This window comes from Massilia sp. DJPM01, assembly GCF_030348125.1.
In the GTDB taxonomy this organism is placed as follows: domain Bacteria; phylum Pseudomonadota; class Gammaproteobacteria; order Burkholderiales; family Burkholderiaceae_D; genus Telluria_A; species Telluria_A frigida.
On sequence record NZ_JAQOZV010000020.1, the window covers coordinates 55,177 to 109,957 of the forward strand.

General features: G+C 61.2%; 64 protein-coding genes and 2 tRNA genes (2 of these 66 running past the window's edge). 46 read left to right on the forward strand and 20 right to left on the reverse strand.

All coding sequences use genetic code 11. From position 1 onward, the window contains the following. The 5 genes from PO883_RS14780 to PO883_RS14800 all read left to right on the forward strand — a co-directional run. On the forward strand, positions 1 to 775 hold the 3' portion of the coding sequence (locus PO883_RS14780; RefSeq protein WP_289310443.1) for an acyltransferase. The gene continues 350 nt to the left of window position 1, outside the view; the window shows 775 of its 1,125 coding nt (coding positions 351-1,125); its start codon lies off the left edge, out of view; it ends in the stop codon at positions 773 to 775. A gap of 353 nt (positions 776 to 1,128) precedes the next feature. After that, positions 1,129 to 2,127, forward strand: coding sequence for a tRNA dihydrouridine(20/20a) synthase DusA (gene dusA, locus PO883_RS14785; RefSeq protein WP_289310444.1), 999 nt, complete (start codon positions 1,129 to 1,131; stop codon positions 2,125 to 2,127). Between the two features lie 451 nt (positions 2,128 to 2,578). Next, positions 2,579 to 4,330, forward strand: coding sequence for a methyl-accepting chemotaxis protein (locus PO883_RS14790; protein WP_289310445.1), 1,752 nt, complete (start codon positions 2,579 to 2,581; stop codon positions 4,328 to 4,330). 120 nt (positions 4,331 to 4,450) lie between these two features. Next, positions 4,451 to 4,792, forward strand: coding sequence for an energy transducer TonB (locus tag PO883_RS14795; RefSeq protein ID WP_167086392.1), 342 nt, complete (start codon positions 4,451 to 4,453; stop codon positions 4,790 to 4,792). Between the two features lie 126 nt (positions 4,793 to 4,918). After that, positions 4,919 to 6,142, forward strand: coding sequence for an MFS transporter (locus PO883_RS14800; RefSeq protein WP_289310446.1), 1,224 nt, complete (start codon positions 4,919 to 4,921; stop codon positions 6,140 to 6,142). An 8-nt stretch (positions 6,143 to 6,150) separates the two neighbouring features. Here PO883_RS14800 and PO883_RS14805 read toward each other — a convergent pair whose 3' ends face one another. From PO883_RS14805 to PO883_RS14830, 6 genes are all read right to left on the reverse strand, one after another. Continuing rightward, entirely contained in the window at positions 6,151 to 7,935 is a 1,785-nt protein-coding gene (locus tag PO883_RS14805; RefSeq protein WP_289310447.1) for an acyltransferase family protein, read from the reverse strand. Between the two features lie 8 nt (positions 7,936 to 7,943). Continuing rightward, positions 7,944 to 8,144 carry an acyltransferase family protein gene (locus PO883_RS14810; protein WP_373890069.1) on the reverse strand — a complete coding sequence of 67 codons (201 nt, stop codon included), beginning with the start codon at positions 8,142 to 8,144 and terminating at the stop codon, positions 7,944 to 7,946. A gap of 469 nt (positions 8,145 to 8,613) precedes the next feature. Next, positions 8,614 to 8,817, reverse strand: coding sequence for a hypothetical protein (locus PO883_RS14815; protein ID WP_289310448.1), 204 nt, complete (start codon positions 8,815 to 8,817; stop codon positions 8,614 to 8,616). Positions 8,818 to 9,023: 206 nt separating this feature from the next. Beyond that, complete coding sequence (locus tag PO883_RS14820) at positions 9,024 to 9,245, reverse strand: hypothetical protein (protein WP_167086388.1); 222 nt, start codon at positions 9,243 to 9,245, stop codon at positions 9,024 to 9,026. Between the two features lie 81 nt (positions 9,246 to 9,326). Then, positions 9,327 to 10,037 (reverse strand): hypothetical protein, encoded by a 711-nt coding sequence (locus PO883_RS14825; RefSeq protein ID WP_289310449.1) that lies wholly within the window; start codon positions 10,035 to 10,037, stop codon positions 9,327 to 9,329. 2 nt (positions 10,038 to 10,039) lie between these two features. Next, positions 10,040 to 10,456, reverse strand: coding sequence for a hypothetical protein (locus PO883_RS14830; RefSeq protein WP_289310450.1), 417 nt, complete (start codon positions 10,454 to 10,456; stop codon positions 10,040 to 10,042). Positions 10,457 to 10,762: 306 nt separating this feature from the next. Between PO883_RS14830 and PO883_RS14835 the strand changes: the two genes are divergently transcribed. From PO883_RS14835 to PO883_RS14845, 3 genes are all read left to right on the forward strand, one after another. Next, the gene (locus tag PO883_RS14835; protein ID WP_289310451.1) at positions 10,763 to 12,925 is read left to right on the forward strand and encodes a peptidase domain-containing ABC transporter; all 2,163 of its coding nucleotides are present in this window, start codon (positions 10,763 to 10,765) and stop codon (positions 12,923 to 12,925) included. Between the two features lie 7 nt (positions 12,926 to 12,932). Beyond that, positions 12,933 to 14,354, forward strand: a complete 1,422-nt coding sequence (locus PO883_RS14840) for an HlyD family type I secretion periplasmic adaptor subunit (protein ID WP_289310452.1) — start codon at positions 12,933 to 12,935, stop codon at positions 14,352 to 14,354. A gap of 80 nt (positions 14,355 to 14,434) precedes the next feature. After that, positions 14,435 to 15,694 (forward strand): glycosyltransferase family 4 protein, encoded by a 1,260-nt coding sequence (locus PO883_RS14845; protein WP_289310453.1) that lies wholly within the window; start codon positions 14,435 to 14,437, stop codon positions 15,692 to 15,694. 37 nt (positions 15,695 to 15,731) lie between these two features. Here PO883_RS14845 and PO883_RS14850 read toward each other — a convergent pair whose 3' ends face one another. Further along, entirely contained in the window at positions 15,732 to 16,142 is a 411-nt protein-coding gene (locus PO883_RS14850; protein WP_289310454.1) for a TerB family tellurite resistance protein, read from the reverse strand. Positions 16,143 to 16,404: 262 nt separating this feature from the next. Between PO883_RS14850 and PO883_RS14855 the strand changes: the two genes are divergently transcribed. Continuing rightward, positions 16,405 to 16,983: a hypothetical protein gene (locus tag PO883_RS14855; protein WP_289310455.1), complete on the forward strand. Its 579-nt coding sequence runs from the start codon at positions 16,405 to 16,407 to the stop codon at positions 16,981 to 16,983. Between the two features lie 115 nt (positions 16,984 to 17,098). On the opposite strand, the gene PO883_RS14860 is transcribed toward PO883_RS14855, so the two are convergent. The 4 genes from PO883_RS14860 to PO883_RS14875 all read right to left on the reverse strand — a co-directional run bounded on the left by PO883_RS14860 (position 17,099) and on the right by PO883_RS14875 (position 20,473). After that, positions 17,099 to 17,174, reverse strand: a tRNA-His gene (locus PO883_RS14860). Positions 17,175 to 17,275: 101 nt separating this feature from the next. Then, positions 17,276 to 18,247, reverse strand: coding sequence for a glutamate racemase (gene murI, locus PO883_RS14865; RefSeq protein WP_289310456.1), 972 nt, complete (start codon positions 18,245 to 18,247; stop codon positions 17,276 to 17,278). A gap of 53 nt (positions 18,248 to 18,300) precedes the next feature. Beyond that, on the reverse strand, positions 18,301 to 19,842 hold the full coding sequence (locus tag PO883_RS14870) for a fumarate hydratase (RefSeq protein WP_289310457.1): 1,542 nt from the start codon (positions 19,840 to 19,842) through the stop codon (positions 18,301 to 18,303). 16 nt (positions 19,843 to 19,858) lie between these two features. Continuing rightward, the gene (locus tag PO883_RS14875; protein WP_289310458.1) at positions 19,859 to 20,473 is read right to left on the reverse strand and encodes a YqhA family protein; all 615 of its coding nucleotides are present in this window, start codon (positions 20,471 to 20,473) and stop codon (positions 19,859 to 19,861) included. Between the two features lie 291 nt (positions 20,474 to 20,764). On the opposite strand from PO883_RS14875, the gene acs reads away from it, so the two are divergent. Further along, on the forward strand, positions 20,765 to 22,765 hold the full coding sequence (acs, locus tag PO883_RS14880; RefSeq protein WP_289310459.1) for an acetate--CoA ligase: 2,001 nt from the start codon (positions 20,765 to 20,767) through the stop codon (positions 22,763 to 22,765). Between the two features lie 78 nt (positions 22,766 to 22,843). Continuing rightward, positions 22,844 to 22,934 (forward strand) — tRNA-Ser (locus PO883_RS14885). Positions 22,935 to 22,990: 56 nt separating this feature from the next. Here the strand turns inward: PO883_RS14885 and PO883_RS14890 are convergent. From PO883_RS14890 to PO883_RS14925, 8 genes are all read right to left on the reverse strand, one after another. Further along, positions 22,991 to 23,221 (reverse strand): AlpA family transcriptional regulator, encoded by a 231-nt coding sequence (locus PO883_RS14890; RefSeq protein WP_289310460.1) that lies wholly within the window; start codon positions 23,219 to 23,221, stop codon positions 22,991 to 22,993. A gap of 79 nt (positions 23,222 to 23,300) precedes the next feature. Beyond that, positions 23,301 to 23,609: a hypothetical protein gene (locus PO883_RS14895; RefSeq protein ID WP_289310461.1), complete on the reverse strand. Its 309-nt coding sequence runs from the start codon at positions 23,607 to 23,609 to the stop codon at positions 23,301 to 23,303. Beyond that, positions 23,606 to 23,788: a hypothetical protein gene (locus PO883_RS14900; protein WP_289310462.1), complete on the reverse strand. Its 183-nt coding sequence runs from the start codon at positions 23,786 to 23,788 to the stop codon at positions 23,606 to 23,608. Before PO883_RS14900 ends, PO883_RS14895 begins: the two co-directional genes overlap by 4 nt. A gap of 153 nt (positions 23,789 to 23,941) precedes the next feature. Continuing rightward, positions 23,942 to 24,724 carry a phage regulatory protein/antirepressor Ant gene (locus PO883_RS14905; RefSeq protein WP_289310463.1) on the reverse strand — a complete coding sequence of 261 codons (783 nt, stop codon included), beginning with the start codon at positions 24,722 to 24,724 and terminating at the stop codon, positions 23,942 to 23,944. Positions 24,725 to 24,929: 205 nt separating this feature from the next. After that, the gene (locus PO883_RS14910) at positions 24,930 to 25,256 is read right to left on the reverse strand and encodes a hypothetical protein (RefSeq protein WP_289310464.1); all 327 of its coding nucleotides are present in this window, start codon (positions 25,254 to 25,256) and stop codon (positions 24,930 to 24,932) included. Next, a complete protein-coding gene (locus PO883_RS14915) occupies positions 25,253 to 25,525 on the reverse strand; it encodes a hypothetical protein (protein ID WP_289310465.1) in 273 nt (90 codons plus the stop codon). Before PO883_RS14915 ends, PO883_RS14910 begins: the two co-directional genes overlap by 4 nt. Then, entirely contained in the window at positions 25,522 to 26,079 is a 558-nt protein-coding gene (locus PO883_RS14920) for a hypothetical protein (protein ID WP_289310466.1), read from the reverse strand. Before PO883_RS14920 ends, PO883_RS14915 begins: the two co-directional genes overlap by 4 nt. 240 nt (positions 26,080 to 26,319) lie before the next feature. Next, positions 26,320 to 26,517: an Arc family DNA-binding protein gene (locus PO883_RS14925; RefSeq protein ID WP_289310467.1), complete on the reverse strand. Its 198-nt coding sequence runs from the start codon at positions 26,515 to 26,517 to the stop codon at positions 26,320 to 26,322. Between the two features lie 109 nt (positions 26,518 to 26,626). Here PO883_RS14925 and PO883_RS14930 point away from each other — a divergent pair, with 109 nt between their 5' ends. Continuing rightward, on the forward strand, positions 26,627 to 27,004 hold the full coding sequence (locus PO883_RS14930; protein ID WP_289310468.1) for an Arc family DNA-binding protein: 378 nt from the start codon (positions 26,627 to 26,629) through the stop codon (positions 27,002 to 27,004). A 134-nt stretch (positions 27,005 to 27,138) separates the two neighbouring features. On the opposite strand, the gene PO883_RS14935 is transcribed toward PO883_RS14930, so the two are convergent. Further along, complete coding sequence (locus PO883_RS14935) at positions 27,139 to 27,924, reverse strand: S24 family peptidase (protein WP_289310469.1); 786 nt, start codon at positions 27,922 to 27,924, stop codon at positions 27,139 to 27,141. Between the two features lie 65 nt (positions 27,925 to 27,989). Between PO883_RS14935 and PO883_RS14940 the strand changes: the two genes are divergently transcribed. From PO883_RS14940 to PO883_RS15105, 34 genes are all read left to right on the forward strand, one after another. Beyond that, positions 27,990 to 28,295, forward strand: coding sequence for a helix-turn-helix transcriptional regulator (locus PO883_RS14940; RefSeq protein ID WP_289310470.1), 306 nt, complete (start codon positions 27,990 to 27,992; stop codon positions 28,293 to 28,295). Positions 28,296 to 28,482: 187 nt separating this feature from the next. After that, complete coding sequence (locus tag PO883_RS14945; protein ID WP_289310471.1) at positions 28,483 to 28,836, forward strand: hypothetical protein; 354 nt, start codon at positions 28,483 to 28,485, stop codon at positions 28,834 to 28,836. 7 nt (positions 28,837 to 28,843) lie between these two features. Continuing rightward, positions 28,844 to 29,860 carry a hypothetical protein gene (locus tag PO883_RS14950; protein ID WP_289310472.1) on the forward strand — a complete coding sequence of 339 codons (1,017 nt, stop codon included), beginning with the start codon at positions 28,844 to 28,846 and terminating at the stop codon, positions 29,858 to 29,860. Further along, complete coding sequence (locus tag PO883_RS14955; protein WP_289310473.1) at positions 29,857 to 31,362, forward strand: DEAD/DEAH box helicase; 1,506 nt, start codon at positions 29,857 to 29,859, stop codon at positions 31,360 to 31,362. The genes PO883_RS14950 and PO883_RS14955 overlap by 4 nt, the downstream gene beginning before the upstream one ends. Further along, entirely contained in the window at positions 31,359 to 32,318 is a 960-nt protein-coding gene (locus PO883_RS14960) for a toprim domain-containing protein (protein WP_289310474.1), read from the forward strand. The genes PO883_RS14955 and PO883_RS14960 overlap by 4 nt, the downstream gene beginning before the upstream one ends. A 505-nt stretch (positions 32,319 to 32,823) precedes the next feature. Continuing rightward, positions 32,824 to 33,030: a hypothetical protein gene (locus tag PO883_RS14965; protein WP_289310475.1), complete on the forward strand. Its 207-nt coding sequence runs from the start codon at positions 32,824 to 32,826 to the stop codon at positions 33,028 to 33,030. Beyond that, on the forward strand, positions 33,027 to 33,515 hold the full coding sequence (locus PO883_RS14970; protein ID WP_289310476.1) for a hypothetical protein: 489 nt from the start codon (positions 33,027 to 33,029) through the stop codon (positions 33,513 to 33,515). The genes PO883_RS14965 and PO883_RS14970 overlap by 4 nt, the downstream gene beginning before the upstream one ends. An 89-nt stretch (positions 33,516 to 33,604) precedes the next feature. Next, positions 33,605 to 34,444: a hypothetical protein gene (locus tag PO883_RS14975; RefSeq protein WP_289310477.1), complete on the forward strand. Its 840-nt coding sequence runs from the start codon at positions 33,605 to 33,607 to the stop codon at positions 34,442 to 34,444. Then, the gene (locus PO883_RS14980) at positions 34,441 to 34,851 is read left to right on the forward strand and encodes a hypothetical protein (RefSeq protein ID WP_289310478.1); all 411 of its coding nucleotides are present in this window, start codon (positions 34,441 to 34,443) and stop codon (positions 34,849 to 34,851) included. The genes PO883_RS14975 and PO883_RS14980 overlap by 4 nt, the downstream gene beginning before the upstream one ends. Before the next feature lie 41 nt (positions 34,852 to 34,892). Then, complete coding sequence (locus PO883_RS14985; RefSeq protein WP_289310479.1) at positions 34,893 to 35,117, forward strand: hypothetical protein; 225 nt, start codon at positions 34,893 to 34,895, stop codon at positions 35,115 to 35,117. Continuing rightward, on the forward strand, positions 35,110 to 35,631 hold the full coding sequence (locus PO883_RS14990; RefSeq protein WP_289310480.1) for a lysozyme: 522 nt from the start codon (positions 35,110 to 35,112) through the stop codon (positions 35,629 to 35,631). Before PO883_RS14985 ends, PO883_RS14990 begins: the two co-directional genes overlap by 8 nt. Continuing rightward, the gene (locus PO883_RS14995; protein WP_289310481.1) at positions 35,628 to 36,152 is read left to right on the forward strand and encodes a lysis system i-spanin subunit Rz; all 525 of its coding nucleotides are present in this window, start codon (positions 35,628 to 35,630) and stop codon (positions 36,150 to 36,152) included. The genes PO883_RS14990 and PO883_RS14995 overlap by 4 nt, the downstream gene beginning before the upstream one ends. Positions 36,153 to 36,661: 509 nt before the next feature. Continuing rightward, positions 36,662 to 37,153: a terminase small subunit gene (locus PO883_RS15000; protein WP_289310482.1), complete on the forward strand. Its 492-nt coding sequence runs from the start codon at positions 36,662 to 36,664 to the stop codon at positions 37,151 to 37,153. Beyond that, positions 37,150 to 39,210 (forward strand): phage terminase large subunit family protein, encoded by a 2,061-nt coding sequence (locus PO883_RS15005; protein WP_289310483.1) that lies wholly within the window; start codon positions 37,150 to 37,152, stop codon positions 39,208 to 39,210. Before PO883_RS15000 ends, PO883_RS15005 begins: the two co-directional genes overlap by 4 nt. Before the next feature lie 7 nt (positions 39,211 to 39,217). Beyond that, positions 39,218 to 39,754 carry a hypothetical protein gene (locus PO883_RS15010; protein ID WP_289310484.1) on the forward strand — a complete coding sequence of 179 codons (537 nt, stop codon included), beginning with the start codon at positions 39,218 to 39,220 and terminating at the stop codon, positions 39,752 to 39,754. Continuing rightward, positions 39,755 to 41,344 carry a phage portal protein gene (locus PO883_RS15015; protein WP_289310485.1) on the forward strand — a complete coding sequence of 530 codons (1,590 nt, stop codon included), beginning with the start codon at positions 39,755 to 39,757 and terminating at the stop codon, positions 41,342 to 41,344. Further along, positions 41,337 to 43,331 (forward strand): phage major capsid protein, encoded by a 1,995-nt coding sequence (locus PO883_RS15020; RefSeq protein WP_289310486.1) that lies wholly within the window; start codon positions 41,337 to 41,339, stop codon positions 43,329 to 43,331. The genes PO883_RS15015 and PO883_RS15020 overlap by 8 nt, the downstream gene beginning before the upstream one ends. 74 nt (positions 43,332 to 43,405) lie before the next feature. Beyond that, positions 43,406 to 43,693, forward strand: coding sequence for a hypothetical protein (locus PO883_RS15025; RefSeq protein ID WP_289310487.1), 288 nt, complete (start codon positions 43,406 to 43,408; stop codon positions 43,691 to 43,693). A gap of 30 nt (positions 43,694 to 43,723) precedes the next feature. Then, positions 43,724 to 44,098: a hypothetical protein gene (locus PO883_RS15030; protein ID WP_289310488.1), complete on the forward strand. Its 375-nt coding sequence runs from the start codon at positions 43,724 to 43,726 to the stop codon at positions 44,096 to 44,098. 1 nt (position 44,099) lies between these two features. Next, complete coding sequence (locus tag PO883_RS15035; RefSeq protein ID WP_289310489.1) at positions 44,100 to 44,405, forward strand: hypothetical protein; 306 nt, start codon at positions 44,100 to 44,102, stop codon at positions 44,403 to 44,405. Then, complete coding sequence (locus PO883_RS15040) at positions 44,405 to 44,953, forward strand: hypothetical protein (RefSeq protein ID WP_289310490.1); 549 nt, start codon at positions 44,405 to 44,407, stop codon at positions 44,951 to 44,953. The genes PO883_RS15035 and PO883_RS15040 overlap by 1 nt, the downstream gene beginning before the upstream one ends. Further along, positions 44,950 to 45,495: a hypothetical protein gene (locus PO883_RS15045; RefSeq protein WP_289310491.1), complete on the forward strand. Its 546-nt coding sequence runs from the start codon at positions 44,950 to 44,952 to the stop codon at positions 45,493 to 45,495. The genes PO883_RS15040 and PO883_RS15045 overlap by 4 nt, the downstream gene beginning before the upstream one ends. Beyond that, positions 45,492 to 45,704 carry a hypothetical protein gene (locus PO883_RS15050; RefSeq protein ID WP_289310492.1) on the forward strand — a complete coding sequence of 71 codons (213 nt, stop codon included), beginning with the start codon at positions 45,492 to 45,494 and terminating at the stop codon, positions 45,702 to 45,704. Before PO883_RS15045 ends, PO883_RS15050 begins: the two co-directional genes overlap by 4 nt. Before the next feature lie 3 nt (positions 45,705 to 45,707). After that, complete coding sequence (locus tag PO883_RS15055; protein WP_289310493.1) at positions 45,708 to 47,330, forward strand: SGNH/GDSL hydrolase family protein; 1,623 nt, start codon at positions 45,708 to 45,710, stop codon at positions 47,328 to 47,330. A gap of 2 nt (positions 47,331 to 47,332) precedes the next feature. Further along, positions 47,333 to 48,007, forward strand: a complete 675-nt coding sequence (locus PO883_RS15060; protein ID WP_289310494.1) for a phage baseplate assembly protein V — start codon at positions 47,333 to 47,335, stop codon at positions 48,005 to 48,007. 53 nt (positions 48,008 to 48,060) lie between these two features. Next, positions 48,061 to 48,399, forward strand: a complete 339-nt coding sequence (locus tag PO883_RS15065) for a GPW/gp25 family protein (protein WP_289310495.1) — start codon at positions 48,061 to 48,063, stop codon at positions 48,397 to 48,399. Continuing rightward, on the forward strand, positions 48,399 to 49,298 hold the full coding sequence (locus PO883_RS15070) for a baseplate J/gp47 family protein (protein ID WP_289310496.1): 900 nt from the start codon (positions 48,399 to 48,401) through the stop codon (positions 49,296 to 49,298). Before PO883_RS15065 ends, PO883_RS15070 begins: the two co-directional genes overlap by 1 nt. Then, a complete protein-coding gene (locus tag PO883_RS15075) occupies positions 49,291 to 49,830 on the forward strand; it encodes a phage tail protein I (RefSeq protein WP_289310497.1) in 540 nt (179 codons plus the stop codon). The genes PO883_RS15070 and PO883_RS15075 overlap by 8 nt, the downstream gene beginning before the upstream one ends. Further along, entirely contained in the window at positions 49,827 to 50,663 is an 837-nt protein-coding gene (locus tag PO883_RS15080) for a phage tail protein (RefSeq protein WP_289310498.1), read from the forward strand. The genes PO883_RS15075 and PO883_RS15080 overlap by 4 nt, the downstream gene beginning before the upstream one ends. Continuing rightward, the gene (locus tag PO883_RS15085; protein ID WP_289310499.1) at positions 50,663 to 50,983 is read left to right on the forward strand and encodes a hypothetical protein; all 321 of its coding nucleotides are present in this window, start codon (positions 50,663 to 50,665) and stop codon (positions 50,981 to 50,983) included. Before PO883_RS15080 ends, PO883_RS15085 begins: the two co-directional genes overlap by 1 nt. A gap of 3 nt (positions 50,984 to 50,986) precedes the next feature. Continuing rightward, a complete protein-coding gene (locus PO883_RS15090; RefSeq protein WP_289310500.1) occupies positions 50,987 to 52,033 on the forward strand; it encodes a hypothetical protein in 1,047 nt (348 codons plus the stop codon). Between the two features lie 3 nt (positions 52,034 to 52,036). Continuing rightward, positions 52,037 to 52,873 carry a hypothetical protein gene (locus PO883_RS15095; RefSeq protein ID WP_289310501.1) on the forward strand — a complete coding sequence of 279 codons (837 nt, stop codon included), beginning with the start codon at positions 52,037 to 52,039 and terminating at the stop codon, positions 52,871 to 52,873. A gap of 129 nt (positions 52,874 to 53,002) precedes the next feature. After that, the gene (locus PO883_RS15100) at positions 53,003 to 54,427 is read left to right on the forward strand and encodes a phage tail sheath C-terminal domain-containing protein (RefSeq protein WP_289310502.1); all 1,425 of its coding nucleotides are present in this window, start codon (positions 53,003 to 53,005) and stop codon (positions 54,425 to 54,427) included. 1 nt (position 54,428) lies between these two features. Next, positions 54,429 to 54,781, forward strand: the 5' portion of a protein-coding gene (locus PO883_RS15105) for a phage major tail tube protein (RefSeq protein WP_289310503.1). It continues 154 nt past the right edge of the window; only the first 353 of its 507 coding nucleotides appear in the window; it begins with the start codon at positions 54,429 to 54,431; its stop codon lies off the right edge, out of view.

Here is a 54,781-nt window from a genome sequence, read left to right on the forward strand (position 1 = left end):
CCTGACCTTTACGCAGAATGTCGGCCTGGCTTATGGGCAAACGTTTACCCACTCCTGGTCATTGTGTATCGAAGAACAATTTTATCTGGCGCTACCCCTGGTGGCGCTTGCGGTGGTGCGCTGCAAGCGGCCGCTCGCCATCGCCTGGTGCCTGATCGGCGCTGCCATCGCCGCCGGCATGCTGGCGCGCGGCAGCGCTTTTGTATTGCATGAGTACAATGCTTTTTCGGCAGAAACGTATTACTCCACCTGGTGCCGCTTCGACGAATTGCTGCCGGGCGTGGCGATTGCCCTGCTCAAGAACTTTCATGGCGCCCTGTATGAGAAGATCCTGGCAAAGGGCAATGTGTTATTGGCCGCCGGGCTGGCCGCCGTCGTCGCCACGCTGTATTGCGTGAAACAGGAATTTCCCGACACGATGCTCTCGACCACCTTCGGCTTTTCGCTGGTCGCCATCAGCTACGCCGTGCTGGTCATGGCGGCGCTCAGTCCGACCTCGCTGCTCGGCCGCCTGCGCGTGCCGGGCGCAACTCAGCTGGCGCTGTGGTCGTACGCCATCTACCTGATCCACAAACCCATCTTCATGCTCGCCGCGCCGCGTCTGCGCGCGATGAAGGTCGACGTCAATGCGCCGCTGACCGTGCTGCTGCTGTTCGCCGTCAGCATCGTCGCCGGCTGGCTGCTGTTTCGCTGCGTGGAGACCCCCTTCATGCAGTTGCGCGCGCGCTGGTATCCCTCGCGGCGGGCAGCGCCGCAACTGGCGCCGGCGGCCTGACAAGGGGCCGTTGGCGTGCGGCGCAGCATGGAAAAACCAGCTTGGGGAGGCGTGGGCTTGCTGCCGACATTGCGGCCCTAAGCGGGCGGTATGATCATACGGACCTCAACCCCGCTGGATAGTTTCGAGCGCTCATGAATATTTTTCGCGAGATCAGCGTGGATTGCGTCGACCCGGGAATAGCCATGGTCCGGGCGCAACAATCCGGCTCAGGCGCGGTCATTTTTGATATGATTCGTCTTTCCCGGTGCGTGCTCCGCGCTGGCGCGCCTCTGCCGCCCACTGTTATAACCGGCACTATTTACATTTCCGCAGCTACTGCGCAGCACGGCGGATATCATAGGTAAAATCACTTGAAATCAACGAATTACCGGGGCAGGACGCTCTCTGTCGCCCCGATGATGGACTGGACCGACCGTCACTGCCGCAAGTTCCACCGCCAGATCACGCGCCATACCTGGCTCTACACCGAGATGGTGACCACCGGCGCGCTGGTGTACGGCGACGTCGAGCGCCATCTGCGCTTCAATGAAGAAGAGCATCCGGTCGCCCTGCAGCTGGGCGGCAGCGATCCGGCCGACCTGGCCACCAGCGCCAGGCTGGGCCAGCAATGGGGCTACGACGAAATCAACCTGAACTGCGGTTGCCCGTCGGAGCGGGTGCAGAAGGGCGCGTTCGGCGCTTGCCTGATGGCCGAGCCGCAACTGGTGGCCGATTGCGTGAAAGCCATGCGCGACGCCGTCACCATCGATGTCACCGTCAAGCACCGCATCGGGATCGACCGCAACGAGGAATACGGTTTCGTGCGCGACTTCGTCGGTACCATCGCCGACGCCGGCTGCAACACCTTCATCGTGCATGCGCGCAATGCCATCCTGAAGGGGCTCTCGCCCAAGGAAAACCGCGAGATTCCGCCGCTCAAGTACGAGGTGGCGTACCAGCTCAAGCGCGAGTTCCCGGACCTGGAAATCATCATCAACGGCGGCATCAAGTCCTCCGACGAGATCGCGCTGCACCTGGCGCATGTGGATGGCGTGATGATGGGACGCGAGGCCTACCATAATCCCTATGTCATGGCCGAGTACGATGCGCGCTTTTACGGCGACACGGCAGCGGTCAAGACGCGCGAGGAAGTGCTGGCCGCGATGATCCCGTATATCCAGGCGCAGCTGGAGTTGCACGCGGCGCGCGGCTTGAAACTGAACACCATTACGCGCCACATGCTGGGTTTGATGGCCGGGCTGGGCGGTGCGCGCAGTTTTCGTCAGGTGATGTCCGACCCGAAACGGCTGGCGGCGGCCGATCCGCACCTGCTGCTCGAAGCGGCTGCCGGGATGCGCCGGGCGCCGTAGCGCCGCGCGCCGTAGCAGCCCGCTGGCATCCTTTCCCCCCCCGGCTGGTATTCACGCCAGCCTCCCTCGCTTTTCCCTCCCGCATGCCTGGCCTTGACTGGGCATGCGCGATCGCCTGCCCGCGCCGCGCGCTTGCCTCCAAGAAGCTATATTTCAATTGCGCAAACGCATTTTTGCTTGCTCTGAAGCAAAAAATGCCTCTATAATCCCCTTATCTTTTGCCTGTTTTGCAATCGGCGCCGGCTCTTGCTCATTCTGTTGTTGTGCTGAAACAATTCGTTCTCAAATCAACGTTTTTGCATGCGCAGTCACTGTTTTGATTTATCCTCAATGGAACGCAGATAGCCAGGCGTTTCTTCAGAGATATCGGCAAGCCGGTGCCAGCTGCACCCCACAGTGCCCGCGGTTACCCTAGCTAATTCGATCAATAGTTCCATAGAAAAGACGCGAAATGAATTTATCCAACATGAAGGTCGGCACCCGTTTAGGTCTTGGATTTGCCCTCGTCCTGTCTTTTCTGGTCGCGGTCACCATCGTCGGTATCATCAGCATGGCGCAGATCCAGGCCCGTCTGGATAATGTGGTCGGCGTCAACAATGTGGTGACCCGTCTCGTGATCGACATGCGCACCAATGTCAGCGAGCGCATCGTCTCGCTGCGCATCCTGACCCTGATGACCGACGCGGCCGACATGGAACCGGAAATGAAGCGCATCAAGGAACAAACCGGCCGCTACGACGATGCCCAGAAGAAGCTGGGCGAGAAGTTCGCCGCCGGCGGCTCGGCCGAGGAAAAGAGCTTGCTGTCCCAGATCAAGGAACACGAAGCGCTGGCCATGCCGGCCCTGGCCAAGGCGTCCGAACTGTGGCTGGCCAACAAGGCCGAAGACGCGACCCGCGTGATGATCAAGGAAATCCGTCCGGTCCAGAAAAAATGGATGGAAGCGCTGGAACAGCTCGCCGCCCTCGAAGACAAGCTCAATAGCGCAGCCCAGAAAGATGCCGAACGCGGCTTCGAGAACGCCCGCCTGAGCATGCTGATCCTGGGCGGCGTCGCCATCCTGCTGGGCGGTATCGCTGCCGTGTTCATCACCCGCGGCCTGCTCAAGCAGCTCGGCGGCGAGCCGGACTACACCGCCCGGATCGCCAGCAGCATCGCCCACGGCGACCTGTCGGTCCGCATCGAAACCAGCGGCGCCGACAAGGGCAGCCTGCTGATGGAAGTGCGCGAAATGCGCAACAGCCTGAAAGATATCGTCGGCCAGGTGCGCGGCGGCACGGAAACCATCGGCACCGCCTCGCGTGAAATCGCGGCCGGCAATATCGACCTGTCATCGCGTACCGAAATGCAAGCCAGCGCGCTCGAAAAGACCGCCTCGGCCATGGAAGAATTGACCTCGACCGTGAAACAGAATGCCGACAATGCGCGCGAAGCCAACCAGCTCGCCGCCAGCGCCTCGGAAGTGGCCCGCAAGGGAGGCGAAGTGGTGTCGCAAGTGGTCGACACGATGGGTTCCATCAACGCCTCGGCCAACAAGATTGTCGACATCATCGGCGTGATCGATGGCATTGCCTTCCAGACCAACATCCTGGCGCTGAACGCAGCGGTGGAAGCGGCCCGTGCCGGCGAACAGGGCCGCGGTTTCGCGGTGGTCGCCTCGGAAGTGCGCAACCTGGCGCAGCGCTCGGCGGCGGCGGCGAAAGAAATCAAGAACCTGATCGGCGATTCGGTCGAGAAGGTCGAGCGCGGCAGCAAGCTGGTCGGCCAGGCCGGCGTGACGATGGATGAAGTCGTCGCCAGCGTCAAGCGCGTCACCGACATCATGGGCGAGATCGCCAACGCCAGCCAGGAACAGAGCGCCGGCATCGAACAAGTGAATATGTCGATCATCGAGATGGACAGCATGACCCAGCAGAATGCGGCCCTGGTCGAACAGGCCGCCGCCGCCGCGCAAAGCTTGCAGGACCAGGCCAGCGAGCTGGCGCACGTGGTCAGCATCTTCAAGCTGGTCGAAGGCGAAGAAACCCACGTCGCCGCGCCTTCCTCGATGGCGGTGGCGGCTCCGGCGCGTCCGGCCAAGCCGGCGCCGCTGCGCGTGGCCAAGCCGCTCCTCAAGCGTCCGGCGCCAGCTGCGGCGGCGACGCCCGCCAAGCCGAAAAAAGCCGCCGCCACCAGCGGCAGCGATGAATGGGAAGAATTCTGATCCGTTTCCCGCCCGGCTGGCAAGCGCGGGGTGCAACGGACGGACAGGTGCAGTGCAAGCTGCAGCGTTAGCGCCGACGTGATACAGGCGCGCGGTTGTACCTTATTGTCAGGGAATTGTATGTTGACCTCTACGCGTTCGATGAGTGTGATCGCTGGCTTGCTGGTGTGCGGCGCGGCGGCGGCGGGCGAAGTGCCGGCCAGTTTCGATGCCTCCAAGTGCAAGGCCGAGTATCCCAAGGCTTCGCTGATGAACGAGGAACAGGGCACGGTGTCGATGTCCTTCCTGGTCGCCGCGGACGGCTCGGTGGTCGAATCGAAGCTGGAAAAAACCAGCGGCTTCAAGAACCTCGACAAGGCCGCCATCAAGTCGATCAGCGCCTGCAAGTTCAAGCCGGGCACCAAGGATGGCGCCCCGGCCCAGACCTGGACCAAGGTCGACTACGCCTGGAAACTCGACTGATCCGCTAGCCCCGTTGCACGCGGCCGGTCCGCCCGGACTGGTCGCGGCAAACCGTTTTCTGGTGCCGGCGCTGCCTGGCGGCGGCACCGGTTTACATATTGTCCTCGCGCATGTATGGTCGCGCGCATGCACATCCACCTCCTCATTGCCGCAGCCTGCCTGCTGGGCCTGTTTTCGACCATCGGCGCCGCGCTGCCCTATCCCATCCTGCCGCCCCTGTTCGCGTCGGGCGCCAGCAACGGTCTCAATTCCTTTCTCGGCCTGCCGCCCAAGATGCTGTTCGGCCTGGCCCTGACCATCAATCCGCTCGGCCTGCTGATCGGGAATACCCTGCTCGGCCCGCTGTCGGACCGCTACGGCCGCCGCCCGCTACTGATGGCCACGACCTTCGGCGCCGCCCTCGGCCATGTGCTCACGGCGCTGGCGCTGCTGCTCGAATCGTATCCGCTGTTTATCCTGGCCCGCTTCGGCACCGGCCTGCTGGAAGGCAACGGCGCCGTGGTGCGCGCCATGCTGGCCGACCGCCTCGAAGGCGAGCTGCGCGTGCGCGCGCTGTCGTGGCTGAACGGCGCTTTTTACCTGGGCTGGCTGGCCGGGCCGCTGCTGGCCGGCGCCACCGTGGTGTTTGGCATCACCGTGCCGTTCTGGATTGCCGCCGGTGCGCTGGTGCTGACCACGGCGCTGGTGGCGGCGGTGCTGCCGCGCGAGGCGGCCTCGCTGGCCACTACCTCGTGGTGGTACGTGGCGCGCCACCAGCACGCGTTTCACCTGCTGCGCCACGGCGGCCTGCGCAAGCTGTTCGTCGTCCAGTTCGCCTATACCTGCGGCGTGACCGCCTTTTACGAGTTTTATCCCTTGTGGCTGGTGGAATTTCCCGGCTACGGCGCGCCCGGCATCGCCTGGATCACCGCCGCCCTGTGCGCGGTGATGACGTTCACGGCCGTGTTCGCCGGACGCCCGAGCCGCATCGCGCCCTTGCAGCGGGCGGCCTGGAGCGCTTTCGGCGGCGCCGCCGCCATCGCCGCGCTGGCGCTGGGCAATGTCTGGCTGGGCTTGGCGGCAATCGTGCTGTTCGGCATTCCGAATGCGTTTTATAACGCCATCGTGCCGGGCTGGTGCGCGGAGCGTTTCGGCGCCCTGGGGCAGGGCGCGGTGATGGGATTGCTGTCGACCACGTTTTGCCTGGCGAATATCGTCATGGCCCTGGTCGGGTCGGTGCTGACCCTGGTCGATACGCGCCTGGTGCTGTTGCTGGGCGCGCTGTTGTCGGCCTGGGCCGCATGGCGCCTGCTGGGCTGGCGCGTGGGGATGGCGGGTCCCGCCGTGTCAGGCGGGACCCCCGAAGGCTGAGGCGGGAATCAGCCGGCCGGCGCCGGCTTGCCCTGGGCCATCGGCAGCGGCTGCGCGGACGCGCTGGCGCCTGGCGCGGCGCGCTGGATGGTCGGATCGAGGAAGCTGGCGGCGCGCCGGCTGTAGGCGGGACGCATGTGGATGGTGTCCGTGTACAGCGGCGCGCCGGCATCGTCGAGCACCGGGCAGACATTGTCCTTGCACATGTACTGGGCCGGTTCGATGACGATGGCGCCGGTGTCGGCGGCAAGCGCGGTCAGGCGCGCCAGCGGCGCGGCGTTGCGCTGGCGGTAGTCGGCCAGGTCGAACGCGGGCACCTTGGCCAGCGGTGCGATGGCGCCGAAACGCGAGCCGGTGTACATCGACTGCGGATCGAAGGCGGCGCCGGCCGGCGGTTGCAGCACCAGGAACACGCGCTTGCCGTTCTTGCGCAGCTTGGCAAGGCTGGCGTGCAGCGCCGCGTACGCCAGTTCCTGGGCATCGGCCGCCGGGAAGGCTTTCGTGACGCCGCCTTTTTCAAACAGCAGTTCGTGCTGGCCGGCGTTGAAGTAGCCGTACCAGGCCGCGCCCACCACCACCGTGTCGACTTGCGGGCTGTTGGCCAGCGCGTAGGCCGCATTGACCGTCTTGGGACACAGCGGGAAGCGGATTTGCGGCAGGCGCACCGTGTTTTCGATCGGCGGACAGCCGCCGGCCGTGGCGAAGATGACGCTGCTGAAGCGCGCCGGATCGCTGGCCACGGCGTGTTCGATGCGCGGGCCGTATTGCTGCATCACGGAGTCGCCCAGGAACACGGTCAGGCCCGGCCCGCGGCTGACGGCTTTCTGGAATACCACGCCGTCGTAACGCATCGGCGCCAGGGTCGGGCCGGGGAACTGGCTGTCGTTCAGGGCCGCCAGGTAAGGCTCGGCGCCATGGGTGTCGATGCGTTCGCGCAGCACGCTGGTGCCGATCGCCAGGCCCAGCACGGCAATGGCGACCATGCCCATTCCCAGCGACCAGGTGACGCGGCTGCGGTCGCGCCGGTCGCGTAGCGGGATTTCGACCAGGCGGTAGGTAAGATAAGCGAGCACGAAGCCGGCGCCCACCAGCGCCAGCTTGATGGCGATCGGCGGCTTCTGGCCGTAGATGATGTGGCCGTAGGACAGCAGCGGCCAGTGCCACAGGTACAGGGGATAGCTGATCAGCCCGATTGCGACGGGCAGGCGCCGTCCCAGCACCAGGCGGTTCAGCAAGCCATTCTTGCCGGCCAAAATCAGCAGGCACGCGCCGCCGACCGGCAGCATGGCCCACCAGCCGGGGAACAGCGACTGCGCATTGGTCAGCCAGAACGCCAGGCCCAGCAGCAGCGCGCCGCCCAGCGACAGCAGCGTGCCGTGCCGCTCGAAGCGCTGCGCGTGATGCAGGTGCAGCCAGGCGACCACGCCGCCGGCCATCAGTTCCCAGAAGCGCGTCAGCGGCGAGAAAAACGCGGCCACCGGATGGTCGTTCACCAGCAGCAGGTTGGCGCTCATCGAGATCACGAAGATGATGCCGGCCACCCACAGGAAGCGCAGCTTGCGCGAGAACACCAGCCACAGGATCAGCGGCCACAGGATATAGAACTGTTCCTCGACCCCGAGCGACCACAGGTGCAGGAAGGGCTTGGTGATGCCATCGTTGTCGAAATAGCCCGCTTCGTTCCACAGCACCAGGTTCGAGACGAAGGTGGTGCCGGCCACGGCGTGCTTGCCGATCTGCTCGAATTCGCCGCGCAGCAAGACCACCCAGCCGAAGGCGAGGGTGGCCAGCATGACCACGGTCAGGCCGGGAAAATGCGGCGGATGCGGCGCACGTAAAAGTCGGCGATGCTGAATTTCCCCTTTTCAAGCTGGGACAGCAGGATCGAGGTAATCAGGAAGCCGGAAATGACGAAGAATATGTCGACGCCCACGAAGCCGCCGGCGAACCAGGTCGGCCAGGCGTGGAACACGATGACGGCGACGACCGCCAGCGCACGCATGCCATCGATATCGGGCCGGTAGGCGAGGGCGCCCGCGTGCGCGGTATGCGAATTGGTTTGAATGACTGTCTCCAGGAGAATTAGGTAAAAAACAAGGCCGACAACACGCGCATTATAGAGGAAGCGCCCAGGCGGGTTGTGAATGGTTCAATACGGTGCGCCTGTAAATGTTGTCGAAAACGCCGTGATGGTACCCTTTCGCGGTTTGACAGCGCGCGTGGGGCGGCGTTTCCATTCAATGATGGCCGCTTGGGCGCGGTCAACGCCGCCCGGGTGCCCGGGCGGCTTGCGGTGCGCCGGCGCGTTCTAGCAGTCTGTCGGACTTAGAAAACGAAAACGCGATGGCGCGCCTCAAACGAAAAAATATGAACTGCGGACACCATCCGAGGCATTTAAATGCCGAAATTCAGCCTAAATTTTCAGCAGTGGGGGCAAAATATTTCTTTTGTACCCATAGTCCGACAGGCTGCTAGCGTGCCGCTTGCGCGCGGCGCGCCTTGCGCAAGCGGTAGCGTTTGCGTAGCCACAGGAACAGGGGGAGGCCTACCAGCAGCCACGGCAGGACGGCGACGGTCACGGTGATCAGGGTCGCCAGGCTCGACATCAGCACGCGCCCGGATTCGCCGGCCGCCCGCGCCGCCGGCGCGTCCCAGCTGTCCCAGGCGCCCAGCACTGGGCACCAGAGTCAGCTCGACCCGGGTCAGCTCGGTCTGGCAAGAGATTTCATGGAAGGGGAAGGGATGGGTGTTGAGCGAATCAGAACATCAGGCACGCGCCGTCCCTTGGCCAGCGCAGGCTGGCTGTGCAGGCGGCCGCCTGGCGCGCCCTGATCGGGCGTCGCCCCGGCGCCATGCGCGCGCTGCTTGCCTGGGGGGCAGGCTAGCTGACTGCGGCGGCGCGCAAGCGGCGTGCGGCCTGGCGGCGGTCGTAGCTTTCGATCAGCGCGTTTTGTGAGATTTCATCGCCAATGCCGCGCAGCTTGAGAAAGCGCTGGGCGGCATCGCTGCCGAAGGCGCGCTGCAATGCAATAGCTTCGTGCAGTTGCGCTGCGGTTTCAAGGTCCTGGCGACGGTCTTCGTGGCGGCGGTCTGCATCGTCCATGTTGTTCTCCCGGTTACTGTATTGCATTTATAGCACGCAGAGAAAACGCATGCTTGAAATCCGCGTACCGAACGCAGATTCTTACGCGAATCTCAGCCGGCCGGCGAAAAGGATGCTCAATGCATGCAGGGGCGAGGACAGCATGGGCGCCGGGCTATGGGTGCTGTCGCAGCCGCAGTTGCCGCAGTAATGGCGCCGGTGGGGCGTTTGCGCAAAGCTGCCCAGGTCCAGGTGCGGATGGCCGCAACGCGCGCAATTTACGCAGCCGGGCGCCGGTCCGGCCGATGCCGCCCGGGTGTAGGCCAGCAGGGCGGGCGGGGTGATGTTGACCTGCACGATGCCGCTGCCGGGAAACGGCGCGCGCGGGCCGCTGTTGCAGATCGCCACGGCCGGGTAGCGTCCGGCCCGGCTTGCTTGCAGACCGGCAGGCACGCTGGCCACCTCCATGCCGCCCCCGGCAGCGCTGGCAATCGTCACGCTGGCGCAGGCCGCCAGGTCGATCAGCGGGGGATGCAGGGCGTAGCCCATCGGCTCGGCATGGCGCGCGCAGCGGCGCTGGCCGCTGTGCGCCAGCGCGGCCAGGTCTGCCTTCACGCCCCAGTAGGTCTGGTGCGTACGGCACCAGTGGCGCGCGGCGCCGTTGCGGTATTTGCCGGCCGCGACCAGCACGCAGGCGACCAGCGCATCGTCGCCATGATCGGCGGGAAAGTGTCCTGACAGCTGGCCGGTCGCCACCGTGATGTGCCCGACCGTGGCCTCGTGCGGCCAGCAGATGCCGGCAAGGTGCTGCAAGCTCAGTCGGAATGGGCGATGTACAGGTCGCCCTTGCCGTCCGGCAGCCAGGTTTCGGCGATGTCGGAGCTGACGTCGAAAAAGCCCACGCCGTGCTTGGCCGCCAGCCGGGTGACGGTGGCGTGCGCTTCGTCGATCTGGTCCCACGAAAACGTGATGTAGATGAGCGACTTGCCGATGGTGTAGTCGGTGCCGGGGCTGTCCTCGCGGTCTTCCTCGCCGGCCAGGTCTTCCAGCGCCAGCGCCGGGAAGGTTTGCACGATGTCGGCGTAGAACGCTTGCAGTGCCGGGGTGGCGACGGCGGGGTCGGCGTAGGAATGGCCTTCACTCCACTCGGCTTGTTCGTCATACCAGGCCAGGAAAGCCTCGCGCTTCTTGGGCGCGGCTTCCGGGGCGAAAACCATCAGATCGTAACTCATGCGTGTGGGCCTCTCAAGTTGATATGCGCTGGACGGCACGTTCGGTATTGTAGTCGACCGGCCGCCGCCTGACGCCCCGTGCCGGCTGATTCCCGAGCCGTATGACAGCGGTTTCAGCGGCTTCGTGATATCGACATAGCATCAGCCGTCTATTTCTGTAAGGTAACAATGTTTTTTGTTAATAACTACTGAGTGGAAACATTAATTTTCCATAAAAATTGAATTCGACTCCATTTGCGGGTATCGTTCTGGGCCAAATTTGTATTTATTTCTGCTTCGGCAATTCACTCGGAAACGCAGTTTTTTATGAACCACAAAGAAATCCAGGCAGACGCCTTTTTCTGGGCGCTGCAAGGTATTTGCGCGCTCCACCGACAGCCTTTTTCCCTCGAACTTGCACAGCAACAGCTGGCCGCCCCGCACACGGTCGCGTCGCTGACGCAGGCCGCCGGCGTGTACGGCTTCGATGCGGCGCTGCGCAAAGTCAAGGCGGGCAAGCTGAGGCACGAAGCGTTTCCGCTCGTGGCATGGCTGCAAGCGCCGTCCGATGGCGACAGCGCCGCCGGCGCGGTCCCGGCACTGATTCTGCAGGCCGACGGCGCCAGCGTGCTGATTGTCGAAGCAGGCGACCCCGCTCCCAGGCAAATGACCCTGTCCGATCTGGCCCAGTGCTACCTGGGCCAGGTCACGCGCATCGCGCCGCGCGACGCGGGCGGCGCCGATCCGGACAGCGCGGCCGACGCCCTGAAGTCGCGCCGCTTCGGCTTTCGCTGGTTCATTCCGGAATTGATGAAGCACAAGCAGCTCTGGCGCGAAGTGCTGCTGGCCTCGCTGGTGATCCAGCTGATCGCCCTCGCCACGCCGCTGTTTACCCAGGCCATCATCGACAAGGTGGTGGTGCACCACACCCAGAGCACCCTGATCGTGATTGCCATCGGCATGGCGGTGTTCGTGCTGTTTTCGGCGGCCTTGTCGTGGGTCCGGCAATACCTGGTACTGCACACCGGCAACCGGGTCGATGCCGTGCTGGGCGCGACCGTCTTCGAGCGCCTGTTCAAGCTGCCGCCGATGTATTTCCAGCACCGCCCGACCGGGGTGATCGCCGCGCGCATGCAGGGCGTCGAAACGATCCGCGAATTCATCGCCGGCGCCGCCGTGACCCTGGTGCTGGACTTGCCGTTCCTGCTGATCTTCGTGGCGATCATGTTCTATTACAGCGTCACGCTGACCTTGCTGGTGCTGGCCATTCTCGGCGTGATCGTGGCGCTCAGCGCCATCGTCGCGCCCCTGTTCCAGACCCGCCTGCAAGAGCAATTCCAGCTTGGCGCGCGCAACCAGGCGTTTCTGACGGAATATATCGCCGGCATGGAAACCGTGAAATCGCTCCAGCTCGAACCGCAACTGAACAGTAAGTACAGCGCTTACCTGGCCAGTTACCTTGCGGCCGGCTTTTCCACCAAACAGCTGGCGAATACCTATAACTCGAGCGCCAATCTGCTCGAACAACTGATGAGTTTGTTAATCCTCGCGATCGGTGCCTACACCGTCATGCACGACACCCACTTCACGATCGGCATGCTGGTGGCGTTCCAGATGTTCTCGGGCCGCCTGTCGCAGCCGATGATGCGCCTGGTGGGCCTGTGGCAGCAATTCCAGCAAGCCAGCCTGTCGGTCGCGCGCCTGGGCGACCTGATGAATGCGCCCACCGAGCCGTATTCGCTGGTCCCTTCGCGCGACGGCAGCCGCAAGGGCCTGGTGCAGATCGATGGGTTGGCGTTCAAGTATGCCGAGCATTTGCCGCTGGTCTACGAAAATCTGTCCCTGACCATCCAGCCCGGCCAGACCATCGGCATCATGGGGCCGTCCGGCTGCGGCAAGAGTACCCTGGCCAAGCTGCTGCAGGGCTTCTATCAGCCGAGCGCAGGGCGCATCGTCATCGACGGGGTCGATATCCGCTATCTCTCGGCCAACGAGCTGCGCAGCCACTTCGGAGTCGTGCCGCAGGAAACCGTGCTGTTCTCGGGCACTATTTACGACAACCTGCACATGGCCAGCCCCGACGCCAGCTTCGAGCAAATCGTCGCCGCCTGCAAGATGGCCGAAATCCATGGCGCCATCGAGGCGCTGCCGAAAGGCTACCAGACCGAGATCGGCGAGCGCGGTTCGGGCTTGTCCGGCGGGCAGCGGCAACGCATCGCCATTGCGCGTGCGTTGCTCAAGCGCCCGACCATCCTGGTGTTCGACGAAGCTACCAGCGCCCTCGACGGTCCCACCGCCGAGCAATTCGCGCACACCATCAACGCCTTGCGCGGCAAGATCACGATGCTGTTCATCACCCACGGCTTGCCGAAGGGTTTGCAGGTCGATGCCATCTACCGGCTCGGTGCCCAGGGCGCCCAGCGCGTGGCGCTTGCGAGCGCACTGAATAACACTAGCGCTGGCGGCGATGCGCGCCAGCCCGCAGCCTGAGGATCCCATGACTGACACTACTTCCACCATGGGCCAGCCGCTGGCCCAGCCCGGCAGCGCGCGCGCGAACGGCCAGGTCATCCCGCTGCGCGTGCCGAGCCGCTGGCACGATCCGCTCGGCCTGATCCAGGTCAACGGGCCCGACCGCAGCCGCCGCATTGTCTTATGGATCGTCTCGGTACTGGTACTGGTGCTGATTGTCTGGGCCGCCTTCGGCAAGCTCGACATCATCGCCAGCGCCGACGGCAAGCTGGTTCCGCAAACGCTGGTCAAGATCGTGCAGCCGGCCGAGGCTGGCGTGGTCAAGCAATTGCTGGTGCTCGAAGGCGACAAGGTCAAGGCCGGACAGGTGCTCGCGCGCCTCGACACCACCCTGGCCAGCGCCGACAAGAGCGGCATTGCCAACGACCTGGCGGCGCAGCGGATGCAGGCGCGCCGCATCGAGGCTGAGCTGAGCGGCAAGGCCATGCTGCCCAAGGCCGGCGACGATACGCTGCTGTATGCCCAGGTGCACGCCGAGTACGCCGCGCGCCGCACGGCGTTCGCGGACAGCCTGGAACATGAAAAAGCGCTGCTGGTCAAAGCCGCGCACGAAATGCGCAGCGCACGTGAAACCCTGGCCAAGCTGGAGCAGACCCTGCCGTCGTACCAGGCGGCGGCGAAAAGCTTTTCGGATTTGTCGGCGGACGGTTACGTGTCGGCGCTGCGCAGCGCCGACAAGCAACGCGAAGCGACCGAAAAGGCCAGGGACCTGGACGCGCAAAAATCCACCGTGGCCGCGCTCGGCGCCACCATCGCCGCCCAGGAACAGAAGATCAGCCAGCTGCACAGCGGATACACCAGCGAACTGGAAAAGGAACTGGCGGCGATCCGGGCCCGCATCGGCCAGCTGCAGCCGAACCTGGACAAGACCAGCTACCGCGAAGGCCAGATGGCATTGCGCGCGCCGCAGGATGGCGTGATCAAGGACCTGGCCACGACCACGGTCGGCGCCGTGGTGCAGCCCGGTTCGGTGGTGCTGACCCTGGTGCCGGAGGGCGAGCAGCTGTTTGCCGACATCAATATCAAGAATGAAGATGTGGGCTTCGTGCGGGTCGGCCAGCGCGCGCAGATCAAGTTGTCGGCTTATCCCTTCCAGCGCTTCGGCATGCTCAAGGGCGAGGTGGTGCACGTCAGCGCCGATGCCAGTGAGCCGGCCCGGCAGGGCGGCGCCGAGGCGCAGGAAGGCGGCCAGGTCCCGGCCATGGCCAGCTACAAGGCGCGCATCCGGCTCGACCAGCAAAGCCTGAAGGACCCCCAGGGCACGGTGCTGCGGATTACCCCGGGCATGCAAGTCATGGCGGAGATTAACCAGGGCCAACGCACGGTGCTGGAATATCTGCTTTCTCCTGTACAAAAAGCGGTGTCCGAAGCGGCGCGCGAACGATGAGCGAATCGGCGAATTTTCGGACCGGCTTCGGCTGGTAAGATGCTCGCTTCCAATCTTGCAGGCCAGCGCACCATCGACCTATGACATTCACACCAGCCCAGCCTTTGTCTTCCGGCGCGCCGCGCGCGCGCCGCATCCTGTTCATACATCAAAACTTTCCCGGCCAGTTCAAGCGCATCGCCTCGCACCTGGCGCGCGATCCGGCGTACGACGTGCTGGCGATTGGCAAGGACGGCTGTCCCGGCTTGCCGGACGTGCGCACGCTTACCTACAAGCTGCACCGTGGCGCGGCCAAGGAAACCCACCACTACGCCCGGCCCTTCGAGGCGGGCATCCTGCATGGACAGGCATGCCTGCGGGTCTTGCTGGCGATGAAAGAGAAGGGCTTCGCGCCGGACGTGATCATCGCCCATCCGGGCTGGGGCGACACCATGTTCGTGCGGGAAGCGTTTCCGGATGCGCGGCTGGTGCATTTTTCCGAGTTCTACTATCACACGGACAACGCCGATGTCGGCTTCGATCCGGAGTTTCCCAGCACCATAGACGACCGCGCGCGGGTACGCGCCAAGAACGCGCTGCAACTGCTCAACCTGGAAGCCTGCGACATCGCCGTGGCGCCGACCGCGTGGCAGAAAAGCCTGCACCCCAAGCCTTACCACGACAAGATCGCGCTGATTCACGAGGGAGTCGACACCGCCTACCTGTGCCCGAATCCCGACGCCACGTTCACGCTGCCGAACGGCAAGGTGCTGCGTCCGGGCGACCCGGTGGTGACCTATGTGTCGCGCAACCTCGAGCCGTACCGCGGCTTCCACACCTTCATGCGCGCGCTGCCCAAAATCCTGGCCGACAATCCGGACTGCGACATCGTGTTCGCCGGCGGGGCCGACGTGAGCTACGGCGCGCGTCCGGCCGGCGGCCAGACCTGGCGCGCCAGGATGCTGGCCGAGGTCGCCATCGATCCGGATCGCGTGCATTTCCTCGACCGCATTTCCTACGCGCGCTACCGCGACCTGCTGCAGGTCTCGGCCGCGCATATCTACCTGACGTATCCGTTTGTGCTGTCGTGGTCGATGCTTGAAGCGATGGCTTGCGGCTGCCTGGTGATCGGCTCGGACACGGCGCCGGTGACGGAAATCATCCGCGACGGCGACAATGGCGTGCTGGTCGATTTTTTCGATACCGACGCGATTGCCGGCGCCGTCAGCCGGGCCTTGCGCGAGCCAGCGCAATTCGCGCCGCTACGTGCGCGGGCCGTGGCATCGATCAAGGCCGGCTATGCGGTCGAGGAGGGCATTGCCGGCTACCGGCGCCTGATCGACGCCGCGCCGGCAGCGTAACGCCGGGCGGCACCGAGCGGGGCGCCGGCCGCCAGCGTCATGCCTGCTCCAGCACGCGTCCGCTGAAGTTGGTCTCGGCGCACCATAAGGTGCTGGCGCGCGCCAACAGCACCGCTTCGGCATCGGCTAGCCAGCCATCAGCGTCGGCGATGCGCCACATTGCCAGCATCAGCTGACGGCGCAAATCCGGATGGCGGATTTCGTCGAGCAAGCCGTCGAGCATGGCGCCATCGATGCGTACCTCGCCGTGAAATGCCGAGGCCAGCATGTTCTGGCAAAGCTCTTGCAGCAAGGCTTTGAAGCCGGGCTGGTCAAGGTCGATGTGTTGCAGGATCTTGCTGCTGTCGAGGGCGGCAAGTTCGCTTTGCGCCAGATTGCCATCGACCACCATCGCCAGGGCGAGAATCCGGCCGGCTGCCTGAGGGCTATCTGTTTCGTAATGACGCATTGTGCTACTCCATGTAGTGGAAAAGGTGAGTGGAGCAAGTCCACCGAAAAATTATATGGGCGTACGATATAAAGAAAAACTCGATTAAGACTAATTGATAGATCGAGTTTTTCGATGTTTTCGGCGCCGTGGAGCCTTTGTCGCATAAACAGCGCGCCATGCGCTTCGCTTATCAGGCCGGTGCCATAAGGAAACCAAGCGCTGCGACCTGATGGGTCAAGTACAATCAGCGATTCCCGATGCGCTCTTAAGATTGTTTCTCATGAACAGCACCGCCTCGCTCTTACTCTCCGCGTCTTTCCTGTCGTTGTGCGGATGCGCGACCGATCTGGTGTTACCGAAAGATGCGGCGCCGTCTTCAGCGGCTGCTTATGTTGGGGGCAACTTCACCTTGCTGCGGAACACGCGTGCAATCGCCTTCATACTGAAAAACCAGGATACGGCCCAAGAGTTTCCGATTCCGTTCACCAGCAAGGCAAACTATCGTGATGGCCACAATGAGGTTGCGCTCGTTCCACTGCCGCCGGGTCGTTACGCAGCGACGCATTGGGTGTTGTACAACGCATACTATGGCCCGACACTACTCGGCGGAGGACAAGAACTCAAGCGTCGCATGGACGAGAGCATCCTGACGCAGATCTTCGTTCTGCACCCTGGCGAGGTAGTCTTTCTGGGTAAGTTTGTGGGGATCGGCGCCTGGGTTCCCGGGGTAGCGTCGTCGACGACCAGCGCGCAATGGACGGCCGAAAAGCTGACGAAAGAGCAGGCGCAAGGCGATGTCCGTGATAACTACCGGAATTTTGGCCACGTCAATGTGAGGTGTATCGCATGTGACCGCTGACCACATGTCGTCGTCATGATCCGGTCCGCCTTGACTCATGCGCCAGGCGCACCACGACAAAGCGCAGGACAACAAAAAAGCCGCTCAAGGCGGCTTAGTCGGCATGCTAAAACGATGGGGTGGCTGATGGGGCTCGAACCCACGACAACAGGAATCACAATCCTGGACTCTACCAACTGAGCTACAGCCACCATCGAATCTGCATATTGTTCAGATGCTTCCTGAACAGAAAAAGATTATACAAACATCTGGGCGAACTGGCAAATCAAAATGCACTGAAAGCGAAATATTTTCAAATTGCCACTTCGCGAACCGGCGCATCGATGCCGAGCAAGTTGGCAAACGCCGCCGACAGTGCCGTTTTGCTGGCACTGGTATAGCCTTGCAGCGTCGCGGTGGCGCCAGCCTCGACCGGCATTGCGGCCTGACGCGCAATTAAGGGCGCGGGCACATCGTCAGTGCCAGGCCCGGCCGGCGCTGCATCACCCGGGTTCAGTAGCGCAGCGGCACCCAGCAAGCGCGCAAGTTGCCGCGCCACCGCGTCGCCGGTGTCGATCAGCACGATCTCGCGCGCCGTCGCCGCCGCGATGACCTCGCCAAGCATCGCCAGCACGAACGGGTAGTGCGTGCAGCCCAGCACCAGCGTATCGGCACCCTGGTCCAGCAGCGGCACCACATACCGCTCCAGTAGCGTCCGGATCGCCGCCGATTCCAGGTCGCCCAGCTCGATCTGGTCGACCAGGCCCGGACACCCCTGCAGCAAAAACTGCGCATCGCTGGCGGCGCTGATCTGGTCGCGCAGCAGCAGGAACTTGGCGCCGGCGATGGTCACGCTGGTCGCCAGCACGCCCACCTTGCCATTGCGCGTGGCCGCCGCAGCCGGCTTGAGGCCAGGCTCCACCCCGACGATGGGCATGTCGGGATAGTGCGCGCGCAGCACCTTGATGGCGGCCACCGTCGCCGTATTGCATGCCACCACCAGCGCCTTGGCGCCGTTGGCGACCAGAAAACCGGCGACCGCCAGCGAGCGCTCGGCCACCATGCTTTCCGGCTTGTCGCCATACGGCGCAAAACCGGAATCGGCGAAGTACAGCAAATGCTCATGCGGCAGCTGCGCGCGGATATGGCGCAGGACCGACAAACCACCCACGCCGGAATCGAACACGCCGATTGGCGCGGTAGCCGGCGCGGTAGCCGACGCGGTAGCCGACGCGGTAGCCGACGCGGTAGCCAACGCGGTAGCCGACGCGGTAGCCGACGCCATGGCCATCGCTGGGACGCTCGCGCTTGTCACTGGTGTTGTCACTCGTGCGTCACTCAGGCGACGCTGACAGGAATCTTGCCGACGCTCGACAGCGATTCAATCTTGGCTGCCCATTCCTTTGGACCGGTGTTGTGCACCGACGTTCCGTTGGAATCGACCGCCACCGTGACCGGCATGTCGATCACGTCGAACTCGTAGATCGCTTCCATGCCCATGTCGTGGAAACCGAGCACCTTGGCGCTCTTGATCGCTTTCGACACCAGGTAAGCCGCGCCGCCGACCGCCATCAGGTAGGCCGACTTGTGCTTCTGGATCGATTCGATCGCCGCCGGACCGCGCTCGGCCTTGCCGATCATGGCGATCAGGCCGGTTTTTTCCAGCATCATGTCGGTGAACTTGTCCATGCGGGTGGCGGTCGTCGGACCGGCCGGGCCGACCGCTTCGTCGCGCACCGGATCGACCGGGCCGACGTAGTAAATCACGCGGTTCTTGAAGTCGACCGGCAATTGCTCGCCCTTGGCCAGCATGTCCTGGATGCGCTTGTGCGCGGCGTCGCGGCCGGTCAGCATCTTGCCGTTCAGCAGCAAGGTCTGGCCCGGAGTCCACGAGGCGACTTCTTCCTTGGTGAGGGTGTTGAGGTCGACGCGGCGCGATTTCTCGGTGTCCGGGGTCCAGTGCACGTCCGGCCAGGTCGACAGCGCCGGCGGCTCGATGTAGCTCGCGCCCGAGCCGTCCAGCACGAAGTGCGCGTGGCGGGTGGCGGCGCAGTTCGGAATCATGGCCACCGGCTTGGACGCCGCGTGGGTCGGATGCATCATGATCTTGACGTCGAGCACGGTCGTCAGGCCACCCAGGCCCTGGGCGCCGATGCCCAGCGCATTGATCTTGTCGCACAGCTCGATACGCAATTCTTCAGTCTTGTTTTGCGGGCCGCGCAGTTTCAGTTCGTACATGTCGATGTCATCCATCAGCACTTCCTTGGCCATCAGCATGGCTTTCTCGGCGGTGCCGCCGATGCCGATTCCGAGCATGCCCGGCGGACACCAGCCCGCGCCCATAGTCGGCACGGTCTTCATGACCCAGTCGACCAGCGAGTCGGACGGGTTGAGCATGACGAACTTGGACTTGTTCTCGGAGCCGCCGCCCTTGGCCGCGACCTTGACGTCGACGGTATTGCCCTCGACCAGTTCCATGTGGACCACGGCCGGCGTATTGTCCTTGGTATTCTTGCGCTCGAACTGCGGGTCGGCCACGATCGAGGCGCGCAGCTTGTTGTCGTCGAAGTTGTAGGCGCGGCGCACACCTTCGTTGACGGCGTCGGTCACGGTGCCGGAAAAGCCTTCGAAACGCACGCCCATGCCGATCTTGAGGAACACGTTGACGATGCCGGTATCCTGGCAGATCGGGCGCTTGCCCTCGGCGCACATGCGCGAATTGGTCAGGATCTGGGCGATCGCATCCTTGGCGGCATCGCTCTGTTCCGACTCGTAGGCGCGCGCCAGGTGGGCGATGTAATCGGCCGGGTGGTAGTAGCTGATGTACTGGAGGGCGGCGGCAACCGATTCGATCAGGTCTTCCTGCTTGATGATAGTCATGGCTATTCTCGTTGGCTTAGTGAGGGGTCTTGGACTGGTTCTGGGTGCCGATCATGATGCGGTCGGTATAGGCGATCGCCAGCGCCGACAGCAGGAACACGATGTGGATCACCGTCTGCGCGATCAGCACCTTGGGTTCGTACGCGTTGGCGTTAATAAACGTCTTGAGCAGGTGGATCGACGAAATGCCGATGATCGCCATGGCCAGCTTGGTCTTGAGCACCGAGGCGTTCACGTGCGAGAGCCACTCGGGCTGGTCGGGATGGCCTTCCAGGTGCATGCGCGAGACGAAGGTTTCGTAGCCGCCCACGATGACCATGATCAGCAGGTTCGAGATCATCACCACGTCGATCAGGCCGAGCACCACCAGCATGATGGTCGCTTCGTTGAGCTTGGTCGCCTGCTTGGCGCCCGGTACGGTGACTGCATCGAAGATATGCTGCAGCGCCGCCTCGTTACCGAGTACGGCACCGATCAGGTCCTTGAGTTCAACCCAGAAATGGAAAACATACACGCACTGCGCCAGGATCAGGCCCAGATACAGCGGCAACTGCAGCCAGCGGCTCATGAAAATGAGGTTATTCAAGGGGGTCAGTTTTTGACGTTCTTTCGGTAAAATCGGGTCAGACATGAATGCTTGGCTCCAGAGTAAGGCAAAAATTTTCGCTGCGTCATTTTACCAGCGCTTGGCCCGGCTGCAGAGAGCGGCCTCGGTCGGACCTCGTATTGATCTGGCGCAAACCACAGCTGATCGTCATGCCGTGCGCATTGATCTTGTCGTTAATGCAAGTGACCATACCGCTTGATGGCGCTATCCATGTTTTAATGTCTCATCGACCTTCCTCGCCGACGTGCACGTAAGGGCGCAGTAAGCGAGCGGGACTATGGTTTTAGCAAAACAACACCACCAATGGAGACCAGCATGGCAGCAACAGATTCCACCCAGCAGGACAACCCAGGCTTGCAGGAAAGCCGCGTGTTTGCGCCGCCGCCCGACTTCGTGGCCAACGCCGCCATTTCCGGGATGGATGCCTACCATGCACTGTGCGCGGAAGCGGGAGCCGATTACGAAGGCTTCTGGGCGCGCCTGGCGCGCGAAAATCTCGAATGGCACAAGCCGTTCAGCTCGACCCTGGACGAAACCAATGCGCCGTTCTACAAATGGTTCGATGACGGCGAGCTGAACGTGTCGTACAACTGCCTCGACCGCAACCTCAAGAACGGCAACGCCGACAAGACCGCCATCATTTTCGAAGCGGACGACGGCACGGTCACGCGCGCAACGTACCAGGAGTTGTACGAGCGTGTCTGCAAATTTGCCAACGGCCTCAAGGCGCGCGGCATCAAGAAGGGCGACCGCGTCATTATTTATATGTCGATGTCGATCGAAGGCGTGGCCGCCATGCAGGCCTGCGCGCGCATCGGCGCCACCCATTCGGTGGTGTTTGGCGGCTTTTCGGCCAAATCGCTGCAGGAGCGGATTATCGACGCCGGCGCGGTGGCGGTCATCACGGCCGACGAGCAACTGCGCGGCGGCAAGCACCTGCCGCTGAAAAGCATCGTCGACGAAGCGCTGGCGCTGGGCGGCTGCGCCAGCATCAAGAATGTGATCGTCTACAAGCGCACCGGCGGCAACATTGCCTTCACCGAAGGGCGCGACCTCTGGCTGCACGAGCTGGTGGCCGACCAGGCCGCCGATTGTGAGCCGGAATGGGTGGGCGCCGAGCATCCGCTGTTCATCCTGTACACCTCCGGTTCGACTGGCACCCCCAAGGGCGTGCAGCATTCCAGCGGCGGCTACCTGCTGTGGGCCGCGCTGACCATGAAGTGGAGCTTCGACATCAAGCCGCAGGACGTGTTCTGGTGCACGGCCGATATCGGCTGGGTCACCGGCCACAGCTACATCGCCTACGGCCCGCTGGCGGTGGGCGCGACCCAGGTCGTGTTCGAGGGCATCCCGACCTACCCGAACGCGGGGCGTTTCTGGGCCAATATCGCCAAGCACAAGGTCAGCATCTTCTACACGGCGCCGACGGCGATCCGTTCGCTGATCAAGGCGGCCGATGTCGACCCGAGCGTGCATCCGTCCAAGTACGATTTGAGCAGCCTGCGCCTGCTCGGTTCGGTAGGCGAGCCGATCAATCCGGAAGCCTGGATGTGGTACTACAAGAACGTGGGCGGCGAGCGCTGCCCGGTGGTGGACACTTTCTGGCAGACCGAGACGGGCGGCCACATGATCACCCCGCTGCCGGGCGCGACGCCCATGGTGCCGGGTTCGTGCACCTTGCCGCTGCCGGGCATCATGACCGCGATTGTCGACGAGGCCGGCGCGGACGTGCCGAACGGGCAGGGCGGCATCCTGGTGGTCAAGCGGCCGTGGCCGTCGATGATCCGCACCATCTGGGGCAATCCGGAGCGCTTCAAGACCAGCTACTTCCCGGATGAACTGGGCGGCAAGATGTATTTGGCGGGCGACGGCGCGATCCGCAACAAGGAGACGGGCTACTTCACGATCACGGGGCGCATCGATGACGTGCTCAACGTGTCGGGCCACCGCATGGGCACCATGGAGATCGAATCGGCGCTGGTGGCCAATCCGATGGTGGCCGAGGCGGCCGTGGTCGGCAAGCCGGACGACACGACCGGCGAATCGATCTGCGCGTTTGTCGTGCTCAAGCAGGCGCGGCCGACCGGGGAAGAGGCCAAGAAGCTGGCGCTGGAGTTGCGCAACTGGGTGGCCAAGGAAATCGGCCCGATCGCCAAGCCGAAGGAAATCCGCTTCGGCGACAACCTGCCCAAGACCCGTTCCGGCAAGATCATGCGCCGTTTGCTGCGGGTGCTGGCCAAGGGCGAGGCCATCACGCAGGACATCTCGACCCTGGAAAATCCGGCCATCCTGGAGCAGTTGAAGGAAGCCTCGTAAGGGCGCGCGAAATTTTCTTCATACCCTGCGGAATCTTTGCTATAATCTGCGGCTTCGCGAAGGCGGAGATGTAATGCAGGAGAGATGGATGAGTGGTTGAAGTCGCACGCCTGGAAAGCGTGTATAGGTTCATAGCCTATCCGGGGTTCGAATCCCCGTCTCTCCGCCAAAAACAGCAAAAAGCCCCTATGACAGGGGCTTTTTCAATTCTATCTACCCACCTTTCTACCCACCATGCTCCAAAGGGCTTTTGATTGCAGATTGCGGCCTCGACGCTGCGATGCATGCGGCCTGCCAGCACTCAATTTCGGCAGAATCCCAGGCCACTGCCTTTTCGCCAATGTGGATAGGCGCCGGAAAAGTGCCAGCCTTGATCCTCTTGTAGATCGTGGTGCGGCCTAAGCCGACCAGCATGGATACATCATTGAAGCGTAGAAACTTTTTAGGATGGGTCATTAGGTAAATCCTTGTTCTGTTGATTGTCGCGCCACTGGGGCGTGTTCCTTTGGCTGGCCGCATTGAATTAACGTGTAAGTTATGGCGCGCAGTTCTCGTGGCCGACCATTCGCACGTCGACGTCAACGATCTCGGCCTGCTCGAACTCGGCTCGCTGCTTAGCACAGGCCTTGGCCAGAACCTTCAGCGCAGCGCGCTCCTTGTGTTTGGTCGCGGTAATCTGCGCCTTGACATCGGAGTAAGTCCAGTAGCCGGCATCCCATTTCAGACCACCAGGGCGAAGGCGCACTTCTTTTTCGAGTGCCAGCCGCTTAGCGTTCAACGCCATGCGATGGGCGTGAATCGCGTGCCACTTAAGCGCTGCATGGGTAACGTCCCGTGCGCTCACGACGCCCGCTCCAGCTGCGCCAGCTCGTCGGCAACATCAGCCGCCATGCTGGCGCAGGTTTGCAGAGCTTCCATCTGGGTTCCAGATTCAAGTATCGGGATCGCGGCCAGCAGCGCGCTGATCACGTTGGCCAGGCCGGCCAGGCGCCTGACGTCCACTTCGTTGATGGTGGTGCTCACGCTGCATCCATTGAGGATTCGCCGCAAGGCAGCGTTGTGGTATCTTTCTGGTCGTTCATAGCATGCTTTCAAAAATTTTGGCTGTGACAGGCCATCCGGCGTCTGCGCGTCGGGTGGCCTTCTTTTTTTGCGATTGCTGGTTGCCGGCGCGGGTTATTCGGGGCCGAGCGGCAGTGGGCGCTGGGTGTGGCTTTCAGGCGCAGCCAGCCTCTGTGCCACCGCGTCGCTAGCGATCATCTTCGCCAGCGTGGTCAGGCCTTTGTGCGTGATGAGCACCTGCTGCCGCACCTTCTGCTCGCCTGTGGTCTTGCTCGGATATGCAAAGGTTTTGTATTTCAAGTCAAGCGCCTGCAATCGCGTGCGGTAGGCCTTGTACCCTTCTGCGCCTTCCCGCTCATAAATCCAGCCCTTGCTGATCAGGTAGTCGGTAAGGTCGCACTGGCGCATTTGCAGGGTCGCCGCAGCGTCGCGGATGCACAGTGTGCCGTCAGCGCTGGCGATCAGGTCGAACCCGGCCACAGCCGGCGCTTGGTCGGCGACCTTGTGCTCCAGCTGCTGCACTTTGCCCTCAGCTGCACGCTTCGCCTCCACCTCATCGGCCCAGGCGCGCGCTGCTGCTGCCGGGTCGGCGAAGTTCGGCAGGGTTGGTGCCGCGACTTCGCGCTCCAGTTCGCGCCAACGCGCAATGACCTTCCTCCGTAGGACCGCGCTATATCCGGTCAGCAGCGTGTCGGTTAACTCCCGGTCCAGTAGATATTCGGTCTGTCGCCGGTTCAGACCGTCCAGGTACTTGCCCTCAAATTTGAGGGGATCTAAGCCGAGCTCAATGAGCATTGCTTTCGTGTCGCGCTTAACGTTGTCGTGGCGCTTCTCGGTCAGCTCCGCAATTTCCCTGCTCGACATTGCCAGGACCAGTGGAACCATCGGGCCGTTCACGCTGCACCTCCACTGACCAGGTGGAGCACTGGCCGGGTATGGCTTGGAAAAATCCGGGCGTAGTCTTGTGCCATACCGAGGAACATGGCTCGGCTCCTTTCGTGCGTAGCGCGGTACAGCGCTATCACGCGGATTTCGTCGCGGGTAAGGTTGACCGCATGCACTGTGACCAGCGCCGGCTTGCCTTGACGTTTCGTTGACGAGCTCATGCTGCACCTCCTTGCGATACGTCGCCCAGACCATTCCGTATGATGTCGATCACCGCCTGCGCGCCGAGGCGCGTCACCAGCGCGTCGCACACTGGCAGCACACGCGCAGCGTTGGCGCCGGACAGCAGCATCGTCTCCAGGATGTCCGCTTGTTCGAACTTCGCAGCGCGCGCAGCCGCCATAGTCGCGTTTAAAACGCGACGTGCTCGGGCCTTGCCTTGTGTCGCCGCATCCGGGCAGTGAATGGCATCGGCCACCATCATCAGCGTAGCAGCAGGGGAGAGCAGATACTCATCGCCATGCTTTTGGAAATGCTTTTTCATGCTTCACCTCCGCATACAGGGCTGGTTTTTGCGAAAACGAGATCTTCAATCGCCCCGTGCCCATCCTTGATTTTTTCAAGCGACGAGCCCATCAGCCGAGTGAACGCGTACAGGGTGTCGATAGTTTCTTGGTCGCACTCGCGGTATTCGAATTTTTCCAGCAGGCTCACGATCGCCGAGTTGAGCGCGCGCATGTCCATTTGCGCAGTATTAATTTCGCTGGCGGCTTTCCTTGCCGTATCAAACGGATTTCCACTCGTCGCGCTCATGATGCACCTACCATGTCGTACTGGCATGGCAGGCAAGCAAGGATACGCTCTTGGCAAGGCGCGGTGAAACGGTCGATGTTGCACAGCGCTTCTTCGATGCGGATGTGTTCGCACCAGTCGCCACATGCGACAATGACAAGTGGATGGTCGTTACCAAGGCCAATTGACCCTCCGCAGAAGACCAGTGGCGGGGCAGAACTGAGTCGCAGCTCTGCTGGAAGTGGCATCGGGAAGATATCAAGAGCGCGTTGACTTGCCCGTGGCGGCGTCAAGGCCAGTGCCAGCGGTCCTTGCCACTCGGGGAAACGACCTACGTCGGCTCGCCGCTCATCGGCCAAAAGCTGCGCATCCCTGACGGGGCATTGATACCACAGTACAACACCATTCTGATTAATGATGTTGCCGCATGGCTCGTCCACCTCTAACGGGTGGTCCAGGGTCTCGGCGCCAGCACTGTATCGCGCTGGGGGAAGGCATGCGGGCGATAGTGGCGAATTTGCATCCACCGCTTGTATATTAAAAATACTGATGTTAACATTCGTTGGTCGGGTCATTTTCTTCTTTCAAAAGGTTGCACTGATCCACGCGGCCCCGGATGCGTCAACATCCCTGGCCACAACTTTCCTGTCTCACCAGGTGGTTGGCAAAAAATGACAAGGATGGCCTGCAAGCCGTCCTTGTCAGTAGTACTTATCTATCAATACAAAGTTTTCCTCATCCTCTTCCGTGCACAGGTCCGGACGCAATTTCCGACAAAAATCGATAGCGCCACGAGATCTCAAAATTTTGGAACTTTAGCTCGGCGTTTCGGCCAAACTCTCAGCGTGTTTTGTCGCGCGAATTCCTGCTTCGATTAAAAAAAGAATCTCTGCGTTCATCGTGCGCAAGTTCGCCTGCGCGCGGGCTTTCAACATGTCGCGCTGCCCCTTAGAGTGAAAACGCAAGATGAAGCGGTCCTTGTCTGCGTGTGTTGATGCGCATGTATTTTTCATGATTTCCTCACGTTATTCTTCGTTCGCACTGGGGGCAAGATATGCCTACTAGGCATCGATGTCAAGTCGGAAGCATTGAATATATTCCTAGTTGGCATCAAGATGCGACATGGCTAAAAAACCCTATCCCAGCGAAGTTCTTGACCGGTATATAGTCAGGCTCCCCGACGGAATGCGCGACCAAATCGCACGCGCTGCCGAAAAGAATGGTCGAAGCATGAACAGCGAAATCGTTGCTCGACTTGCCTTCACATTCGAGAAGGACTTGACCGACTGGGTCAGCGGTAACGCAGTAGAGCGGGCCGACGCCGGCAAATACGACGAAATCGCTGACTTGATCGTTCAGCACCTCGAACGGCGCTTAGTGTTCCAGACGAAACCTGGAACGCTTCCCGATCCGCAAAGCCCATCCGCTGCTCAGTTAGAAGCACCCGCTGATCCCCCCCCTAAACCGAAGCCCAAGCGTGCACCTCGCACGCCTCGGTGACGAGGCCGGTTGACATAGATTATATTAGTGTCACTGCTTATGATTGTCAACAGTTATGATAATTATTTGCGGAGATAACGGACGAAAAAATAGCCCGTCTTGCGGGCTACTTCGGCGCACCATTAGAGAGTCGCTTAGAGTCGATCCTTGAAGTTGATCGCCTCAAACCGGACAACGCGCCCTACCACGATGCACTCGCCACCACGGCACATACGGCGTTTGTGCAGCGGGTTTTCTGATTCAAGGTACCATTCGCTGGATTGGTATACTAGGCGCTTTATCACCGCCTCGCCGTTGAAGTTGATGGCGTAAATACGTCCGCTCATTTTCTTGGTGTCGGCGATGTTTACCACGACAATGTCTTTTTCAAATAGCAGCGGTTGCATACTGTCCCCCTTCACCTCGATGGCCAAGAGGCACTGTGGAACGAAGTCATTCTCCTCGATCCAACGCGTTGGAACCTCAAGCGTAGCGCCGTCGTCTGTTGCTTGGGATGCCTCAAACCCCATGATTCCTGCTTGCAGGCTGAGATTTACGCGCTTGATCGCAGTCATTGGGCGTGTTGGTGTGTTGCTCACCGTGACGCGTCTTGCGTTAAGCGGCGTAGGTGGTAGATCATATTGCGTCGGCGGGGCTGCCACTTCTTGGAACTCAACGTACCGAGCGGCAAGCGTCGGGCTAAAGTCCGAGATCGTACATCCCAGCATCTTTGCGAACTGAGTTGCTGCTTCAATATTGAGCGGAATTTTGCCGTTCAAATATTGGCTCAGCGCGCTCTGGTTGAAGGGCAATAGATCGGCTGCGTACTCTTGCGAGTATGGTTCGCCGGCGTCACGCCTACGATTCTGCCAGTCAACAAACAGCTCTTTTAACCTGGCGGCATCGCTACGGGTGTGGTTGGAGGGTGAGGTAGTTGGCATAGTGGTCTAATCCTATCAGTATTCCTGTTTGAAAACAAGTTCTTTGTGTTTAAGTAGGAATACTGTTGACTGCAATCAGCAGTAACAGTAATATCGTGCACATGAACCATATCCGCCAAATACGCGACCGCCTCGGGGTCTCTCAAGCAGCCTTAGCCAAAGCTCTCGGCATTGTGCAGGGCAGTATCTCCAACTATGAATCAGGCGCCGGCCTGCCGTCGCCCCAGGTGGCCGCTCTACTGATCAAGCACGCCGCTACCCTTGGCGTCTCGATAACGTTCGACGACATCTATGGGCCGAGTCCGCTGGTGACGCGAACGGAAATTGAGTCTGTCGCACGCACACCGCCGATCACCGCCAGCGCACCCTAATTAAACCTGACCTGAACCAAACGCCGATCGGCTTCCCGCTCGGCGCGTGGCCTCTTTACGCCCAAATTTTGGAGAACAGCATGAAAGCCATCATCAAACGCACCGTCATGCACCTGTACTGCCGCGAGCTGATCAAGGGCTCGACGGTCATCCGCGCGTTCAATCGCCTCAACCTGTGGGGGGCGTAATGGCTGACCAATTTCTTCAACTGCCGGAGATTCGCAACACTGCCGGCGCAGCAGTACAGCCCATTCTGGCGCTCCGCGATGGGCACAAGGATTTTATCGTTCTCGTCCAGAGCAGTGACGGCGAGTGGGATTTCGCAATCGAGTTGCTCGTCTCAACCCCACTGGACGGCAACGACCTGAATCTAGGGATTGACGGCGATGATTCGCGCGGAATGACAATTGCCAGGGATGAAATTCGAAAGCTGACCAAGTTCATTTTTGACGGCTGGCGGCACCATGGGCTCATGTTCACCTTGAAGGTCGAGTGGGATTTCTTGATGCCGCACGTTGCAACAACGGCTCTCAGGCAGTAGGCCCAACATGAGCGAAATTCGAACACTCAGGCTCGACGCCATCAATATTCTGGCGGGTACTCAGTCACGGGCACAGACCAGCAACGCGACAGTCGAGGAATACACAGAGGCGCTGGAGCAGGGCGTCCAGTTCCCGCCTGTCGTGGTTTTCAGTGACGGCTCAAACACAGGCAATTGGCTGGCCGACGGCTTCCACCGCTATCTTGCACATAAAGCCGCCGGCCTGGTCGAAATCGCGTGCGACATTCGGGTGGGTATTTTGCCCGACGCGGTACTCTTTTCTGCCGGCGCCAACGGCACGCACGGTCTGCCGCGCACAAATGCCGACAAGCGCAGCGCCGTGAAGATGGTACTCGACAACAGCGCATGCGAAGACTGGAGCGACCGCCAGATCGCTCGGCATTGCAAGGTCTCAAATAACTTCGTTGGCGACGTGCGTCGAGCTATCTGTCATCCGATGACAGATGCGCCCCCTGTGCGTACCGTCCAGCGCGGCGATTCGACGTACGATTTAAATACAGCGAAGATCGGCAAGCTGCAAGCTGACGCATCCCCGCCGCTGCCAATCTCACCAACTAATACGCCGGCCGCTGCGCCGACGCCGTCGATCGCCGCTCCGCGCCCAGCACCAGCCGTATCGAGCGAGCCCGTCGTTGTTACGACTAACTATGCCGCAGACGATATTGATCTTCCGTCAGAGGAGGACGATCACTTCGACCAATTGATCGAAGAAAACAAGGGCCTAACCGCAGAGATCGAAGCGCTACGCATCGAGGTGGCTGACCTCAAAGCCCACATAGCCCGACTCACACAGGACGATCTTGCTCGCCAGGTCGACACGCTGACCGAGAAGTGCGCGCGACTGGACAGCTTGGCCCGAAGCCGTCTAGCGGATGTCAATGATGCCCTGGGTGAGGTCGAGAAGAAAAAGACTCTTTTTAAGGATTTGCGCAATGCCGCTGGCATTGGCGAGGACGGAAATCTATTCGAGTTCATAAAACGTGCGGCACGGAGGCCATCATGAGCGAGCAGATACAACTGCGCCCCTACCAGGTCGAGTCAATTCGTTCCGTGTTCGAGAAGATCGCCAGCGGCGTCAAGAATATCTGCGAAGTACTACCTACTGGCGCCGGTAAAACGGTGATCGTTTCGTACTTCATGAAGAAATGCCTGGAGCAAAAGCGCCGCGCAATCTTTGTCGTGGATCGGCTGCCACTTATAAAGCAGGCCAGCGACACCTTTGACCGGTACGGGATTCCGCACGGGATTATCCAAGCGAAAAACAAGCGCACTAGGCCGTGGGAGCATATCCAAATTGCAAGCGCGGCCACGCTGAAAAACCGTGACGAGTGGCCGGAGACTGATTTTATCGTTATCGACGAATGCCACACGATTTCGACTACTGTCGCGAACCGCCTGGCCGCCCGCGACACAATCGCAATCGGCGTGACGGCCACCCCTCTAACCAAAGGCTTGGGCAAAATCTACGACTGCGTAGTATCTGGCGTGACGACCAACGACCTGATTGCTGGCCCGGATGGTGGGCAGTCATTCCTGGTGCCTTACCGCATATTCGCCGCCAGCGAGCCAGACATGACCGGCGTAAAGGCTAAGGCGGGCGAGTGGGATATCGATGATACCGCTGAGCGTGCGATGCCAATCATTGGCGACTGCGTGTCGGAGTACCTTAAACACGGCGCCAACAAGAAATTCATCGCCTTCGGATGCAACGTCGCCCACTGCGAAGAAATGCAGCGCCAGTTTGCAAATGCAGGCGTCCTGACCGATCTATTTACCTACCGAACCGACGACAGCGAGCGTGATGCCCTGATCGAAGAATTCAGCAAATCAGACAGTCGCATCCGCGGTCTGATCAGCGTGAGCGCGCTTAGCAAGGGGTTCGACGTGAGTGACGTCGAGGTCATCATCATGGCGCGCCCGTTGAAATCCAGTCTGTCCGAGCACATTCAGATTCTCGGTCGGGGGCTGCGCATCCACCCAGGCAAGACCGAGTGCATCGTGCTCGATCACAGTGGCAACTGCGTTCGTTTTTGGGGTGCGATGCACGAATTCTTCGAGAAGGGTGCCACGGAACTCGATGACGGAACCCGCAAGCCGAAGCTGAAGGCGATGTCCACGGAAAAGAAGCCGCGCAAATGCCCGAATTGCTTTTCGGTGCATGACCCTGCGCCGGCATGCCCGTCGTGCGGCCACGTGTATGCCCGAACAAACGAGGTTATCCACGCAGAAGGAACGCTTTCGGAAGTGAAGGGCGGGAAGTCGAAGAAAGCTGCGCCGACGCCAGAGGCAAAGCGCAACTTCTACACTGAGCTTCGTCAGTTCGCGATCGACAACGCAAAGAGCGAAAGCTGGGTGCTGGCCAACTACAAGGATAAGTTTAAAGAGTGGCCGGCGCCAGGCACGAAGGGCTTACCGCCTTCAACTCCATCTCCCGAAACGCTCGGTTGGTTGCACCATAAGCGGATCGCTTACGGCCACGCCAAGAAAAAGGCCGCACGCGCATGAGCGACTTCCTGCAATTCGTCCAGGCGAACGGAATCATCGTCCCGGATACGTTCACGCCTGGTCGCTGGATTCGCTGCAAGACCGAGAGCCATCCGCGCAAGAAGAACGGCAGCATCAAGCTGGCCGACGACGGCCTGGTCGGCTGGTGCCAAGACTATGCGGTTCATGCTGAACCGGTTATGTGGCGCGCCAGCGATGACGCGGCCGCGATGGCCACGCCGATTGACCGCGCCGCCATTGCACGCCGCCAGGCTGAGCGCCGCGCCGCGCTGTGCGAGGCCACGTTTGCCGCGCGTGCCTTCTATGACCGCTGCGCGCCGCTGCGCGACAGCCACCCGTACCTGGTGAACAAGGGGCTGGGCGTGGCCGGCTGCGTCGGCCTGCGCGTCGATCACAAAGGCTGGCTGGTCGTTCCGATGCTCTACAACGGCAAGATTCTCAGCCTGCAGCGCATTTCGCCAGAGGGCGAGAAGAAATTCCATTTCGGCGCCACCACCAAGTGCGCCTATTACGCCATCGAGCGGCCCAATGCCGTCGTCACGGTGCTGGTCGAGGGCTTCGCTACTGGCCTGACCATCTACCAGGCTATCCCGAACTGCCGTGTTGTTGTCGCATTCAACGCCGGAAATCTTCCCGTCGTCGCCGAGCGCATGGATCGGTTCGGCATGGGCGTCGTGTGCGCTGACAACGACCTGGAGACAGCTGCACGCATCGGCCGCAACCCTGGCCTCGATGCTGCGCACGCCGCCGCCGAGCTGCTGGGCGTGGGCGTCGCGGCGCCGGTCTGCCATGGCTCCGACTGGAACGACTACGCCATGGAGCAGATGGAGCTGGCGCTGGAAGGCCAGGCATACAGCTTCAGCCGCAAGCGCACGGTGCTCCAAGTGCAGGCAAGCGTGTTCGCCGACATCAAGCTGAAGGTAATGAGGGAAGCGCGGCTGCTGCGCGTGAAGTAGGGCAAGCAGCCCGCATCCGACTTCGTGCGAATTTCGTTCGAAGCCGAATGCGGTACCAGCCAGACGAATTTCGTCGGGCTGATCGAGCCAAGCCAACAGCGCGGCGCCAGGTGGAGCGGACGACACCAGAAAAAACGTGCAAGCGCCTGAATCGGCTCACACCGCAAAAAGACCGACAGCACCGTCGAACACCAAGGCACAGCACGAACAAGGCGCAGAGGGGGCCTTGCCGAGGCCTGAGAGCACAGGCCGGAGCGAACAGAGGTACAGAGTTGGAATGCTTGGCTCGTTTGGCAGGCGCATTCACCAGAGTGCGCCAATCGAAAGAGCGAGGGGGCGGCCTGGGCGAGCCGTAGCGGAACTGACCATCCGTGAATACGTCACTTTCGATACAAGTTTTTGCTGATTTTGCTCGGGGGCCAGGAACACCTAACCCTCATACATACCGACTGCGGAGGGGTTCCAACCAACCCCTCTAAATGACAACTATGGCCGAGAGAAATGCATGACAAAAAGCGAGCGCCCGATACCGGCAAAGATTGAGCAGCGCCTGATGGAGTTACTGAAAATGAAGGAGTTCGATATGCAAGAAGTGAACTGGTGCCGCGGAACGTACTGGGCCAAGCGCAGTGACTGGCACGCGATCCTGATCGCCTGCCATAACGCAGCGCTGGCCCGAGCGGCAGCCGAAAGCGTCGAGGTGCGCCCATGAGCAAGCGCCCGACACTCACGCTGCGCTGGCCTGTCAAGACGCCGCCGGTACCGGACGTTGTTTTCGTTGACGTCACCGAGGATAGCGCGCCGCCGGCGCTCAAGCCAATTCGCGTCGCGACACTGCCGCCAATCGTGCGCAGCACCGCAGAGCAAGAGCGCTACGAAAACGTGCTGCGCCTGCTTGATGGATGGGCAGACTGGATTAGGACTGGCGAGCCGCTTGCCGAAGGCGCGCCACGGCAATGCCTGGGCGCCCCAGGCGCACGCATTCACAGCTTCGAGGATATGGAAATCGAGGTCAACAAGCGCTTGGTGCGCGAGGTACACACGGCGGTCTGGGAGCTGGACGTCATCGAGCGCGAGGCCGTGATGACGCACTACGGTCTAAAAACACGTGGAGTCTGGCGCGCGGACTTCGCCACGGTGTTCGATCAGGCGGTCGACAGCCTGTTCAGGCTACTTAAAGACCGCGTTGCGTGCTGACTCGCCTAAATTCTCAGGCCAGTACAGGGACAGCACCAGCAACACTCAAAAGAGAGGCGGCGTATTCCGCCAATAAATGGGAGAAAAAAATGGGTCAAATGAACGAGTCGGCGCAAGCCAATCAGCGCAGCGAAAAGCCAGCAGTTTCGCTCAAGGTCATGAAAGAGCGCGGCATGCCGGGCGTGTCGACCGTAAAAAGTTGGGGCGTTGATCCGCGCCTGGTGCAATTCGAACCTGGGTTCAATCGCCCGATTAACCGCGAGCACGTCGAGTCGATCAAAGCGTCGCTGCGGGCCGGGAACGAGCTGGACGATATCAAGGTCCGGATCGAGGACGGCATGATCATCGCGGTCGACGGACACCACCGGGTCACAGCCGCGGTCGAATGGTTGGCCGAGCCTGGCGTGCGCGAGCCTGATGGCGGCTTCCAGCTGGGCGCCAAGCAATTCCGAGGCGGCGATGCCGAGCGCGTCATCCATCTGATCACCAGCTCGCAGGGCCTGGGCCTGACGCCGCTGGAGCGCTCTGCGCAGTATCGCAAGCTCGTCGGATGGGGCTGGACGCCGGCGGCGATCGCAGATGCGGTAGGGCGGTCGGTGCAGAACGTCAGCGATGCTCTGGTGCTCGCCGACGCAAACAGCGACGTGAAGCTTGCCGTCACCGAGAAGCAGATCAGCGCGAGCAACGCGGCGAAGATCGTGCGCCAGAGCGGCGGGCGTGCCGGCGCTGTCATTGCCGAGCACATCGAGACAGCGCGATTGCAAGGCAAGGCCAAGGCGACCGCAAAGCAAATAGCCGGAAATACGCCGAAAGACCTGGTCGCAGCGATCCGGCGCGAGATCGATAGTGGCGGGACATTTCGCGCCGAGGAAGTCTGCCCGACGTTTGCGGACTTGATCGCCTACTTGCGAGGTACTGCGAAACCATGAATCGTTTGCCGGACAGCGTGCAAGAAATAGCTGACGTTATTGGGCGTGACCAAGCGCTGATGCTGATCGGGGCATTGCCGCGCTGCTATGTCGGGCAGCCGGGGAAAAAGTCAAACCAGGTCGTCATGTACGTCCCAACCGTGAAGAACTTGCGATTGGATCACCAGCTTGTCCGCATCTTAGGCTGGATCGATGCCGAGAGGCTATGCCGGACGTTCGGCGGCGAGATTATGAAGCCGGCGAACTGCGCGTTTATCCAGCGCGAGTTCTTGCACAAGACCATCTTGGGGATGATGCATGGGGGGCGAATGAAGGCGGCAGAAGTAGCGGCCATCGTCGGCGTCCACGAGCGGACCGTGCGTAACGTTGTGAGGGAAAACCCACCGGAGGAACTTTTCGCCGCGTAGTCAGACAATGCGCTTGTACACATCTAGGCGCTCACAAATACATGACTACAGGCAACGAAGCAGCGGCACAAGTCGCCAAGATCGGCACGGTATGGGCCGCAATCGGCATCACCTCATGGGCGGAAGCGGCCAGCTTCCTTGCCTTCCTGCTTTCTCTTGCGGCCCTGTGTGAATGGCTGTGGAAGAAACTGAAACCAGTTGCCATTCGTCGCGGCTGGATCGCTGACCGTCGCACGCAGAAGAAGCGGAAGGCCGACGATGAATAAGGCCCGCTTTAATATTGCAGCAGTAGTCATCAGCGCTATGGCTTTTGTCGGCATTGCTAGCCGCGAGGGATACACGGACAACGCCGTTATCCCGACCAAGGGCGATGTTCCGACCCATGGATTTGGCACGACCGAGGGCGTCAAGATGGGTGACCGCACCAATCCAGTCAAGGCGCTACAGCGAGCGATGGCCGACGTGCAGAAGTACGAAGGCGCGATCAAGAAGTGTGTAACCGTGCCAGTCAGCCAGGGCGAATACGACGCCTATGTTGACCTGGCGTACAACGTCGGCCCGACGAATTTTTGCTACCAGCGCGACAAGCAAGGCCGCATCATCGGCCCGTCCACTCTGGTCAAGCGCCTGAACTCACAAGACTATACTGGGGCGTGCAATGCGATCCTGGCCTACAAGTACGCGGCTGGCTATGACTGTTCGACGCCGGGTAACAAACGCTGTGCTGGCCTGTGGACTGATCGTCAGCGCGTTCATGCGCAATGTCTGGCAGCGCAATGAGCATCTACACATACGGCGTAGCTATCGGCCTGACAGGGGCGGCTTTTGTTATCTCGTTCTCGTTCGGCCATCGTGTGGCGAATCTGGACTACACCGCGAAGCTGGCGACCATCACCCAGCAGGTAGCTATGCAAAACGAAGCGCACGCAACACGCCGCGCCGACCTGGAAGCACAGGTACGCCAATCGGAGCGCGCACGGGCCGATGAAATGGCCGCAATCGATCAACGACATCAAGAGGACATCGCAAACCGTGAAGCCATTTCAAACCGCACTATTGCTGATCTTCGCAGCGGCGTTACCGGCCTGCGCAGCAAGTTCACCCGTTGTCAGCGCGCCCCCGGTAGTAATGGCCCCGCGCCTACCACCAGCACCGGCAGCAGTGATGCAACTGCGTCAATCGAACTTCGCAGCGAGGATGCAAGTTTTCTTATTCGATTCGCCAGTGAAGCCGACCAAGTAGCGGACCAGTTGCGGGCATGCCAGGCCGTAGTGCGTGCTGATCGCATGCTGCAACCGTGATGGCCCTGGCAATGATCCTGCTGCTGCCATTCATCATCGTGGGCCTGTCGGTGCTGTATGCGCGGTGGAGCAAGACATGATGCGCAAGACAGCACCAGCGCCGCCTGCGCCGCCACCTATCCGCTTTGTGTGCGACATGTGCGGAACGCTACCTGCGTCACGCAAGCACAAGAGCCTGATTTGCAGGCTGTTGGTATGGCTGGATAGTAGGGGCAAGCCATGATGCTTTATGTGTGCACCAGGTGCGGCCTGTGCAATGAGGATGGCACGCGCCAAGATGCTGCCTGTCCTATAGGCATCCGGGAGGGGAATGCCATCGCCCGCCATGAGGGTGCGGTTTATTCGATTGCGCGAAAGGTATCGCAGGACGGTGCCCATACCCACCAACCCCTATGAAAGGTACTCCCGGAAGCCCCCTATCCCTGCGGGGGCATAGTCCCGCGTCATTCGATATCTAGGTGCCCCAAAAACCGTAACTTTATGATGATTGAGAGCAACAAGAAATGGGCGTGAAATGCAACCGTGCGGAACTGGCCGAATACCTCGGAATGTCGCTTCCCACAATAGACGCCTGGCGCAAGGAGGGGATGCCAATCGAGACACGCGGCGGGCCTGGGGTCCCTTGGGTGTTCGACTTGGCCGCCGTCATAAAGTGGCACACAGATCGTAAGGTCGCCGCTGCCGGCGCCGACACACCCACCGATCTGGCAGAGATCGAGAAGCGCACGGCCATCGCCAAGATGGAACAGCAAGAACTGGCGTCGGCAAAATCGAAAGGCGAGGTTGCCACGATCCGCGACTTTGAGCGTGCCCAGGCCGCCGTGTTCGCCGAAATCCGCACCAACGTGATGAATGTCCCGCAGCGCGTGGTCATCCAGTTGCTGGGTGAAACCGACGAAACCATTTTCAAGCAGAAGCTGAAGGCCGAACTGACCCTGGCCCTAAAAGCGGCCGCCGAAGCGCCGCTGACACTTGCCGAAGAAGACGACGTGGACGAATGACGACGGCGACTTTTAGCAACCCTGATGCGGTAGCCGCCGCGCTCCGGCGCGCCAGCTCGAATATGGTCCCGCCACCCGACATGCTGCCGTCCGACTGGGCGCAGGAGCACGTCAAAATCCCGGTGGGCAATGCCATCCCTGGGCCGATTTCGTTCGACAATGCGCCATACCAGCGCGGCATGCTCGACGTTATCAAAGAACCAGGCATCCGTCGCATTTCCTACAAGACTGGCGCGCAGCTGGGCAAGACGACCGTGCAGCAGTGCATCACAGGGTATTTCATCGCGCACGACCCGCGCAGCCAGATTTTCGTGCAGCCGACCCAGGGCGACGTGCAAACCTTCCTGGAAACAAAGCTGCGCCCGATGCTCGACGCGAACCCCATCATTTCCAGCAAGATGGCGAAGCAGCGCGGGCGCGAAGGCGTCAACAACAGCCGGATCATTTCCTATATCGGCGGTTGGCTGATGTTCGGCTGGGCCGGGTCGCCCAAGACGCTGCGCAGCCGTTCGGCACCAATCACGCAGGCCGACGAAATCGACGGCATGCAGGCCACTTGCGAAGGCGATCCCATCGAACTGTTGGCCCAGCGCGCGGCGACGTTCGGCGACCAGGCTATCCGAACGGAATCGAGCACGCCCACTATCTTGGGGGCATCGCGCATCGACACGTCGTACACCGAAGGCGACCAGCGCCGGTATTACGTGCCCTGTCCGCACTGCGCGCATCCGCAGTACTTTCGCTGGGAACAGGTTCGATGGGAGGGCCGCGGATCGGTGGGCGTCAAGGACTTCGAAGAGGACATCAACAAGAATCACTTGCCAGAAACGGCCCTGTACCTGTGCGAAGCAGACGATTGCGGCACTTTGTGGGACGACGGCCAGCGCATCGCCGCCGTGCGTAATGCTGAACGCAACGGCCATGGCTGGAAGGCCAGCAAGCCGTTTCGTGGTCACGCGTCGTTTCATGCTCCGGAAATGCTGTCCACATTCCGGCGCCTGCGCGACATCGTACAGTCGTACCTGGACAAGATCGCACTGGGCGACATGCAGTCGTTCGTGAACGTCTCCCTGGGCGACGCCTACGAAGAAACTGGCGAGAAAGCCGACCCGAACAGCCTGCAGGCGCGGGCCGTCGAGTACAGCCACGAAGTGCCCGCTGGCGGTTTGGTGCTTACGGCGGGCGTGGATGCGCAGCAGGATCGCCTTGAATGTGAGGTCGTCGCCTGGGGCGTCGGTGAACAGTCGTGGTCTGTGGGGTATTACATCCTGTGGGGCGACACGCTCGCGCAGGAAGTCTGGGACGATCTGGACGAATTGCTGGCTACCACCTACGAGCACGCCAGCGGCGCCGCGCTGCCGATCAGTGCAACCATCCTGGATACAGGGGGAACTGGCGGGTACACGCAGCGCGCTTACGAGTATGTGCGAGCCCGGACCAGCCGCAAGGTGTTCGCAGGCAAGGGTGTCGCCGGCTGGGGCCGAGGCATTGTCGAGTCGCCCCAGCGTAAGCAGTCGGGCAAGACGGCGCGCAAGGTGAACCTGTTCCTGGTCGGCGTGGACGAAGCAAAGCTGGTCGTCATGCGCCGCCTTGCGGTGGCCACGCCGGGGCCAGGGTATTGCCACTTCCCCGTCGACCGCGAAGCCGAATATTACAAGCAGCTGACCGCCGAAAAGATGGTTACGCGCTACATCAAGGGCCAGCCAGTCCGCGAGTGGCACAAGCCCGACAAGGCCCGAAACGAGGCACTGGATTGCCGCGTCTACGCCCTGGCCGCGCTGAAGGTCATCAATCCTGCGTTTAAACGTCTTGCCGAGCGATATGGGGTCAAAATTGACGTAATTCTCCCCGGAAAACCGACCATGACGTCTGAAGAACCGGAGGAAGTCGCCGAAAAACTGGCGAATAATGGCGGGGAAATGGCCGAGAAAATCAAAGCGGCCCGGCCGGAAAACCCACCGGAGGAACCAAAGCCGACAGTCATCCAGAATGCGACGGTGCGCAATGCGACCCAGAGGAAAGGGCCAAAGCGGCGCAATTTCGCAACTACCTGGTAAGGACGACGTGGCCCGAATTATTCCTCCGGAAATCAGCGCTGGGCTGACGTTTTCAGCGCTGGCCAGCCTGGAAAACTACTTGGCCCCTGAGTGGTCGCTGTCGCTCGCACTGCGCGGGCCCGCCAGCATCGACTTGGTGTCGGTCCCTGAAAGCACCGGGCACCGCCTGGACGCCGCCGCCTCGGCCACGGCAGCGTATCTGCCTGGGCTGTACCGCTACACGCTACGCGCAACACGTAGCGGGATCGTGCGCGAGGTCGAGAACGGCACTGTGAACGTGCTGGCCGATGTTGCGGCACTGCCCGCTGGCGGCGACATGCGCACGCACGCCTGCATCGTGCTGGACAACATTAATGCCGTGATCGAGAAGCGCGCCACGCAGGATCAGCAGAAATACACGATCAACAACCGCGAACTGTGGCGCACGCCGCTGAAGGACTTGCTGCTGCTGCGGGCGACCTACATCGCACTGGTGCGCGCCGAAGAGGCAAGCGCACGCGGGTCGAATTGCTTTGGTCAAACAATCCGCATGAGGCTGGCATAAGTGTTCAATATCAATTTTCTCGGGAGCAAAAAGGAGTCGACTTCGCTAGCCGCCGTTCCTGCCGCGCGCCAGTCACGCGGCCAGCTGCGCAAGCTGGCTAGCACCGTCAAGCGCATGTTCAAGGCGGGCGAATCGGATCGTCTGACGATGAAGTGGGACACCGCTCCGATGTCGGCCGACGTGGTGGTGCAGCGTTGGCAGCGCACGCTGCTGGCGCGCTCCCGTGAGCAGGCCGCCAATAACGACCACGCAAAGGCGTATGTGCGCATGTGCCGCCAGAACATCGTCGGCCCCAACGGCGTGATGCTGCAAGCCCAGGTGAAAGGGCCAAAAGGTAAGCTGGACAAGGAAATGAACAACGCCATCGAGTCGTCATTCGGGCGCTGGGGACACCGCGACAACTGCGACGTGACTGGACAGGAATCCTGGCGCTCGATCCAGACCAGCAGCGTCGCTTCGTGGGCGACGGATGGTGAATTTATGATCCGCCTGGTTTATGGTCCGGATGCCGGCCCCTGGGGCTTCGCGCTACAGGTGCTCGATACCGTGCGCTGCCCTGTCGACCACGACATGCAGCGGCTGCCCGTCGGCGGCACGAACTTTGTGCGCGGTGGCATCGAATACACGAAGTATGGGCGGCCTGTTGCCTATCACCTGACCACGACCACCCAGGAAGAAGCCGAATACAGCGCTGGCGGACGGCACTATGTGGTCATCCCCGCCGCCCAGATGGTGCACGGATACCGCAAGGACATGGTGGGGCAGAAACGGGGTCTGCCGTCGATGGCCACCGCGCTGTTCCGCTTGCGAAACCTGAACGGCTACGAAGACGCCGCAATTATCAAAGCCCGCATCGGCGCGTCCAAGATGGGTTTTATGCAGTTCGCGCCAGGCACCGGGCCCGATTACGACGAAGAAAACCCGCCTGAAATCGATATCGAGCCTGGGACCATGGGAATTTTGCCGGAAGGCGCGACGCTGGCGCAGTGGTCTCCGCAGTCCCCTGCCGGCGATCTTGGCCCGATGATGAAACACATGCTGCGCTCGATCGCCAGCGGTCTGGGCGTGCCCTACAACGAACTGGCGGGCGACCTCGAAGGCGTGAACTTCAGCAGCATCCGCCAGGGCACGCTGGACAGCCGCGAGCACTGGAAAGAGCTCCAGGAATGGCTGATTGAAATGCTGGTGCAACCGGTGTTTGCGGCCTGGTTCCAGTACTCGATTCTTGCGGGGAAGATCACCAATACGAAGCGCCGCGCCATCCCTATGCGTGATCTGGACATGTTCAGCGAAATCAGCTGGCAACCGCGCCGATGGCAGTGGATCGACCCACGCGCTGACGTTGACGCCGCCGTGAATTCGAAAAACAATTTCCTGGCATCGCCTGGTCAGATTATCCGCGAGTCGGGCCGCGATCCGCAAACGGTATGGATGGAAAGCGCCCGCGACCAGCGCGCAATGGTCGATGCGTATGTGGCCGAAGGCTTCACGAAGGAAGAGGCAACTGAACTTGTAAAGCTGGGTATGGGCATGCAGCCGAAGCAGGCAGTTGCAGAAGCAAAAACGAAACCGAAAGTGAGCGATGAGTAAAAAATTACAGCAGCACCTGCGCGAAATTCAGAAGCGTGGGGCACTTTTCCGCGCGGCCACTGTCGGCGTCATCAACGTGGAAGAGCGCACCGTCGAACTCGGGTTCAGCAGCGAAACCGAAAAGGTGGAGCGCTGGTTCGGCATCGAAGTGCTGGGCCATGACGCGGGGGAAATCGATCTGTCCCGCATGAACAACAATGCGCCGTTGTGCTGGATGCACAACCTGCACGACCAGCGCGGTGTCGTTGTGGACAACACCGCACGCGTTGATGGCGACCGCATCGCGCGGTGCACCGTCCGTTTCAGCCGCAGCGGGGAAGGTGAAAAGCTGTTTCAGGATGTGATCGATGGCATTACGACGAAGGTATCCGTGGGCTACTACGTCACCGGCATGCGCTTGGTGGAAGAGCGCGACGGCATGGACGTGTACCGCATCACCGCGTGGCAACCGTATGAAGTCAGCTTGGTCAGCGCGGCCGCCGACGACGACATGGGCGTGGGCCGCAGTTTGGAAAATCCACCGGAGGAAGCAACGCTGGAACAGGTGGAAAATCTAAACATCATCAAAAATGACCCCGCAGCAACGCGGCAAATTACTAAGGACAAGCAAACTATGAAATACCGCACTTTCACAGACGCACAGGGCAACCAGTGCCGCGTTGCCATCAACGATGCAGGCGAGGACGTTGGCGCGATTGAAATCGTTTCTGCCGCTGGTAGCGGCGAGCGCGCAGCAGCCCAGCGCGGCACCGACTCGGAGCGCACCCGCAGTGCCGCAATCCTCGCAATGGCGGATCAGTACGCCGGCAGCATCCCAAGCGTGCGCGAGCTGGCCGGCCAGATGGTCCGCGACGGCAAGACCGTTACCGACATGCAGGACGCGCTGCTGAAAGCGTTCAATGAGCGCGCCGCCAAGCCGCTGTCCGAACAGAATGCGAATGCCGATGTCGGCCTGTCCGACACCGAGGTGCGCCGCTACTCGTTTATGAACGTCGTGCGCGCACTGGCAAACCCGACCGACGCCAAGGCACAGAAAGCCGCTGCCTTCGAAATCGAATGCGGCGTCGCTGCCGAACGCACCTTGGGCCGAACCGCACAAGGCATCCTGGTTCCGCCTGACGTTCTGTCCCGCGCCATGAATGCAGGCGGTGCACCTGGCAACCAAGTCGGCGCGCAGATGATCGACAACGACGTGATGCGCGGTTCGTTTATCGATCTGCTGCGCAATCGCTGCATCGGCATGCAACTGGCAACTGTGATCGCGGGCCTGGTGGGCAACGTCGATATTCCAAAAAAAACCGCAGACGGTCAGGCTTACTGGCTCGGTGAAGATCAGGACGCGAGCGAAACCGGCTTCAGCCTGGGTCAAATTTCGTTCAGCCCGAAGACCCTCGGCGCCTACACCGAAATCACCCGCCGCCTGATGCAGCAGTCGAGCATGGGCGTCGAAGCGATGGTGCGCAGCGACCTGATTAACTCGCTGGGCCAGGCCATCGATAAGGCTTTCTGGTATGGCACTGGCGGCGAATACCAGCCCCTGGGCCTGAAGAACCAGAGCGGCATCAACGCTGTGGACTTCGCCATTGTCGGCAAGCCTACTTTTGCCGAGCTGGTGCAGATGGAAACCGAAATTGCCGCCGACAACGCCGATATCGGCAGCATGGCGTATGTCGGCAACAGCCGTTTCCGTGGTCACGCGAAAACCACGCTGCGCTTCCCTGGAGTCAATGGCGCGAACACCATCTGGGAGCAGGGCGGCACCGTCAACGGCTACCGCACTGAAATCACCAACCAACTCGTTGCCGATGACGTGTTCCACGGTCAATTCGCAGACGCGATCATCGCACTGTGGGGCGGCCTGGACCTGACGGTCGATCCGTTCAGCCTGTCGAAGAAGGGCGGGGTTCGCATCGTCGCATTCCAGGACGTGGACACCGGACTGCGCCGCAAGGAATCGATCTGCTGGGGTTCGGCTGCCGTCAACTAACTGCTGACGCGGACAAGTACCAAGGAAAGGGCGGCAGTGCCGCCCTTTTTCGAAACGATCAAGGAATCGAAACCATGAACAAGACCGATACCGTCAAATTGACATCCGCCATTGGCATTCAAGGCCAGCTCATCCGCGCTGGCGAAATCATCACGCTGCCGAAAGCTGCCGCGCTCGATCTGCTGCGCCGCGGGAAGGCCGTTGTTGCAACCGAACACGACGAGCCGACCGTTGACGTGCTGGAAGATGAGTCCGCCGTGGGTGGCGCCGAGGAACCCGGCGAAGTGACCGAGCCAGCGCATAACGATGCCATCGCACCCGGTGTGCTGGCTCCGGTGAAGACGACCAAAGCAAAAAAGTAATTTCACAATTACCTTGAAAGACACCTTACTATGAAACCTCTTGTTTCCCTGGCCGCCCTGGTCTTGGCCGCATCCAAGCGCGTCACCGCAACCGATATCGGCGCTGCCGTGGATCTCTCCGATATGACCGGTGCTTGCCGTTTCCTGCTCAATTCGTCCGCTTTGGAAGGCGCCGCCCAGACCAGCGACGTTAAGCTGCAGCACAGCGATACTGCTGGCGGCACGTACACCGACACCGGCATCGCGTTCGCCCAGATCACGACGGCAGGCGGCGCATCGGCGCAAGACCTGTTGCGCAGCGTCGACGGCCTGAAAAGATTCGTCAAGGTCGTCAATACCCTGGGCGGCGCCTCCCCCGCAGTCACCTTCGGTCTGACCGTCCTCGGCAAGAAAGCGAACGGCTAAGATGCTGCCCTGGGACGACTTGACCGAGTTCGTTGACGAAGACGACTTCGCAGTTCCGGTCGTCGTCACCCAGGACGGTAGCGTCTGGTCGTTCAGCGGCATTTTCGATGCCCCGTTTCTGGCCGCGCAGGCTGGCGGCTACGACATGGATAGCGCGACGATTACCGTCACGGCCATAGAAACGGCCATGGCGGGCATCAGGCGAAAAGCTGTGTGCGTCGTCAACGGAGCGGCTTACGCGGTCATGAACGCCCCCAAAGCGGACGGCACAGGCATGGCTGTGTTGATGCTGTCGGTACAGCCCTGATGTTGTACTTCGAAATTGACGCACACGGCCTGCAGCAGCTGGTCACGGACCTGTCAGCCACCGAAAAGCAGGTCAAGTTCGCTCTGTCCCGTGCCCTCTCGCGCACAGCTACTACGCTGCGCACGCTGGCATCGCGACGACTTAAGACAGACCTGCAACTGCGGACCATTTCGATGCTGCGCAAGCGTATGAAGGCCCTGCGTATACGCGGGGTCAGCGGCGACGGATTCAGCCTGTGGTTCGGCCTGAATGACATGCCTGTCAGCTGGTTCCAGGGCGCGCCTAAACAGTCATCGACCGGCGCGACGCACAAGGGGACAGCGTTCCCCAGCGCGTTCGTTGCGAAAAGCAAATTCAAGGGTAGGCGCACGGTGTTTAAACGCAACGGCGCAGCCCGGCTGCACATCGTGGAGCAGTTGAAGCCAATCGGCGACAAGGCGCAGATCGTGATCGAGGACGAAATCTTCGTGCTGACGGAACAGGTGTTCTGGAAGCACTTCGAACGCGACCTGCGGGCACGCGTGAACTACAAACTGGGCGGCGCATGAACATCAATACCGAAGTCGATCTGGCGGGCCTGCACGCCACGATCACCGCCGCCATTGCTGAGCGGTTCCCCTCGCTGGCAACGGTGGAGTTCTACCGCGAGGATCGCGAGGAATTGCCTGTGCCCGCGTGCATCCTGGACCTGTGCGAGTTCGAAGGCGAGCCGTCCGTTGACCCAGGCACCGGCCAGCTGGCGGTTATGGCGCGCTTTGAGGCGGAACTGATTATCGGCTTCCGCACGCCCGAAGCGAAGATGTCCCTGCGCCTGCTGGCCGGTGCGTTTGCCGCATTCCTGCATAAGAAGCGTTGGCCGGGTGGCCTGACTAGCGAAGCCGAGCAAATTCACGCCTACAAGGACGACTTCAAACCAGCGCTGGATCAATACGAGGTCTGGTGCGTCGAGTGGCGGCAAATCATCCATTTAGGCGAAAGTGTTTGGAGCGGGGAAGGCGTCACGCCGACCACGATCATGCTGGGCTTCGCGCCTGAAGTCGGGTTCGGTCATGAAGACGACTACATTCAAATCGCACCGGAGGCAGCGTGAAAGACAAGAACTATCCACATGGCGACGGTGTCACGGCGCTGAAGCTGAAAGACCTGGGCGGTGGAACGCACGCCGAAGTGCTTTCGACTGCCACCAGCACCGCCAGCGCAGCAGGCGACAAAGTCGTTTCAGTCGGCGACAGCGCGACGAAAGTTCGCATGCGCGACATGGGCGACGGAACACATGCAGAAGTATTTTTTCGGGGTTAATTGATGGCAGACAAAGTTATTCCAATTGGCGATGGCGCTACATTCAAACGCTACAAGGACATGGGCGACGGAACGCACGCTGAAGTGATTTCAATCCCCGGCCTGGGGCTGAGCACGACCGAAGGCATATTCAAACCGTTCGGAGGCTCGCTCAACAATGTCACCTTCAACCAGAGCGCTGGTTTGTCGGCTGACGCGAACGCAGGCTTCGGCCAAAAAGGTGAAGCTGAAGCGCCGTTTGACGCTATCCGCCTGGTTTGGATCAACCGCGCGGGGAACGAGCTTGTAGGCTGTTCGGCCCTTGTTGGGGTCACTGAAACGGCCGCAAGCGACACAAACGCCAAGATTTCGCAGCCGCACATCGGCGCATCGAATGGTGGCGTTGACGGCGTGGCGTATGGCAATCTAGCCCCGGCCGGTTCGATCCTTGGTTGGCGACCTGTGACCGTCAACGGCGCTACGTCCTGGAACGTACCATCTGGCGCGACGGGCGTCGGGATCGTGGTATCGGACTGGATTCCGCTATCGAGCCTGAAGAATCGCACAGATGGTGGCACGCGCCCGCTGTGGATGTTCCGCACCCAGCATGACGGCGCCACTGGTGGCAATTTCGCGTTCCTTGCCGGCGCTGGGATTGCCCAGTTGCGAACCGCCATTGCCGCTGCTCGCAACCGGATTTTGCAGTTTTTCTATGCTGGGCTGGGCGTATCGAATCCCGCCGCGGTCGGAGGGTTCAACAACAGCAGCATCGAAGTATTCCCGGTTTTCCGCTACCGTGTGAAGGCAAGGTCAGTGATGATCATCGGCGATTCGACATCGCAGGGCGATGGCCTGACATCGGGCGTGTATAACAACTGGGGATGGCGTGGTTGCGCTGATGCGTCGACGCCGCAGCGCCCGATCAATTACATCAACCAGGGCTGCAGCAGCAAATCGGCTGCGGAATATTGGCAGCGCGCCAAGGAAATCATGAACGCCGGCATTGTGCCGACAGATGTCGTCTGCACCCCTGGTTCGGTCAACGACGCGTACGCGAACATCGATCGCAAGTTCGAAACTAATCGTGCGCGGGCGTTTGAAATGATGGATTTCTGCCGTGCGAAAGGTGTCAGAAATCTCTTCTGGATGCCGCTACTTCCTTTCAATAACACCACGGCGCTGCAAGACGCGTACCGGTTAGAATTTAATGCTTTTCTGGCAGGCTTGCCTGATTCAAAGGTACTGCAGTTCCCTGGCATGGGTGACGGTGGAGCCCCTGAGCGCTGGGCAGGAGCGACCGGTAAGCTTGGCACCAGCAAGGGCGTCATTACGATCACGAACGCCTCCCCGGCAGTTGTTACGCGAGTAGCGCATGGCCTGGCAGTCAACACGCCTGTTGAGCTTTCTTCGACAGGATCTCTCCCTGCTGGCGTGCCCGTTGGAGCACGGCTGTTCGTCGCATCCGTCATCGACGTGGACAATATTACGCTTTCCGCCACGCTGGGCGGGCCAGCCCTAAATTCAACGACTGCGGGTTCGGGCACCCATACGCTGCTGATTACCCAGGACGGCTTCCACGAAAACGAGTACGCGCAGGAAGTGATCATGGCCCCTGTGCTTACCGCAGCGCTGAACGCAACGGCCTGATCATGAGCGCAGAAATCGAACGTCTCATGTCGAACATGATCCGCGTTGGCGTCGTCGCGGCACTGGACGAAGCAAACGCCCGCGTAAAAATGCGGGTGAACGGCCTGGTCACGGATTGGATGCCGTTTAATACCGGCAGAGCGGGAGCGACCCGAACCTGGTCGGCGCCGCGCATCGGCGAACAACTGGTGGTGTTCGCGCCATACGGCGACACTGGCCAGGCGTTCGCAGGCCAGTCCGTCTACCAGGACGACTACCCGGCACCAGTAGCAAGCATGCACCAGGAACATGTTATTTTTCCGGATGGCAGCACCGCCGACTACAACAGCGCGAGCAACACGCTGACCATCACGGTCAATGGTGGCGGCAACGTCATCGTCAATTGCAAGCACACGACCATCAACACCGACGATGACGTGACTGTGAACACGAAAATCGCCATCGTGAACGCCTCGATTAGCACGACTGTTGACACGCCTATTACGACGCTGACAGGCGATCTAAAAGTTGTCGGAAGCATTGATTTCGGGAGGGGGCTGACCGGCAGAGAGGGCGCTCACATTTCTGGCGATATCGTTTCTATTGACGCAGATGTCATTGCAATGAGCGCAATCAGCTTGGCCCTTCACAAGCACCGCGAGCAAGGCGACTTGCAACTGACCACGAAGCCGGTTTAAGTACGGAAAACCCACCGGAGGACCGTTCCGTCCGTGCCGCCGACAATGGCAGCATGGACGGAATAAACGCACTCACAGGTAAGCGGCTTGGCGGCATAACGCATTTGCGCCAGTCAATATGCGACATTCTCACGACACCAATCGGCACGCGTGTGATGCGCCGCGACTATGGCAGCCGGCTTCCGCGCCTGGTCGACGCGCCTATCAACAGCGAAACCATCCTGGATATGTACGCTGCTGCGGCGGAAGCGCTGCGCTTGAACGAGCCGCGGTTCAAGCTGCACAAGGCGGTCATTGTCAACGCCGTGCCTGGCCACATCGAAATTGACCTGATCGGCGAGTATCTGCCGGAAGGCCGAGTAATCAAGCTTGACGGAATCGAGATTAAATAATGGCAGGTGCTTTTACCGCTGTCGATCTTTCACAGCTTCCCTTTCCTGATGCTGTCGAATCATTGGATTATGAAACGATTTTGACGGCAATGCTGGCCGATTTGCAGGCCCGCGATCCGCTGTTTAGCGCACTGGTCGAATCCGATCCGGCATTCAAGATCATGGAAGTGTGCGCGTACCGCGAAGTGCTGTTGCGTCAGCGTGTCAACGAAGCCGTGAAGGCAATCACCCTGGCCTACGCCGAGAAAACCGACCTGGACCAGATCGCCGCCCGCTACGATGTGGAACGGCTTCTGCTGGTGGCTGAAGACCTTAAGTCCACACCCCCGACACTGGCCGTGTACGAGGACGACGACAGTCTGCGCCGGCGCGTGCAACTGTCATTTGAGGGGTTCAGCACTGCGGGGCCGGAAGGCGCGTATGTTTTTCACGCCTTGGGCGCCGATGCCGACGTGCTGGACGTGGCTGTTGACAGCCCGACACCGGGCGTCGTCTCTGTTGCGGTGCTGTCCCGCGAGAGCAACGGCACACCATCGGTTGAACTGTTGGCCGCCGTCAATGCGACACTGAGCGCCGACGACGTGCGCCCGCTGACGGACAACGTACACGTTGTCGCTGGCAATATCATCAACTACAGCGTGACAGCTTCACTGGTTCTGTTCGACGGCCCCGACGCAACAGTGGTCATCGAAACGGCGCGGGCCGCTATGCAGGCGTACGCGAACGCATCGCATCGCCTGGGCCGCGACGTAACCCTGTCGGGCGTGTACGCGGCCCTGCACCAGCCAGGCGTGCAGCGCGTAGCCCTGGCGGCGCCGGTGGCCAGCATCGTCACCGCGTGGAACCAAGCAGCGTATTGCATCGGCATCACCCTGACTTTGGGCGGCATCGATGCCTGACCACCTGCTGCCATGCAACGCGTCGAAGGTCGAGCAATCCATGTCGCTGGCCGTAGCGCGGCTGACCGATGTTCCGCTGGCCGTACGCGAGTCATGGAACCCGGACGCATGCGCGGCGCACTTGCTGCCCTGGTTGGCATGGCAGTTCAGCGTAGACAAATGGGATACCGGTTGGTCCACCGATCAGAAGCGCGGTGCGATCAAGGCCAGTATCCAGGTGCACCGCAAAAAAGGCACGCCGTGCGCAGTCCGCACAGCCCTGAAAGCGCTGGGCTTTCCAGTCGGCCTGACCGAGTGGTTCAACGCAGTGCCAACCGGAGCGCCGTACACGTTCAGCATTTCGCTGGACGTTACAGGCTACGGCATCCCTACGCCGGCATCGTACCAGACGATCCTGGACGTGATTCAGAGTACCAAGAACGTGCGCAGCCATCTGGCGGCGCTGCATGTCAATGCCGGGATCAGTGGTGACATATTCGGCGGCGGCGCTGCACTGACAGGTGAAATAGTTTCAATTTCCGCAGAGGCATGATGACCACTTTCGTAATTAAGATAACAGCGCTGGGTTTGGCGAAGCTCGCCGCGGTGTCCGCTGGCGGCGCTACCGTGAACCTAACGCAAATGGCTGTCGGCGACGGAAGCGGGAATCCAACAACCCCGGACCCTATGCAGACCGCGCTTGTGCGGGAGGTATACCGCACGATGATCAATTCGCTGCGCGTCGACACCAACGACCTGACAATCATGCACGCGGAAATGCTCATTCCGTCGAACGTCGGCGGTTTCGCAATCCATGAGGTCGGCGTGTTCGATCAGGATGGGGCGCTGTTCGCTGTGGGAAATTTCCCCGCGACCTGGAAACCAGTTGCAGCGGACGGCAGCACCCGCGACATGATTATTGACGCGGCTATGAAGGTGCATAACGCAAGTTCGATCACGCTGGTGGTCGATACGCAGTATGTGGGCGCGACCCGCCAGTGGGTTATCTCGACAATCACGCGGGCGTACATCATCCCTGGCGGGACAACGCACCAGGTGCTGCGCAAGATCAATAACGCGGACGGAAACACGGAATGGGCTGACCAGACTGACGCAAATATCCTGGTCGATGTCATTAAGGAACGCCAGGTTGCGGCGGCGGGGCAGGATACGTTCACGTTGAACGTCTGCACCACTGACGGCGTGGCGGTGTACGTCGAGGGATCGCGCCAGCACGAATTCCAAGTGCTTACAGGCGTCAGCCTGAAGCTGTCTATTGCGCTCCCGCTGGGGGCTGAAGTTCTGTTCGTGCAAAACGAACCGAACGAACCACTGAAGATCCCGAAACGGATCAAGTTTATTGGCTACTACATAGGGCAAATCTAATGGCATCCATGATCTTTGGGAAGGCTAATTTAGTCGCGGGTGTTGAGCAGCAGTTAGGTTCAGCCGTTCCGGCGAATGAAACCGCTGTTGCTAACGTCTCGCTCGTTAATCGCGGTTCCGTGCCAGTCAGGATTCGGCTGGCATTCGGCACGGGGATTGCAGCGGCAGATGCCGACTGGATCGCATACGACCGCATTCTGCTGCCGAATTGCGAATACGAAAAGACCGGCTGTCTTCTGACTGAAGGTGAAAAAATCTTTGTGCGCAGCGATACTGCAACAGTGTCGGCCCGCGCACACGCATTGCTTGAAGGAGCGTAAAACATGGGCATCCACGCAGATGACAACATCCTGTCACATACGAAAGATAATGCGTCGAACTTGACGCGCCCGAATGGCTTCTTGGGCATTTTCGGGCAGGGGTCATACAAGGTTTTTGAGCAGAGCGGCACTTTTGTCGTCCCCGCTGGCGTGTCGAAACTCCGTGTGCGACTGGTGGCGGGCGGCGGCGGTGGCGGCAACAATCTAGATGGCGCGGGCGTATTAAGCGGCGGGCCTAGCGGCGGCGGCGGCGGCGAATTTGCCATTGGCGTATTCAGCGTGGCACCACTGGCAAGCTTTGCGGTAACGGTAGGTGTTGGCGGGCTGTCTACTGTAACGACCGTTGACGGAACAGGCGGGGCGGGCACTGGCGGGGCGGGTACTGCGTCGACGTTTGGCACGATGCTGACTGCCTTGGGCGGGCAGGGCGGCAAAGTCGGCAACGTCGGTTCTTCTACGGTGAATGCTGGCGGCCTGGGTGGCACTGGCGGCACTGGCGGCACTGGCGGTGACTTCCGCGCAAGCGGCGGACAAGGCGGGGCCGGCCGGAATCAGTGGGGCGGCGGCGGCGGCGGCGCTGGCTCGCAGCTGGGAGAGGGCGGCAGTGTTTCGCAGTTCGGAACTTTCATCACGGGCGGCGGCGGCGTGTGCGGCGCGGTTATGTCGGTCAATTTGATGGGCGGCGCTGGCAGCTACGGCCTGGGCGGCGCTAGCGCGTTCGGCAATTCCAAGGCATTGCCAGGACCGGATGCTTACGGCGGCGGGGTGGGTTCGTATGCCGTTATCCGTTTCCCGTTCGACGGCTTCATGGGCGGCGGCGGGGCGGCGTCAGGCGCCCCAGGCGGTAGCGGCGGCGGTGGCGGTGGGAGGGTGGGCGGCCCAGGCGGCAGCGGTGGCGACGGCGGCGGCGGTGGCGGCAGCGGTGCGGGCACGCTGTGCGGGCCAGGGCTCGGCGGCTTTGGCGGCGGTGGCGGCGGCTTCGGGCTGCGCAGCGTTAGCGGCAGCGGATACGCATCCGGCGGCGCGGGCGTCGTCGTCGTGGAGTATTGATTTATGAAGCAAGATCAAAGCACATTACTGTCGCTGGCATTGACCGCGACAGCGGCGGGCGTAGTGACCGCGAAGACCACGCCGACGCCCGATGACAGTTCGAAGAAGCTGGCAACAACCGAGTACGTCAAGGTCGCCGGGAGGTTGAACCGAATTCTGGTCTACCGCTTGAATGCCGGTGTTCAGCAGGTATCGATTAACGGGGCGGCATTCACGCCTACCGGGGCGGGCACGTACACGCCTGCTGTCGGCATGATATTCATCAAGGCGCAAGTTCAAGGCGGCGGCGGCGCTGCGGGTGGGGCCGGGGGCGCAGCTGCGGGCAATGTAAGCGTGGGCGCCCCAGGGTCTGCTGGCGCGTACGGGGTCAACCTGTTAAATGTTGCGGACATCGGCGCATCGAAGATTGTCACCGTGGGCGCTGGCGGTGTTGCAGCTTCCAATACGGCGGGGGCCATCGGCGGGTCGTCATCAATAGGCGCACTGTTGATTGCGCCAGGTGGGCCGGGGGGAGGCCTGCTGAACAACCAGGTTCCGCCAGCGGTCAACGGCAACAGCGCGGCGTCGAGCGTGCCGACCGGGGCGAACCTGCTTTCCGTTGTCGGCACGGCAGGGGCAGCGACGCTGGCCAGTTCCGCGTCCACGGGCGGCATGCTGGGCGGTTCTGGTGGATCGTCCCCGCTGGGGCCGGGACCATCTGGCGCACCCGGCAACAGCGCCGGGGTCAACGCTGTGAATTTCGGCACCGGTGGCAGCGGAGTTGCACTCAACCAAGCGGGCGGCACGGCAGCAGGGGGCAATGGTGCTGCGGGGCTCGTCGTCATCGAAGAATATATCTGAGCGCCGTCAAACATCATTCGACCGCCGCAGCCCGGGCGGTTATTTTTTTTGGAAAACCCACCGGAGGAACCCGGCCCAGTTGCTCGGCAAAATACAGACTGCGAATTCCAAATATTTTAGGACATAACTATGGCCGTTGAACAATTTCTGCATGGCGTCGAAGTAATCGACATTGACGGCGGCGCACGTCCAATTTCCACCGTGAAGTCGAGCGTTATCGGCATCGTCGGCACCGCACCGGACGCTGACCCTGTTGCGTTCCCGCTGAACACTCCTGTACTGGTCGCCGGTTCGCGCATCGAAGCTGCGAAACTGGACATGACCGGCCTGGGCCTGGGCACTTTGCCGTCGGCGATGGACTCGATTTTCGATCAGTGCGGCGCTGTCGTGATCGTTGTGCGAGTGGCAAAGGAGGTCACCGATATTGCAACCCTGGCGAACATTCTTGGCGGCGTCGATGCGATTACTGGCCAGTACAAGGGCGTGCACGCCTTCCGTGCCGCACAATCCACACTTGGGTATCAGCCGCGCCTGCTGTGCGCTCCTGGCTTCACCCACCAGCGCGTAACAGGCGGCGTTGTCACCCTGACCGGCATGGCCGGCAGCGGTTACACGGACGGCACATACCCTCTAACCATAACGGGCGGCACTGGCGGTAGCGGCGCGACAGCAACGGCCACGATTCTGGGCGGCGTCGTCACAAAGCGCGCGATCACCAACAGCGGCAGCGGCTACACCGTAGCCCCAACGTTCGCCTTGACCGGCGCAGGCGCAGGCACTGGCGCGACGTTCGCTCCTGGCCTGGGCAGCGCGGGCAATGCTGTGGTAGCCGAACTAGTGGGCATTGCTGACCGCCTGAAGGCAACCATCTTTGCGGACGGTCCAAGCACGAACGACGCCGCGGCCATCGCCTACGCTGGCGACTTTGGCAGCAAGCGCATCTATGTCATCGACCCGAAAGTTCTGAAGACCGAAGACGGCGTGCTGGTCACGCAGTATTCGAGCGCTGGCGCAGTAGGCATCCAGGCCCGCATCGACAACGACCTGGGCTTTTGGTGGTCGCCATCGAATCAACTGTTCAACGGCATTCAGGGCACCGAGCGAGCAATTGATTTCACGCTGGGCGACGCAAACAGCCGCGCCAACATGCTGAACGAAAAGAAGGTCGCAACCATCATCCGTGAAGACGGATACCGCCTGTGGGGCAATCGCACGCTGTCGAGTGATCCGAAGTGGGCATTCCTGTGCGTCGTGCGCACCGCCGACATTATCAACGACAGCCTGCTGCGCGCTCACCTGTGGGCCGTGGATCGAGGCATTACAAAAAACTACATGACCGAGGTGGTCGAAGGCGTGAACGCGTATCTGCGCCACCTGACCGCTATCGGCGCAATCCTGGGCGGCAAGTGCTATGCCGACCCGGACCTGAATACACCGTTGCAGATCGCGCAGGGCAAGGTGTATTTCGACTTCGATTTCACGCCAGTGTACCCAGCTGAGCACATTACGTTCCGCAGCCATCTGGTGAACGACTACATCAAGGAGATCTTCTAATATGGCCGCCCGCGACGTTCGGAAAAATTTTAACCTGTTCATCGATGGCAAAGGCTTTGCTGGCCAGGTCGATGAAGTCACCCCGCCAAAGCTGACCCTCAAGACGGAGGAATTTCGTGGCGGGGGCATGAACGCCCCGGTCAAGCTGAGCATGGGGCAAGAGGCAATGGACGCCGACTTCACCATGATCCAGTTCAGTCGCGATGCGCTGTCGTACTGGGGCGTGGCCGAGGGACAGTTCGTCCCGTTCACGCTGCGCGAATCCTTGGAATCGTATGACGGCACCACAACGCCTGTCACACACGTCATGCGCGGCAAGGTTTTAGAAGTCGATATGGGCAGCGTAAAGGCTGG

Excerpts from the sequence above, each read along its gene's own strand:
- PO883_RS14830 (WP_289310450.1), bottom strand. The coding sequence starts at position 10,456 with ATGAGTTACGATCTGATGGTTTTCGCCCCGGAAGCCGCGCCCAAGAAG.
- PO883_RS14925 (WP_289310467.1), bottom strand. The coding sequence starts at position 26,517 with ATGAAAAATACATGCGCATCAACACACGCAGACAAGGACCGCTTCATC.
- PO883_RS14890 (WP_289310460.1), bottom strand. The coding sequence starts at position 23,221 with ATGACCCATCCTAAAAAGTTTCTACGCTTCAATGATGTATCCATGCTG.
- PO883_RS15060 (WP_289310494.1), top strand. The coding sequence starts at position 47,333 with ATGAGCGCAGAAATCGAACGTCTCATGTCGAACATGATCCGCGTTGGC.
- PO883_RS15020 (WP_289310486.1), top strand. The coding sequence starts at position 41,337 with ATGAGTAAAAAATTACAGCAGCACCTGCGCGAAATTCAGAAGCGTGGG.
- PO883_RS14965 (WP_289310475.1), top strand. The coding sequence starts at position 32,824 with ATGACAAAAAGCGAGCGCCCGATACCGGCAAAGATTGAGCAGCGCCTG.
- PO883_RS14995 (WP_289310481.1), top strand. The coding sequence starts at position 35,628 with ATGAGCATCTACACATACGGCGTAGCTATCGGCCTGACAGGGGCGGCT.
- murI (WP_289310456.1), bottom strand. The coding sequence starts at position 18,247 with ATGGCGTCGGCTACCGCGTCGGCTACCGCGTTGGCTACCGCGTCGGCT.
- PO883_RS15100 (WP_289310502.1), top strand. The coding sequence starts at position 53,003 with ATGGCCGTTGAACAATTTCTGCATGGCGTCGAAGTAATCGACATTGAC.
- PO883_RS14850 (WP_289310454.1), bottom strand. The coding sequence starts at position 16,142 with ATGCGTCATTACGAAACAGATAGCCCTCAGGCAGCCGGCCGGATTCTC.
- PO883_RS14955 (WP_289310473.1), top strand. The coding sequence starts at position 29,857 with ATGAGCGAGCAGATACAACTGCGCCCCTACCAGGTCGAGTCAATTCGT.
- PO883_RS15025 (WP_289310487.1), top strand. The coding sequence starts at position 43,406 with ATGAACAAGACCGATACCGTCAAATTGACATCCGCCATTGGCATTCAA.
- PO883_RS14810 (WP_373890069.1), bottom strand. The coding sequence starts at position 8,144 with ATGCGTGCGCTGGCGGTCGTCGCCGTCATCGTGTTCCACGCCTGGCCG.
- PO883_RS15055 (WP_289310493.1), top strand. The coding sequence starts at position 45,708 with ATGGCAGACAAAGTTATTCCAATTGGCGATGGCGCTACATTCAAACGC.
- PO883_RS15085 (WP_289310499.1), top strand. The coding sequence starts at position 50,663 with ATGGCATCCATGATCTTTGGGAAGGCTAATTTAGTCGCGGGTGTTGAG.
- PO883_RS14910 (WP_289310464.1), bottom strand. The coding sequence starts at position 25,256 with ATGAAAAAGCATTTCCAAAAGCATGGCGATGAGTATCTGCTCTCCCCT.
- PO883_RS14920 (WP_289310466.1), bottom strand. The coding sequence starts at position 26,079 with ATGACCCGACCAACGAATGTTAACATCAGTATTTTTAATATACAAGCG.
- PO883_RS14855 (WP_289310455.1), top strand. The coding sequence starts at position 16,405 with ATGAACAGCACCGCCTCGCTCTTACTCTCCGCGTCTTTCCTGTCGTTG.
- PO883_RS15045 (WP_289310491.1), top strand. The coding sequence starts at position 44,950 with ATGAACATCAATACCGAAGTCGATCTGGCGGGCCTGCACGCCACGATC.
- PO883_RS14950 (WP_289310472.1), top strand. The coding sequence starts at position 28,844 with ATGAGCGAAATTCGAACACTCAGGCTCGACGCCATCAATATTCTGGCG.
- PO883_RS15070 (WP_289310496.1), top strand. The coding sequence starts at position 48,399 with ATGGCAGGTGCTTTTACCGCTGTCGATCTTTCACAGCTTCCCTTTCCT.
- acs (WP_289310459.1), top strand. The coding sequence starts at position 20,765 with ATGGCAGCAACAGATTCCACCCAGCAGGACAACCCAGGCTTGCAGGAA.
- PO883_RS14985 (WP_289310479.1), top strand. The coding sequence starts at position 34,893 with ATGACTACAGGCAACGAAGCAGCGGCACAAGTCGCCAAGATCGGCACG.
- PO883_RS14835 (WP_289310451.1), top strand. The coding sequence starts at position 10,763 with ATGAACCACAAAGAAATCCAGGCAGACGCCTTTTTCTGGGCGCTGCAA.
- PO883_RS14945 (WP_289310471.1), top strand. The coding sequence starts at position 28,483 with ATGGCTGACCAATTTCTTCAACTGCCGGAGATTCGCAACACTGCCGGC.
- PO883_RS14820 (WP_167086388.1), bottom strand. The coding sequence starts at position 9,245 with ATGGACGATGCAGACCGCCGCCACGAAGACCGTCGCCAGGACCTTGAA.
- PO883_RS14975 (WP_289310477.1), top strand. The coding sequence starts at position 33,605 with ATGGGTCAAATGAACGAGTCGGCGCAAGCCAATCAGCGCAGCGAAAAG.
- PO883_RS15040 (WP_289310490.1), top strand. The coding sequence starts at position 44,405 with ATGTTGTACTTCGAAATTGACGCACACGGCCTGCAGCAGCTGGTCACG.
- PO883_RS15065 (WP_289310495.1), top strand. The coding sequence starts at position 48,061 with ATGGACGGAATAAACGCACTCACAGGTAAGCGGCTTGGCGGCATAACG.
- PO883_RS14980 (WP_289310478.1), top strand. The coding sequence starts at position 34,441 with ATGAATCGTTTGCCGGACAGCGTGCAAGAAATAGCTGACGTTATTGGG.
- PO883_RS15080 (WP_289310498.1), top strand. The coding sequence starts at position 49,827 with ATGATGACCACTTTCGTAATTAAGATAACAGCGCTGGGTTTGGCGAAG.
- PO883_RS14960 (WP_289310474.1), top strand. The coding sequence starts at position 31,359 with ATGAGCGACTTCCTGCAATTCGTCCAGGCGAACGGAATCATCGTCCCG.
- PO883_RS14805 (WP_289310447.1), bottom strand. The coding sequence starts at position 7,935 with ATGCTGGCCACCCTCGCCTTCGGCTGGGTGGTCTTGCTGCGCGGCGAA.
- PO883_RS15090 (WP_289310500.1), top strand. The coding sequence starts at position 50,987 with ATGGGCATCCACGCAGATGACAACATCCTGTCACATACGAAAGATAAT.
- PO883_RS14840 (WP_289310452.1), top strand. The coding sequence starts at position 12,933 with ATGACTGACACTACTTCCACCATGGGCCAGCCGCTGGCCCAGCCCGGC.
- PO883_RS15075 (WP_289310497.1), top strand. The coding sequence starts at position 49,291 with ATGCCTGACCACCTGCTGCCATGCAACGCGTCGAAGGTCGAGCAATCC.
- PO883_RS14790 (WP_289310445.1), top strand. The coding sequence starts at position 2,579 with ATGAATTTATCCAACATGAAGGTCGGCACCCGTTTAGGTCTTGGATTT.
- PO883_RS14935 (WP_289310469.1), bottom strand. The coding sequence starts at position 27,924 with ATGCCAACTACCTCACCCTCCAACCACACCCGTAGCGATGCCGCCAGG.
- PO883_RS14930 (WP_289310468.1), top strand. The coding sequence starts at position 26,627 with ATGGCTAAAAAACCCTATCCCAGCGAAGTTCTTGACCGGTATATAGTC.
- PO883_RS14800 (WP_289310446.1), top strand. The coding sequence starts at position 4,919 with ATGCACATCCACCTCCTCATTGCCGCAGCCTGCCTGCTGGGCCTGTTT.
- PO883_RS14990 (WP_289310480.1), top strand. The coding sequence starts at position 35,110 with ATGAATAAGGCCCGCTTTAATATTGCAGCAGTAGTCATCAGCGCTATG.
- PO883_RS15030 (WP_289310488.1), top strand. The coding sequence starts at position 43,724 with ATGAAACCTCTTGTTTCCCTGGCCGCCCTGGTCTTGGCCGCATCCAAG.
- PO883_RS15005 (WP_289310483.1), top strand. The coding sequence starts at position 37,150 with ATGACGACGGCGACTTTTAGCAACCCTGATGCGGTAGCCGCCGCGCTC.
- PO883_RS14870 (WP_289310457.1), bottom strand. The coding sequence starts at position 19,842 with ATGACTATCATCAAGCAGGAAGACCTGATCGAATCGGTTGCCGCCGCC.
- PO883_RS14875 (WP_289310458.1), bottom strand. The coding sequence starts at position 20,473 with ATGTCTGACCCGATTTTACCGAAAGAACGTCAAAAACTGACCCCCTTG.
- PO883_RS14970 (WP_289310476.1), top strand. The coding sequence starts at position 33,027 with ATGAGCAAGCGCCCGACACTCACGCTGCGCTGGCCTGTCAAGACGCCG.
- PO883_RS15095 (WP_289310501.1), top strand. The coding sequence starts at position 52,037 with ATGAAGCAAGATCAAAGCACATTACTGTCGCTGGCATTGACCGCGACA.
- PO883_RS15035 (WP_289310489.1), top strand. The coding sequence starts at position 44,100 with ATGCTGCCCTGGGACGACTTGACCGAGTTCGTTGACGAAGACGACTTC.
- PO883_RS14795 (WP_167086392.1), top strand. The coding sequence starts at position 4,451 with ATGTTGACCTCTACGCGTTCGATGAGTGTGATCGCTGGCTTGCTGGTG.
- PO883_RS14915 (WP_289310465.1), bottom strand. The coding sequence starts at position 25,525 with ATGAGCGCGACGAGTGGAAATCCGTTTGATACGGCAAGGAAAGCCGCC.
- PO883_RS14845 (WP_289310453.1), top strand. The coding sequence starts at position 14,435 with ATGACATTCACACCAGCCCAGCCTTTGTCTTCCGGCGCGCCGCGCGCG.